The 57,671-nt window shown below is 31.0% G+C and carries 55 protein-coding genes and 2 pseudogenes (1 of these 57 running past the window's edge); 11 read left to right on the top strand and 46 right to left on the bottom strand.

Going from position 1 to position 57,671, the window contains the following annotated elements; genetic code table 11:
- Positions 1 to 1,443, bottom strand: the 5' portion of a protein-coding gene (locus ABEY15_RS14360) for a hypothetical protein (protein WP_429890830.1). Its footprint begins 471 nt before the window's first position; only the first 1,443 of its 1,914 coding nucleotides appear in the window; it begins with the start codon at positions 1,441 to 1,443; its stop codon lies beyond the left edge, outside the window.
- Between the two features lie 331 nt (positions 1,444 to 1,774).
- On the bottom strand, positions 1,775 to 2,260 hold the full coding sequence (locus tag ABEY15_RS14355) for an N-acetyltransferase family protein (RefSeq protein WP_429890828.1): 486 nt from the start codon (positions 2,258 to 2,260) through the stop codon (positions 1,775 to 1,777).
- A gap of 156 nt (positions 2,261 to 2,416) precedes the next feature.
- Here ABEY15_RS14355 and ABEY15_RS14350 point away from each other — a divergent pair, with 156 nt between their 5' ends.
- Positions 2,417 to 2,902: an Hsp20/alpha crystallin family protein gene (locus tag ABEY15_RS14350; protein WP_176526069.1), complete on the top strand. Its 486-nt coding sequence runs from the start codon at positions 2,417 to 2,419 to the stop codon at positions 2,900 to 2,902.
- Positions 2,903 to 3,064: 162 nt separating this feature from the next.
- Here the strand turns inward: ABEY15_RS14350 and ABEY15_RS14345 are convergent, their stop codons facing one another.
- On the bottom strand, positions 3,065 to 3,649 hold the full coding sequence (locus ABEY15_RS14345; protein ID WP_429890827.1) for an SCO family protein: 585 nt from the start codon (positions 3,647 to 3,649) through the stop codon (positions 3,065 to 3,067).
- Between the two features lie 170 nt (positions 3,650 to 3,819).
- On the opposite strand from ABEY15_RS14345, the gene ABEY15_RS14340 reads away from it, so the two are divergent.
- Positions 3,820 to 4,773 (top strand): MBL fold metallo-hydrolase, encoded by a 954-nt coding sequence (locus tag ABEY15_RS14340; protein WP_429890826.1) that lies wholly within the window; start codon positions 3,820 to 3,822, stop codon positions 4,771 to 4,773.
- Positions 4,774 to 4,818: 45 nt separating this feature from the next.
- Here the strand turns inward: ABEY15_RS14340 and ABEY15_RS14335 are convergent, their stop codons facing one another.
- The 4 genes from ABEY15_RS14335 to iadA all read right to left on the bottom strand — a co-directional run bounded on the left by ABEY15_RS14335 (position 4,819) and on the right by iadA (position 8,749).
- Complete coding sequence (locus ABEY15_RS14335) at positions 4,819 to 5,661, bottom strand: DegV family protein (RefSeq protein WP_429890825.1); 843 nt, start codon at positions 5,659 to 5,661, stop codon at positions 4,819 to 4,821.
- 245 nt (positions 5,662 to 5,906) lie between these two features.
- Positions 5,907 to 6,092, bottom strand: a complete 186-nt coding sequence (locus ABEY15_RS14330; RefSeq protein ID WP_025672166.1) for a twin-arginine translocase TatA/TatE family subunit — start codon at positions 6,090 to 6,092, stop codon at positions 5,907 to 5,909.
- 165 nt (positions 6,093 to 6,257) lie between these two features.
- The gene (locus ABEY15_RS14325; RefSeq protein ID WP_429890823.1) at positions 6,258 to 7,298 is read right to left on the bottom strand and encodes a BMP family lipoprotein; all 1,041 of its coding nucleotides are present in this window, start codon (positions 7,296 to 7,298) and stop codon (positions 6,258 to 6,260) included.
- 284 nt (positions 7,299 to 7,582) lie between these two features.
- The gene (iadA, locus tag ABEY15_RS14320) at positions 7,583 to 8,749 is read right to left on the bottom strand and encodes a beta-aspartyl-peptidase (RefSeq protein ID WP_429890822.1); all 1,167 of its coding nucleotides are present in this window, start codon (positions 8,747 to 8,749) and stop codon (positions 7,583 to 7,585) included.
- 205 nt (positions 8,750 to 8,954) lie between these two features.
- Between iadA and trhA the strand changes: the two genes are divergently transcribed.
- Positions 8,955 to 9,581 (top strand): PAQR family membrane homeostasis protein TrhA, encoded by a 627-nt coding sequence (trhA, locus tag ABEY15_RS14315; protein WP_429890821.1) that lies wholly within the window; start codon positions 8,955 to 8,957, stop codon positions 9,579 to 9,581.
- Positions 9,582 to 9,619: 38 nt separating this feature from the next.
- Here trhA and ABEY15_RS14310 read toward each other — a convergent pair whose 3' ends face one another.
- The 17 genes and pseudogenes from ABEY15_RS14310 to ABEY15_RS14230 form a co-directional block, all read right to left on the bottom strand.
- Positions 9,620 to 10,324, bottom strand: coding sequence for a lysophospholipid acyltransferase family protein (locus ABEY15_RS14310; RefSeq protein ID WP_429890820.1), 705 nt, complete (start codon positions 10,322 to 10,324; stop codon positions 9,620 to 9,622).
- 146 nt (positions 10,325 to 10,470) lie between these two features.
- Entirely contained in the window at positions 10,471 to 11,127 is a 657-nt protein-coding gene (locus ABEY15_RS14305; protein WP_429890819.1) for an FMN-dependent NADH-azoreductase, read from the bottom strand.
- A gap of 110 nt (positions 11,128 to 11,237) precedes the next feature.
- Entirely contained in the window at positions 11,238 to 11,720 is a 483-nt protein-coding gene (locus tag ABEY15_RS14300; protein ID WP_429890818.1) for a dihydrofolate reductase, read from the bottom strand.
- A pseudogene (gene thyA, locus ABEY15_RS14295) lies at positions 11,717 to 12,013 on the bottom strand (thymidylate synthase); the annotation flags it as partial. The gene ABEY15_RS14300 and the pseudogene thyA (ABEY15_RS14295), both read right to left, overlap by 4 nt.
- A 168-nt stretch (positions 12,014 to 12,181) precedes the next feature.
- Entirely contained in the window at positions 12,182 to 12,547 is a 366-nt protein-coding gene (locus ABEY15_RS14290) for an NUMOD3 domain-containing DNA-binding protein (protein WP_429890817.1), read from the bottom strand.
- Positions 12,548 to 12,568: 21 nt separating this feature from the next.
- Positions 12,569 to 12,940 (bottom strand): GIY-YIG nuclease family protein, encoded by a 372-nt coding sequence (locus ABEY15_RS14285; RefSeq protein WP_429890816.1) that lies wholly within the window; start codon positions 12,938 to 12,940, stop codon positions 12,569 to 12,571.
- A 107-nt stretch (positions 12,941 to 13,047) separates the two neighbouring features.
- Positions 13,048 to 13,545 (bottom strand): annotated as a pseudogene (gene thyA, locus ABEY15_RS14280) (thymidylate synthase); the annotation flags it as partial.
- Positions 13,546 to 13,568: 23 nt separating this feature from the next.
- The gene (locus ABEY15_RS14275) at positions 13,569 to 14,357 is read right to left on the bottom strand and encodes a class I SAM-dependent methyltransferase (protein ID WP_429890815.1); all 789 of its coding nucleotides are present in this window, start codon (positions 14,355 to 14,357) and stop codon (positions 13,569 to 13,571) included.
- A gap of 222 nt (positions 14,358 to 14,579) precedes the next feature.
- Positions 14,580 to 15,008 (bottom strand): BrxA/BrxB family bacilliredoxin, encoded by a 429-nt coding sequence (locus ABEY15_RS14270; protein WP_429890814.1) that lies wholly within the window; start codon positions 15,006 to 15,008, stop codon positions 14,580 to 14,582.
- Positions 15,008 to 16,162, bottom strand: a complete 1,155-nt coding sequence (locus ABEY15_RS14265) for a conserved virulence factor C family protein (RefSeq protein WP_429890813.1) — start codon at positions 16,160 to 16,162, stop codon at positions 15,008 to 15,010. The genes ABEY15_RS14270 and ABEY15_RS14265 overlap by 1 nt, the downstream gene beginning before the upstream one ends.
- A gap of 55 nt (positions 16,163 to 16,217) precedes the next feature.
- Positions 16,218 to 16,607 (bottom strand): single-stranded DNA-binding protein, encoded by a 390-nt coding sequence (locus ABEY15_RS14260; RefSeq protein WP_429890811.1) that lies wholly within the window; start codon positions 16,605 to 16,607, stop codon positions 16,218 to 16,220.
- 164 nt (positions 16,608 to 16,771) lie between these two features.
- Positions 16,772 to 18,661 (bottom strand): ABC-F family ATP-binding cassette domain-containing protein, encoded by a 1,890-nt coding sequence (locus ABEY15_RS14255; RefSeq protein WP_429890810.1) that lies wholly within the window; start codon positions 18,659 to 18,661, stop codon positions 16,772 to 16,774.
- Complete coding sequence (locus tag ABEY15_RS14250) at positions 18,658 to 19,305, bottom strand: HD domain-containing protein (RefSeq protein WP_429890809.1); 648 nt, start codon at positions 19,303 to 19,305, stop codon at positions 18,658 to 18,660. The genes ABEY15_RS14255 and ABEY15_RS14250 overlap by 4 nt, the downstream gene beginning before the upstream one ends.
- A 151-nt stretch (positions 19,306 to 19,456) precedes the next feature.
- The gene (gene galE / locus ABEY15_RS14245; protein WP_429890807.1) at positions 19,457 to 20,473 is read right to left on the bottom strand and encodes a UDP-glucose 4-epimerase GalE; all 1,017 of its coding nucleotides are present in this window, start codon (positions 20,471 to 20,473) and stop codon (positions 19,457 to 19,459) included.
- 5 nt (positions 20,474 to 20,478) lie between these two features.
- The gene (locus ABEY15_RS14240; protein ID WP_429890805.1) at positions 20,479 to 20,916 is read right to left on the bottom strand and encodes a GtrA family protein; all 438 of its coding nucleotides are present in this window, start codon (positions 20,914 to 20,916) and stop codon (positions 20,479 to 20,481) included.
- Positions 20,913 to 21,899 (bottom strand): glycosyltransferase family 2 protein, encoded by a 987-nt coding sequence (locus ABEY15_RS14235; protein ID WP_429890803.1) that lies wholly within the window; start codon positions 21,897 to 21,899, stop codon positions 20,913 to 20,915. Before ABEY15_RS14235 ends, ABEY15_RS14240 begins: the two co-directional genes overlap by 4 nt.
- A gap of 17 nt (positions 21,900 to 21,916) precedes the next feature.
- Positions 21,917 to 23,608: a DUF6044 family protein gene (locus tag ABEY15_RS14230; RefSeq protein WP_429890802.1), complete on the bottom strand. Its 1,692-nt coding sequence runs from the start codon at positions 23,606 to 23,608 to the stop codon at positions 21,917 to 21,919.
- 343 nt (positions 23,609 to 23,951) lie between these two features.
- Between ABEY15_RS14230 and ABEY15_RS14225 the strand changes: the two genes are divergently transcribed.
- A complete protein-coding gene (locus ABEY15_RS14225; protein WP_429890801.1) occupies positions 23,952 to 26,180 on the top strand; it encodes an alpha-galactosidase in 2,229 nt (742 codons plus the stop codon).
- 158 nt (positions 26,181 to 26,338) lie between these two features.
- On the opposite strand, the gene ABEY15_RS14220 is transcribed toward ABEY15_RS14225, so the two are convergent.
- Positions 26,339 to 26,821 (bottom strand): glutathione peroxidase, encoded by a 483-nt coding sequence (locus ABEY15_RS14220; RefSeq protein WP_429890800.1) that lies wholly within the window; start codon positions 26,819 to 26,821, stop codon positions 26,339 to 26,341.
- Positions 26,822 to 26,988: 167 nt separating this feature from the next.
- Between ABEY15_RS14220 and ABEY15_RS14215 the strand changes: the two genes are divergently transcribed.
- Positions 26,989 to 27,933 (top strand): MBL fold metallo-hydrolase, encoded by a 945-nt coding sequence (locus tag ABEY15_RS14215; RefSeq protein ID WP_429890799.1) that lies wholly within the window; start codon positions 26,989 to 26,991, stop codon positions 27,931 to 27,933.
- 38 nt (positions 27,934 to 27,971) lie between these two features.
- Here ABEY15_RS14215 and ABEY15_RS14210 read toward each other — a convergent pair whose 3' ends face one another.
- From ABEY15_RS14210 to ABEY15_RS14190, 5 genes are all read right to left on the bottom strand, one after another.
- Complete coding sequence (locus ABEY15_RS14210; RefSeq protein ID WP_429890798.1) at positions 27,972 to 29,204, bottom strand: DEAD/DEAH box helicase; 1,233 nt, start codon at positions 29,202 to 29,204, stop codon at positions 27,972 to 27,974.
- Entirely contained in the window at positions 29,205 to 29,732 is a 528-nt protein-coding gene (locus tag ABEY15_RS14205) for a hypothetical protein (RefSeq protein ID WP_429890796.1), read from the bottom strand.
- A 125-nt stretch (positions 29,733 to 29,857) separates the two neighbouring features.
- On the bottom strand, positions 29,858 to 31,732 hold the full coding sequence (locus tag ABEY15_RS14200) for an ABC transporter ATP-binding protein (RefSeq protein WP_429890795.1): 1,875 nt from the start codon (positions 31,730 to 31,732) through the stop codon (positions 29,858 to 29,860).
- Entirely contained in the window at positions 31,729 to 33,963 is a 2,235-nt protein-coding gene (locus ABEY15_RS14195; protein WP_429890793.1) for an ABC transporter ATP-binding protein, read from the bottom strand. Before ABEY15_RS14195 ends, ABEY15_RS14200 begins: the two co-directional genes overlap by 4 nt.
- A 105-nt stretch (positions 33,964 to 34,068) precedes the next feature.
- Positions 34,069 to 35,748: a formate--tetrahydrofolate ligase gene (locus ABEY15_RS14190; RefSeq protein ID WP_429890792.1), complete on the bottom strand. Its 1,680-nt coding sequence runs from the start codon at positions 35,746 to 35,748 to the stop codon at positions 34,069 to 34,071.
- Between the two features lie 183 nt (positions 35,749 to 35,931).
- Here ABEY15_RS14190 and ABEY15_RS14185 point away from each other — a divergent pair, with 183 nt between their 5' ends.
- Positions 35,932 to 36,285 (top strand): permease, encoded by a 354-nt coding sequence (locus ABEY15_RS14185; protein WP_429890791.1) that lies wholly within the window; start codon positions 35,932 to 35,934, stop codon positions 36,283 to 36,285.
- Positions 36,286 to 36,455: 170 nt separating this feature from the next.
- On the opposite strand, the gene ABEY15_RS14180 is transcribed toward ABEY15_RS14185, so the two are convergent.
- From ABEY15_RS14180 to ABEY15_RS14130, 11 genes are all read right to left on the bottom strand, one after another.
- Positions 36,456 to 37,226 carry an oxalate:formate antiporter gene (locus tag ABEY15_RS14180; protein ID WP_429890790.1) on the bottom strand — a complete coding sequence of 257 codons (771 nt, stop codon included), beginning with the start codon at positions 37,224 to 37,226 and terminating at the stop codon, positions 36,456 to 36,458.
- Between the two features lie 142 nt (positions 37,227 to 37,368).
- Positions 37,369 to 37,752 (bottom strand): DUF3888 domain-containing protein, encoded by a 384-nt coding sequence (locus ABEY15_RS14175; protein ID WP_429890788.1) that lies wholly within the window; start codon positions 37,750 to 37,752, stop codon positions 37,369 to 37,371.
- 175 nt (positions 37,753 to 37,927) lie between these two features.
- Positions 37,928 to 39,055 carry a stage II sporulation protein P gene (gene spoIIP / locus ABEY15_RS14170; RefSeq protein ID WP_429890787.1) on the bottom strand — a complete coding sequence of 376 codons (1,128 nt, stop codon included), beginning with the start codon at positions 39,053 to 39,055 and terminating at the stop codon, positions 37,928 to 37,930.
- A 268-nt stretch (positions 39,056 to 39,323) separates the two neighbouring features.
- Positions 39,324 to 39,695 (bottom strand): hypothetical protein, encoded by a 372-nt coding sequence (locus ABEY15_RS14165; RefSeq protein WP_429890785.1) that lies wholly within the window; start codon positions 39,693 to 39,695, stop codon positions 39,324 to 39,326.
- A 217-nt stretch (positions 39,696 to 39,912) separates the two neighbouring features.
- Positions 39,913 to 40,809, bottom strand: a complete 897-nt coding sequence (locus ABEY15_RS14160) for a TIGR03943 family putative permease subunit (protein ID WP_429890783.1) — start codon at positions 40,807 to 40,809, stop codon at positions 39,913 to 39,915.
- A gap of 12 nt (positions 40,810 to 40,821) precedes the next feature.
- On the bottom strand, positions 40,822 to 41,703 hold the full coding sequence (locus ABEY15_RS14155) for a permease (RefSeq protein ID WP_387326749.1): 882 nt from the start codon (positions 41,701 to 41,703) through the stop codon (positions 40,822 to 40,824).
- A gap of 69 nt (positions 41,704 to 41,772) precedes the next feature.
- Positions 41,773 to 42,714 carry a magnesium transporter CorA family protein gene (locus tag ABEY15_RS14150; RefSeq protein ID WP_098428984.1) on the bottom strand — a complete coding sequence of 314 codons (942 nt, stop codon included), beginning with the start codon at positions 42,712 to 42,714 and terminating at the stop codon, positions 41,773 to 41,775.
- A 187-nt stretch (positions 42,715 to 42,901) separates the two neighbouring features.
- Positions 42,902 to 43,087 (bottom strand): hypothetical protein, encoded by a 186-nt coding sequence (locus ABEY15_RS14145; RefSeq protein WP_056466479.1) that lies wholly within the window; start codon positions 43,085 to 43,087, stop codon positions 42,902 to 42,904.
- Between the two features lie 69 nt (positions 43,088 to 43,156).
- Positions 43,157 to 43,759, bottom strand: a complete 603-nt coding sequence (locus ABEY15_RS14140; protein ID WP_429890946.1) for a DedA family protein — start codon at positions 43,757 to 43,759, stop codon at positions 43,157 to 43,159.
- 156 nt (positions 43,760 to 43,915) lie between these two features.
- Entirely contained in the window at positions 43,916 to 45,550 is a 1,635-nt protein-coding gene (locus ABEY15_RS14135) for an ABC transporter substrate-binding protein (RefSeq protein WP_429890782.1), read from the bottom strand.
- A 507-nt stretch (positions 45,551 to 46,057) separates the two neighbouring features.
- The gene (locus tag ABEY15_RS14130) at positions 46,058 to 47,689 is read right to left on the bottom strand and encodes an ABC transporter substrate-binding protein (RefSeq protein WP_429890780.1); all 1,632 of its coding nucleotides are present in this window, start codon (positions 47,687 to 47,689) and stop codon (positions 46,058 to 46,060) included.
- A gap of 388 nt (positions 47,690 to 48,077) precedes the next feature.
- Between ABEY15_RS14130 and pssA the strand changes: the two genes are divergently transcribed.
- Together pssA and ABEY15_RS14120 are read left to right on the top strand one after the other, a co-directional pair.
- Complete coding sequence (gene pssA, locus ABEY15_RS14125) at positions 48,078 to 48,812, top strand: CDP-diacylglycerol--serine O-phosphatidyltransferase (protein WP_429890779.1); 735 nt, start codon at positions 48,078 to 48,080, stop codon at positions 48,810 to 48,812.
- Between the two features lie 313 nt (positions 48,813 to 49,125).
- Entirely contained in the window at positions 49,126 to 50,064 is a 939-nt protein-coding gene (locus ABEY15_RS14120) for a metal ABC transporter substrate-binding protein (protein ID WP_429890777.1), read from the top strand.
- Between the two features lie 39 nt (positions 50,065 to 50,103).
- Here ABEY15_RS14120 and ABEY15_RS14115 read toward each other — a convergent pair whose 3' ends face one another.
- A complete protein-coding gene (locus ABEY15_RS14115; RefSeq protein WP_429890776.1) occupies positions 50,104 to 51,387 on the bottom strand; it encodes an MDR family MFS transporter in 1,284 nt (427 codons plus the stop codon).
- Positions 51,388 to 51,589: 202 nt separating this feature from the next.
- Here ABEY15_RS14115 and ABEY15_RS14110 point away from each other — a divergent pair, with 202 nt between their 5' ends.
- Positions 51,590 to 52,639, top strand: a complete 1,050-nt coding sequence (locus ABEY15_RS14110; RefSeq protein ID WP_429890775.1) for a YkvI family membrane protein — start codon at positions 51,590 to 51,592, stop codon at positions 52,637 to 52,639.
- Here ABEY15_RS14110 and ABEY15_RS14105 read toward each other — a convergent pair.
- The 4 genes from ABEY15_RS14105 to ABEY15_RS14090 form a co-directional block, all read right to left on the bottom strand.
- The gene (locus ABEY15_RS14105; protein WP_429890774.1) at positions 52,636 to 53,004 is read right to left on the bottom strand and encodes a DUF3979 family protein; all 369 of its coding nucleotides are present in this window, start codon (positions 53,002 to 53,004) and stop codon (positions 52,636 to 52,638) included. The two genes, ABEY15_RS14110 and ABEY15_RS14105, sit on opposite strands and share 4 nt — an antisense overlap.
- Positions 53,005 to 53,165: 161 nt before the next feature.
- Entirely contained in the window at positions 53,166 to 53,543 is a 378-nt protein-coding gene (locus ABEY15_RS14100) for a hypothetical protein (RefSeq protein ID WP_429890773.1), read from the bottom strand.
- 81 nt (positions 53,544 to 53,624) lie between these two features.
- Complete coding sequence (locus tag ABEY15_RS14095; RefSeq protein WP_429890772.1) at positions 53,625 to 55,790, bottom strand: DNA topoisomerase III; 2,166 nt, start codon at positions 55,788 to 55,790, stop codon at positions 53,625 to 53,627.
- A 152-nt stretch (positions 55,791 to 55,942) separates the two neighbouring features.
- On the bottom strand, positions 55,943 to 56,173 hold the full coding sequence (locus ABEY15_RS14090) for a hypothetical protein (protein WP_429890770.1): 231 nt from the start codon (positions 56,171 to 56,173) through the stop codon (positions 55,943 to 55,945).
- Positions 56,174 to 56,471: 298 nt separating this feature from the next.
- Between ABEY15_RS14090 and cspD the strand changes: the two genes are divergently transcribed.
- The gene (cspD, locus tag ABEY15_RS14085; RefSeq protein WP_088072155.1) at positions 56,472 to 56,669 is read left to right on the top strand and encodes a cold-shock protein CspD; all 198 of its coding nucleotides are present in this window, start codon (positions 56,472 to 56,474) and stop codon (positions 56,667 to 56,669) included.
- Positions 56,670 to 56,832: 163 nt separating this feature from the next.
- Complete coding sequence (locus ABEY15_RS14080; protein ID WP_098429803.1) at positions 56,833 to 57,078, top strand: DUF2564 family protein; 246 nt, start codon at positions 56,833 to 56,835, stop codon at positions 57,076 to 57,078.
- Positions 57,079 to 57,671 lie beyond the last annotated feature (593 nt).

Here is a 57,671-nt window from a genome sequence, read left to right as displayed (position 1 = left end):
ATTCATCTTTTCTGCATAATTTACGAAAGAAGTTGATCTAAGTGAGATTATATTTACACGATCTAACAGTCTTAAAGAAAACTCACTTGAAGTTTCATCAAAGTTAACTGTTCCAACAAAAATAATATTATTACCTATTCTTACTTTAGGCTTGTAATATTGATTGATGACTACGTTATGATCATGGAATAGAGTAATCACTCTCTTATCCTGTGGCATTTCTAAAATTGATAGAAATTTACTAAACCAATGTTCAATTTGAGAAAGATTCATTTCATCAAAGATCACCATATACATCCTGTGTGGAAATTGTTCAGCCTCAATAAGTAATTTCGTTAATCCCGTCTCAGAGTCTATATAAATACCAGTGGTCGGATTTAAATAACCTAATAAATCATAATGTTCACGATAAGATGGAGAAATTGGAACAAATAATAACTCCTTACCAAATTCAAGCCCTAAGGTTTCACCATATATACGTGCTAATTGAGATTTACCAGTTCCACTTACACCACCTAAGATTGTTAGAGCCTGAAATTTACAACATATATGAAAATTAATAATATCTTTTTTTTCATATAACAAGCCTTGCTGCAAACAATTTTGGTAAAATCGTTCAATAAAAGCATTTTCAGTATCATTACTCCATTCAATTGGAAAAGCTTGTTTCTCAGTAAAATCTTGCGTATAAATAAGTTCTTTGCATTCTTTTTTATAGTTTTTACACAACTCTTCCCACTGTTTTTCGGGAATAAAATAAATTAAATGATTTAAATGAATAAAGGACTTTTTAAGTTCATCTTCATCATAATCTTGAAATGTAACTTCATTTTGCTTTTCTAAATAACTAATATCATTCATCATCGATTTTAAAAACAAATTGCCATATAGTCTATTTTCATAAAAGACAAATTCAGGTTGATCAAAGTCATTAAAATATTTTGGTAGATGAATTGGCAAAGAACCTTTTATAAGTCTGTTTTCAACCTCTTCACGCTTACCCTCTCCCCTAAGTTCAATGACAGGCAGAAGATGATAGGAAGTGTCCCTTTTCCCATCAAAAAACTCAACTAGATCTGCTGTGACTACCTCATTTGCGTATTCAAGACGAAACATGACTAATTTAGAATCAAAAAACTTTTTTAATCCTTCAATTATGTCATCTTTTTTCTTACTTTTAATTAGTGGTTTTATTTTACTTTCATTATTTTTATTTGCAGTTGTCCCTACAAACAAAACATCTTGAGTTGAAAAACTAGCTTTTAACTTTGATGGAATTGGAGATAAGCACTCCACATAAAAACGAATATGATCTTCATCTTCATAGAAAAGTAAGCTCTGCTTTTCTTGGTCCACTACTCTTTCCGTAACAATTTTTCCAAGGAATAAAAAGTTGTGAATTTTTTTTGCTAATTTCTGGGTCAATGCGCGTTTTAATTTCAAAGTCATTTCCCCCACTTTCCGACATTTCTCCTACATTTTACGTTCATAGTATAGAAATTATGAATAATACGGCCTTTTTACAAATAAAAACACCCAGGTAAACCTGAGTGTTAAACAACCCGCCAAACGCTCGTTTTCTTCGTTACTTCTCCTATCTGAGTGCCCTTACCGTCTAAGGTAACTCCGCTCCTCTCCAGTCTTAGAACCTCGAGAAACTAGCGCTTTTAATCAGTTTGATATTCAAGCATTTAGTACTTTATCTACAAGCTAACACCAAGGTAAAATTGAGTGTTTCTTAGTGCCTATATTCATTTAAAGTTTTGTATTTGGGTTATAGCATTAATTGATAATATACAATATCCAGCCATTGATTAAATTTCTGGCCCACTTTATAAAAATGACCTACCTTTTTATATCCTAATTTCTCATGTAATCTTTCGCTCACTTCATTTCCGCTAGTAATACAAGAAATAATTGTAAAGTGACCTAATTTTTTGGCAGTTTCAATCATCTCAGTCATTAAAGCCTTCGCTAGTCCTTTTCGACGATGATCAGGATGAATATATACAGATAGTTCAACCGTATGTTTATATGCATCTTTCTCCTTAAACTGTGTAAGTGAACAATACCCAGTTACTTTACCATTTTCTTTAGAAACAATTACAGGGTAAAGCTCATTATGGTTGGCAAACCATTTTTGCATTTCTTCTTCTGTTTTTATTTTCATATCAAATGTTGCTGTAGTATTTAGAATTGCATCATTATAAATTGTTACAATTTCTAGTATATCTTCTTTTGTTGCAAACAGTATTTCCATTCAACTTCCTCATCTCACGTTTTATCTTTCCATCCATTGTACATGACAAAAATTGATTTTCAACAATTCGAATAAAAAAATCTTTACATCTAAACATGCACAGTGTTTAGGCTCCTTACATATACTGCGTTAGTCGGAATGATAGGAGGTATGAATATGAGTGAAAAAGAAAAAAACAACGCTCAAGATGAAAAACAAAGTCATTCATCTATTGATCTTCAACATTATTTAAAAAAGGTGGATGATCTAATAGATCAGTCGCCTATTAGAGGTCTTTTTGATGAAATTGATAAATTCTTTCATAAACATGGAGTTTTTTCTTCAATTGGTGTAGAGATTATTGAAAACGGCGAGGAATTAATCATTCAGGCAAGTATGCCAGGTGTAAGTAAAGAACAAATTTATATGGACCTTGAAGGTACAATCTTAACAATTGGCTTAAAAACTGATACGACTACTGAAGTACAAAACGATCAATCAAATTACTCCTATAAAAAATATTCTTATAGCCAATCCCAAAGAGTAGTAAAATTACCTTACCCAATTAATGCAACAACAGCAACTGCATCATACGAAAACGGTATGCTTGTCATAAAAGGTACAAAATTACCTGAATACCAAAAACAAATCTTTTTAGACTAAAAAGTAACATTGCATTTTAACGACATCTTAAAGCTAATCCGATGAAGGTCGATGTTTTAATAGTCAGCACAATTAACTAAATTCAAATAAAAAAACTGAGTATCTTTTAGAAACTCAGTTTTTTATTAAATAAATAGAAACTCTTTTAATCAAAACGCAACTTTATTTCCCTGTCAAAGTTTCAATATCAGATAAAATCTCATCAAATGGCACATTACTTACACCACTATAATCTTTAACGATTTTTCCGTTTTGATCAATTAAATAAAATTTAGTGCCATGGATAACTTGTGAATTGTTTTCAGGTTTTTTAACAATCGTTTTAAAATTTTCAGATGCAAATTTTTCAATCTGTTTTTGAGAATAGCCCGTTAAGAAATTCCAATTATTAAAATCAGCATTAAATTTATTTGCGAATGTAGTTAATAATTGTGGCGTATCAACTTCAGGATCAATGCTAAATGAGATGAAGTCTACATTTAACTTCTTCTCTGCAGCCTTTTGTTGAATTTTTGCCATATTTGCTGTCATTGGCGGACAAACTGTTTCACAACTTGTAAATATAAAATCTGTTAACCAGACTTTTCCTTTTAAATCTTTTGTCCCAAAAGTCTTACCGTCCTGGTTAGTGTATGTAAATTTTTCTAAATCCCAATTTAAAGGATTATCAATTTTGTTTCCACAGCCACTTAATAATGCAAGACATAAAATCATTATTAATGTCACAAATACCGTATTTCTCTTCATACTTTTCCCCCTAAGTTGCATTGTACTTGTCCATTGTATCAAAAACAGATAGTTTCTTTCTAATAATTTAAACTAATTGACATATATATTTTAAATTTTTCAAATGATACTTTTACAAAGTAAAGTTAAACTAAACATATTGATAAAGAATCTTGAAAGGATGACTGATAATGGCAAATAAAAAATATGAAAATTTAGACACGAATTATCGTAAAACTTTTAAAGATTTTATCAAATGCGGTATAGAAAGAAGTAAGACAAAAAAGGATTATAGTAGTGTAATTCAACAATGTAGTCATAAAAAAATCTCCTATTTAAAGGAAAATCGTGATAAAACAACAATTACTTGGATTGGACACTCTACTTTTTTAATTCAAATAAAAGGAGTCAATATATTAACTGACCCTGTTTATGCTAATCAGATGGCTTTAAAAAAACGATTGTCAAAACCAGGAGTACTTATATCAGAATTACCTCCAATTGACATAATTTGTATTTCTCATGGTCACTATGATCATCTAGATTTTAATACATTGCGACATTTCCCTAAAAAAACACGATTTATTTTACCAATCGGCTTGAAACAAAAATTTGTTAGTAAAGGCTATAACAATGTCCATGAAATGAAATGGTGGGAGTCAAAAGACTTTTTAGGGATCAATATTTCATTTGTACCTTCTCAGCACTGGACGAAGAGAACTTTATTTGATAGAAATAAGTCGCATTGGGGTGGATTTGTATTCAAAACGTCCAATGACTGTATATATCACGTTGGAGACAGTGCTTATTTTTCAGGATTCAAAGAAATCGGTAAAAGATTTAAAATTGATACAGCTATTATTCCAATCGGAGCATATGAACCTGAATGGTTTATGAAACACAACCATATGTCGCCTGAAGAAGCTGTTCAAGCGTTTTTAGATTTAAACGCAAAGTTATTTATCCCAATGCATTACGGAACATTTAAACTTGCAGATGATACTCCTTTAGAGGCTCTAGAGCGATTATGTTCTGAATGGAAAAGGAAAAAAATAAAACCCGAAAAGCTTAAAATTTCTTTACTTGGTGAAACAATTCACCCATCAATCGTTGGAAATAAAAAAGAAGAAGCTATTATTTATTAAGCTTCTTCTTTCTTATGTTAAAAAATGAAATGTTGAATATAAAATCTATTCAGCATAAAAAACGAACCCTATAGCACCTTTTCCTGTATGTGTACTAATTACTGGAGTTGTATAATCAGTTTCATCTAATTCAAGGTTCGTTAGCTGTTGTATTGATTTTCTAAGATTCTCTGCAAGCTCAGTAGCATCTGCATGTGCAATTCCTACACCTTTTATCGTTTTTCCAGCTGTGTCTTGTTCAAAATATTTAGTAAAAGTCTTTACAACTTGCTGATGGCTACGCACTTTACCAACTGGAGAATAAACTCCCCCTTCAAGTGATGCAATCGGTTTAATATTTAGTAATGACCCAATGAAGGCTTTACCCTTTCCAATTCTTCCACCTTTAACTAAGTTTTCAAGCGTATCTACCATGATATATAAATACGTACTATTTTTAATTTCCGTAAGTCGGTTAACTATGTCTTCAACTGTGGATCCCTCTTCAGCCATTTGTGCTGCCTCGATGACTTGAAAAGCCATTGCTCTTGTAATAAAAGCTGAATCGATTACTGTTACATCACCTTCAACCATCCCTGCAGCTGCACATGCGGTTGAATAAGTACCACTTAAACCGCTAGATAAGTGAATTGAAATGACTTTACTTCCATCGGCTGTCAATTTTTCAAATGTTTCCACAAATGTTCCTACAGCTGGTTGAGATGTCTTTGGCAATTCAACTGATTGTTGCATTTCATCAATAAATTGCTTTGGAGATATATTAACCCCATCTAAATATGTTCCACCATTTATTTGAATTGTTAAAGGAATGACTGTTATATTTAAATTTTCAATTTCTTCTTTTAATAAGTCGGCCGTTGAGTCAGTTACAATCTTAATGTTTGCCAATCAATTCACATCTTTCTTCTCTAAAATTCTACAAAATTTGCAAAGCAAATTCATTATATCATTTTTACTATAAGTTAACAGTAAATATTAAAGTTCCATTAAAATTTCAATAATTGTTTAAAAATCATATTGACAAGAGGTGGAGTTTTAAGTTATAGGAGGGACAAGATGAGGCTTTTAATTAAAATGGATAGATCGAGAATTTACAAAAAAAACTCGGTACTTATACCGAGTCTTTTACTGATTTATTTGCCGTTCTTTTCGTCTTTGTCTTCTAAAAGATCATTAGTTAACCCTTGTGTAGAACGCTTAAATTCTCTAAGTGTATCACCAAATGCTCTTCCGATTTCAGGTAATTTTTTTGGTCCAAATATAATTAATGCTAAAATTAAAATTAAAATTAAACCTGGAAAGCCTATGTTAGCCATTATTTTCCCCCAACTTCCATCCACTATTAATAAGTAAGTACCAAACTTTCCTTATATAGTAATATTGTCAAAAATTTGTTCATTCGTCAAATAATTTCAAGGAATTTTAATAAATTTTAATAACTTGTTTAGTTTTAGTTTACATAATAATGTTATCAGATCGATTTATTATTTTTCTTTAAACTGTAAATACTCTTCTTTATTACTAGGTACTACTAAGGCACCACTTTGAATTTTATCCTTATATTCATTAACCTTTACTAAAATTTGGTCCTCAACATTATTATCCGCCAGTATTAATTTTATACCATCTTCATTTAAACCATAAATTAACGTTTTACCACCATGAAATTCATTCGATTTTGTTTGTTTAGCTAAATCATATACTGCCTGATCTATTTTTTTCACAAGGGAGATAAGAGTTACGTTTTCAGGTAAACCGTGTTTATACTCATTACGGTCAGCTCCTATTACCCATACTTCTCTTTGATTTGATCTCCTAATCTTTTTTGCAGCAGTGAATACGCCTTTACTTGTTAAACCCGCTACAGGAAAAATTATATCAACGTCTTTCATAAAAAAATCATTTGCTATTCTTGAACCTATTTTAGAGTCATTAAAGGTATTTGAATACGCTGTTAGAACTTCAATGTCTTTATTTACTGATTTAACTCCAGAAATAAATCCATACTTATATCTGTTAATAATTTCATTATCGTCTCCACCGATAAATCCAATTTTTTTTGTTTTTGTTTTCATTGCTGCTATTACACCTGCTAAAAAACTTCCGTCTTGTTCAGTAAAATTAATACTAATTACATTTGGTTGGTCAACTCTTGAATCAATCACACCAAATTTAGTACTTTTATTGTTTTCTGCAACTTTATTCAATACAGAAGATAAATCATTACCTATTCCAATAATCAAATCATAATTTGCATCAGCCATTTTAGTTATTTTCTTTTCAAAACCTTTTTTACTACTTGTTGTAATGTATTTATAATTCTTATCTTTTTTTAAATTTTCCTCTTTTGCAAATTTAGTAATACCTTTCATAGCAATTGAGTTTAAATAACTATTATTTTTACCATTTGAATTTGAGACAATCCCGATTTTGAAAGTAATACTAGACTCTTGATTATTACTGCAAGCCGAAATGACGACTGCAATTATCGACATTAAGATTAATGCAGTCTTTTTTATATACAAATCATTCACCTCATTCGAATACAATTATTTCTAGTATGAATTTTCGATTATTGTTTTATTCGTTGAAAGTAGAGGGATTAGGAAAATGAGGGTTTTTGGATCTGAAATTTTTAAAGCAGGAAGTATATACTTCCTGCTTTCATGTTGCTGAAAACATTCTTATTATTTAATTATAAAATTTTCGTAAAAGAAGGTAAGTGTTGTTGATTTCCACTACATGATGCTCGCTTTCTAATCAGATAAGCAGGAATAATTAGTAATTCCTGCTACTTTTTAGACTTTATTCATTCAAATGTACCTTTTACTAATACTTCTTTATCTTGCATCATAATTTTTCCTTTTGAAATAACTGCTTCGATTTCTAGCGTGGATTTATTTAGGAACACTAAATCTGCATCGTGTCCTTTTTTGATTAGTCCTTTTTGTAATTTCAATATTTTGGCTGGGTTTTTAGTGATTACGCTAATTGCATCTTCAATCTTTATGCCTTCATTTAAAATTGCGTCTTTTACTTCGTTATATAAACTACTTACTCTTCCAACCTTCATGCCTCGGAGTATACCGTTTTCATCAAAATCTGGTAGACTACCTTGTCCATCAGATGTAAACGTGATTTGTTCAATGTTAACACCTGAATTCAGCATTCTTTTCAATCCTACACTACATTTCACTTCACCATTATTCAAAAAGTGTGGGATTGAGCTAGTTGTAAAGTCAACAAACCCTCCTTTTTTAGCAAAGTTAATTCCTGCTTCAAATAAATAGCTATTGCGGTTAATATGTGTTGGGTAAAATTGAGTAATTGGTAATTCGGTTTCTTCAACAATCTCCTCGATCATTGATAACATTTTTTTACTATCTCCAATATGTACATTTACAACGCCGGACTTTCCTGAAAGCAAGCCACCATTTCGAGCTTGTGCAGCTATTCTTGCAAATTCTTCCTTTGTCGGTTGAGATGATCGATGGTCCGAAATTGCTATTTCTCCTACACCGATGATCTTATCAATTAGGATGATGTCTTCCTCTATTTTAGAAAATAACGTTTTGACAGGTGTTTGGTACGAGCCCGTATAGACAAATGAAGTAATTCCCTCTTCTTCTAATGCTCTACATTTAGCTAGTAGACTGGCCATTGTTCTTGTTGTTCCATCTGTACCAATTACTCCTACTACGGTGGTGATTCCTCCTTTAATACAATCAGACAACAATAATTCTGGTGTTCTTGTTTTAAAGCCACCTTCACCTCCACCACCAATAAGATGCACATGAGCATCAATGAAGCCAGGCACAATATAGTAGGCAGATGCATCAAATATTTGTAAAGGAACTGAAGATGAGGTAATGTCAATTTCTTCATGGACATACTCAATTTTTTCATTCGAAATTAAAATATCATTTTTACCTATTGACTTTGGAGTAAAGATTTCACCATTTTTTATGAGTAACATATATACCTCCATTTAGAATAATCTTGTTTAAATTCAGATTACCATATCTGTCTGTTTTATGAATCATTCTTGCTTTTTTGTAACCGTTTAAAATGATTTATCAAAATATACATACAGCTATTAATTATTGAAAACATTAAATCTCTAGATTTGTTCATAATACTCCCATAGATGAAAATGATTCAATTAAATAGGAGGCATTTTTATGAGTAGAGCAATGAAAGAAGAATTAGCAAATGCTATTACTCATGGGATTGGTGCAATACTTAGTATCCCAGCACTATATTATTTAATTAGTAAGGCTATGCATAAAGGGACACCCTGGCATTTAATTTCCTTTACAGTCTTTGGTTTGTCTATGTTGCTACTTTATATTTGCTCAACATTACTTCATAGCGTTAGAGACCCAAAGCTAATTAGGCTATTTACAATTTTAGATCACTCGGCAATTTATTTATTAATCGCTGGAACTTATACTCCATTTTTACTCGTAATTTTAAGGGGGAGGATTGGCTGGTCCTTATTAACAATTATTTGGGGCTTGGCAGTTTCAGGTGTAATCTTTAAATTTATATATGTTAATAGGTTTGAATTATTTTCAACCATTGTTTATTTAATAATGGGTTGGTTAATGATGTTTGCAATTAAACCTATTTATGTAGGACTATCTGGAATAGGATTTTTCTACTTATTATTAGGAGGGCTATTTTATTCGATTGGAACTATCTTTTTTCTAGTCAAACGCTGGCCATATAGTCATGCAATTTGGCATTTATTTGTATTATTAGGTAGTGCATCTATGTATTTTTGTATATTTAAATTCGTTGTTTAAAAAAAGCGCTACATTTTAAATGAGCGCTTTTAGTTTTATTATTCAATAATCTCTTTAATATAGTTAGTTAATTCTTTGGCATCTGTTATTCCAATTTGTTCAGGATAAATTGGTGGAAATACTTTAAGTGTAACATTTGCTGGTTTAATTCGATTACCATTTGCTTCTAAAATATTATAAGTCCCTTCAATTCTTACAGGAATAACTGGAACCCCTGATTTGGTTGCTAAATGTAGGCTCCCTGATTTAAATTCACCCATTTGGCTACCTTTACTTCTAGTACCTTCTGGAAAAATAACTAATGAATGGCCATTTTTAAGTTTATCAACGCCTTCTTTTATAGCTTTAAGTGATTGTCTTCGATCACTTCTGTCCATAAATACACTATGCATTTGTTCCATCCAGTCTGGTACAATCGGCAGTTTTTTTAATTCGATTTTTGCAATGAATCCAATAGGCTTATTTAAATATCCTAATAATAGTGGAATATCAAAATTACTTTGATGATTACTTACAAATAGGACTCCTTCGTCTCTAGGAATATTTTCGATCCCTTCAACCTTTACTTTACTACCAGTACAGCCAATCATCATTTTCCCGAAATAATCAGGAAATTGGTGCATTCTACGGTCTTGCTCATGTACAGGTAAATCTTTTGGTATTTTTTTTACTGATGATAATTTTAGCTTTGCTTCAATTACACCAACTACAATGCGTGTTGCAGCAAATATTGTGCGAAACATATTAATCCTCCGATAATTGAGTATGTTAATTATTATACAAAATGCCCAACCACTTGAAAAGTATTATCCATCCTGATTATTTAATAAAACAAGAATCAAAAAAAAGAATCGGCTTTTATTTGCCGATTCCTTAATATAGTGAATCTTTAGTTCGAAACTTTTGCTCCACTGAATTCTGCTGCAAGAACTTTAGCTTTTTCAATTGCATTCGCTTTAATTTCTTGTGCTTTATCTGGCATTGCAGCCATACCTTCTACGAATAATGTAGTTACATCAGTAACACCTACAAAGTTTAAGATACTTGTTAAGTATGGGCTAGAGAAGTTAATTCCAGCTGCAGGACCATCCGAATATACGCCACCGCTTGCTTGGATGTGTAATGCTTTTTTATTCTCAAGTAAACCAACTGGACCATTTTCAGTATATTTAAATGTTTTACCAGCAATTGAGATATTATCAATAAAGTTTTTTACAACTGATGGGAAACTAAAGTTCCAGAATGGTGTAACAAATACATACTCATCAGCTTGAGTGAAAATTTCTAAGTTACGATTCATAGCAGCTAAAGTAGCTTGTTGATCAGCGCTTAATTCTTCAAAAGTAGTACCGTTTCCTAATTTGCCCCATGCTTCAAATACATTTCCATCTAACATAGGAACATTTTCTTTAAATAAATCAAAATGAACAACTTCATTTTCTGGATTTGCTTTTTTGTATTCATTAATAAATGCTTCCCCTACAGATAGACCAAATGAATTTTCAATTGCATTTGGATTTGCAGTAATATAAAGTAATTTTTTCATCTTAAACATCTTCCTCTCAGTTTCGTTTATCTTTAATTCGAGATTTTTTTTAAAAAATCAAGGGATAATCAAATCCCTTAACCTCATAATAATATCTCTAATTCAAGATGTCAACACTTTTTTTCATAAACAAAATATCTAAATTTAATTTTTGATTTTTCATCGACTTGTACATCAGATACAGATTTAACACTCCATTCTTCCTTTGAAAAATTCGGGAAAAAAGTGTCGCCTTCAAAGTTATGTTCAATTTCAGTAATATAAAGTGTATCTAAGTATGGGAATGTTAAATTAAAAATTTCAGCCCCACCAATAATAAATAAATCTTTATTTTTATTTTCTTCAACATAACTTATAACGTCATTAATGACTGTAACACCTTCTGCTTGAAAATCCTTTTGTCTTGTCACAACGATATTTTCTCGGTTTGGAAGTGGTCTACCAATCGAATCAAAGGTTTTTCTTCCCATAATAATTGTATATCCAGTAGTTACTTTCTTAAAATAAGCAAGCTCTTGTGGAAGATGCCAAGGCATCTTATTATTTAAGCCGATTACATTGTTTTCTGACATTGCAACTAATGCAGCAATCATACACTTACTACCCCTTTGATCGCAGGATGGCTCTCATAATCTTCTAATGTAAAATCCTCATATTTAAAATCAAAAATGTTTTTAATTTCAGTATTTAACTTCATTTTTGGTAATTTATGTGGCTCTCTTGATAGTTGTAAATTTATTTGTTCAAGATGATTTGTATAGATATGTGCATCACCAAATGTATGTACAAAATCTCCTAATTCTAAATCACATACTTGAGCAATCATCATTGTTAATAGTGCATAAGATGCGATATTAAATGGAACTCCTAAAAAAATGTCAGCTGACAAAATCTTCAACCAAGTTCGTTACGCTTGGCCCGTTCTTAAAAAGAACTGCTACATGTCACCATGCAGATGAGACTATATCACGACCTCACTCACATAAGGTCCCTTGCATTTCGGGTGCCAATCACTTGCACCCTACTCCATATTTGGATAGTCGTTAGGCATTTATTATTCTTTGTATTTGTAGTTATTAAATTTATTATTTTTGGACTTAATTCTATATATTATTGTAGCTGGAACTACATTTAATTGTCTGGAAGCTTCAGTTATACTTTCGTACTCAACGCCATCAATAATGACTATTCTAGAGTTAAGAGGTTTATATCCTTTCTTTTGTTCAGAAAGCTTTCTTTTTACTTCATCGGAATGCTTTCGGCCAAAAAAAGGATTGTTTTCACCAGTTCTTAAAGTAGCAATCTCTGAAAGCCTTTTTCTTTGTTCAATTGACCTTTTAATTCCTTTGTTTCGAGATTGACCTTTGTTAAGTTGTGATATTCTCTCTTTAACTTCTTTTGTATGAGTACGGCCATACATACCATTTTCTTTCCTTCTCGGTCATTTTAGCATAACGTTTCTTATTTGTTGTTGATATTTTTTTATGATATTTTCCCGATTAGGATGACTAGAAATTAAATCACCGCCAGATACTTGATCGCTTGTATTATATAGATTTACTTTTTCATTATCTAAGAAATTTTGTTCAATGGCTACCGCTTCTTCTTTTTCACACTCTTTATATATCTGAAATATAAAAGATTCTTCTCCATATTTATTCCAAGATCTTTGAAGATATAAACAATGATGAATATTTTGCGATAATTCATATTTATGTCGCCAAAATCGTTTCTCAATTTCTATAGATTGTCCAATATAATATTTTCCGGTGATTTTATTAATAATTTTATAAACTCCAGATTTATATTTCATAAAACCACCTACAAAGAATAAATTTAGCACGGGATTGTCTTATATAAGAGTTTCCCCGTTTAGCAAGGTTATCGGTACAGATCACTCTGTAAAGGCGCTCAGATTTAACGCTGATAAAGCTGACAAGAAAGTTTTCCATCATTCACATAAAATTGGAAAAAACAATGACATGGTGCTAATGCCATCTTATCAAGTTCTCCAACATTCCACGCAGAAACAATCAATCTTCGAGAATCTGGATTTGTTTTTATTTGATTAATTACATCTGTAATTTGATCAATTGTTGAGCCATCAGCAGCTTTCCATGATCTCCATTGTTCACCATATACAGGGCCCAAATTACCATTTTCATCTGCCCACTCATTCCAAATACGAACACCATTTTCTTTTAAATATTGAATATTAGTGTCGCCTTTTAAAAACCATAATAATTCATGAATAATAGATTTTAAATGAACTTTCTTTGTTGTAACTAAAGGAAAGCCATCTTGAAGATTAAATCGCATTTGGTAACCGAATGTACTAATTGTTCCTGTTCCAGTACGGTCTGTCTTTGTCATGCCATTATCTAATACGTGTTTACATAAATCTAAGTATTGCTTCATATTGACCTCCTAATTATGTATTGTTAATGATCTTCTACTTTAACTTCAATATAGCCAAAATGAAATTCTGATGATTTGCGAATTAATTGATTAAATCCATATTTTTTAAATCTTTCACTTCTAAAATGATCTTTCAACACAATTCTTTTTTTGGCAACTCGCTTAGCTTCATTGATCACTTCATATGTTAAGTCATCATACGATGCTAAATTTTTCAATGCTGCAATACCCGAAGAGGCTTCAATATTTTTTTCAAACATCGGATCAAAATAAACGATATCAAAAGATTGATCTGGAAGTGTCTTTAAATAAGTTTTATAATCCATATTTTTCACTTCAATTTTGTTAATGATATTCGACCAATCTAAAATGTTCTGTTTATTTGTTTTTAAACCTTTCTTAGTTAGGTAAGCAATAATTTGGTTTTTCTCTAAGCCCAAAACTTTACCTTGGTCACCTACAACGTAACTTGCAACAATACTATCTGAAGCCATTCCAAGTGTACAGTCTAGAAGAGAATCACCTTTTGTTAATAAACAAGCGTCACAAAATGGATCATGTTCACCTTTCAACAATCGTCTAATTCTAAAAACTGAGGAGTTCGGGTGAAAAAAATATGGAATTGCCTGATCATCCTCATACCATTCTAATCTATTTTTACCTAAAACAAGTATAGGTTTTTTAAATTTATCATAGATTTCTTCAATGCTAAATTCTTTCCGGAGAATTAACTGACCATTTAAGTCTGAAGCAATTTTCTCTGCTTCCTTTTCTAAATAAACATCTGGTCTTAAGCAAGTTGTAATAATCATTTGTCTCCTTAATTAAGAAAAAAAGAGGAAAATCCTCTTTTCAGCTGCTTTCCAAACGCTCGCTTTCTTAGTTGCTACGCCTGTCTGCGGAGCTCTTTACCGCGTAAGGGTATACACCGCTCCTTGCCAGGCTTCGCGCCTTGAAATACAGCGCTAGCAATCAGTCTGAAAGTCAAATTTTTGGATTTAGTCTATACACTGAAAAGAGGAAAAATCCTCTTTTTACATTTGTGCAAATATGGATTGAATTCTTGCTTTAATATCTTCAGGAGTTGACCCTTCGATTTGTTCACGAGGAATAAATCCTACTACCTCTTTACCTTTAAATACTGCCATTGAAGGTGAAGATGGTGGGAAGTCGGCTAAATATTCTCTTAACGTCGCAGTAGCTTCCTTATCTTGTCCAGCAAACACTGTCACAACATTTGCTGGTTTTTTCTCTGATTCAATAACAGCTTGAACTGCAGAAGGTCTAGCAAGTCCAGCAGCACAGCCACAAACTGAATTGATTACAAAAAAAGCAGTATCATTTAATTCATTCATAAATGACTCGACTTCTTCCCCAGTAGTTAATTCTGTAAAACCATTTGAAGTTAATTCCTCTCTCATTGGCTTTACGATCCCTTTCATGTACTCATCATATGCATTCATTAGTTTGTTTCTCCTTTATCATTTTCTATTTTATTACGCTCAGTCATTTGTTTCCAAACTGAACCAAGTGCTTCCTCACCATTCTCAATTCGATGCAAAGCAAGTTGAACTTGTAATTTCACTTCGAATTCTGGATCTTCTAATGCAGCTTTTAATGCTGGAATTGCACTTTCATCACCTAGTTCAAAAAGAAACATTGCTGCACGCCATCTAACTAATTTACTAGGATCTTTTAATGCTTCAATCATAGCTGGCATGGCTTCTTCAAATCCTAAGTCTGATAGACAATCTCCAGCAATTCGTCTTACACCAACTGCCTTATCCTTTAAAGCCTCATATAAATAAGGTAACACTAATTCTGATTTTAACATACCTAAATAAGCTGTAGCTAATCTTCTTATTGAAACATGTTCATCTTTTAATGCGATTTCTAGTAAAGGTAAATCTTCAAGAGTAGGATCAATTTTTACAAATCTCGCATACCTTTTTTTCCAATCTTTTTCTTCAAAAATATCTGCAGTAAATGGTTCAAATTTAGGAACTTCTTTTTTCTCAGTATTGGATGCATCATTCGTCATCACTTCGTTAACGATATTCTTTATGTCGCTTTCAGTGTGAGTAGCCGTTAATTCATCAATAATTTCTTTCTCAATTGTTGCTAATTCACCATAACGAATTCCATAATCAATCCACTGTCTTTCAAATACTACATTTGATGCAGATGTTGTTAGTTTCATAATTGCTTCTTTATAGAATGGAGGTAAAGCTGCTCTTTGTTCTTCACCATTTACAATTAATTTCAACTGCATTGGTATATTATGATACATTTGAACAAAAACTTGTACCTCACCAAAATGATTATCAATTATCGTTTCATTAGTAGCTTCATCATTTACTTCTTCACCAAATACATTTCTGACTTGAAGCAAAATAGTTTGCCAATTTGCATTTGACTTACGATCAATGGCAATAAAATCAGCTACATGATAGACACTTTTGATTCCTTCTATTCCTAATATTTCTTGAATTATTAAGGGTGCCTTGTCAATATTATCAATAGAATAATGATTTCTACTTCCTGATGGCAATTCCTCATCTAATAACACTTTCATTGTATTAGGACTTGGTGTTGGTTCGATTGACTTAATTTTCATCTTAATCTCCTCATCTTGTTATTTAGTCCATTCTATCAAAAAGAGGAAAAACTCACTATTGTAACGCCTTAACGAATTCTTCAAAGTCATTTGTACTAGATTCGATTGCGTTGTGCGTTAACTCTTCAGATCGACGAGTAAAAAGGTGAAATTTCTCAACTATTATTTCCGTCACATAAATAGGTTTTTCAGATTCCTTTACATAACTTGAAGTTTTTATAACTCCTTCAATAGAAACTTCCATCCCTTTTTTTGCTTTTTTAGTAGCATATTCAGCAATGGGACCCCATAATTTTACTGAAACATAGTTCGTTCTCGTTTTTTTCAGATAATCTGAATAAACATTCGTAGCAATATTAATAAAAGTTGTTTTCCTTCCATTCGGTGTAGTTTGTAAAATGGGCTCTTTCGTTAATCTTCCTACTAATACAACATTGTTTATCATTATTACCATCTCCTTTATTTTTTTCTACAATACAAAATTATTGTAAGTTCGTAAAAAAAGGAAAATGGTATTTTAAATACATTATTATTTTTAAAAATTCATTATGAGATAAAAAAACTTGAGTAGTAATATGACATCATAAACCAAAACTCAAAATTAATACTCTACTTTAAACTTTCTACTAAATCACTTAAAACTGACCAACGCTCCATTTTCTGTTCTAGTTGAGCTTCTTTATCCTCAATATCTTTAGAAAGTTTATAAGCTTCATCAAAATTAGAGCCTACACCTTGTAATTTTTCATTTAGTTGCTCAATCTCATTTTCCAGTTTTTCGATATCAGATTCTATACTATCCCATTCTTTTTGTTCTTGATAAGTTAATCTTTTTTTCTTTTGCTCTTTTTGATAAACTGGTTTTTCAATTGTTTCTTTTACAGCTTCAACTTCACGTTTTTCGTTCGATTGTCGTTCTAAATAATCCGTATAGCTTTCTAATGTAGATGAAATTTTTCCTTCACCTTCGAAAATTAATAATTTATTTGTAACTTTATCTAAGAAATAGCGATCATGTGATACGGTAACTACTACTCCACTAAAATTCTCAATATAGTCTTCTAAAACCGTTAAAGTATCAATATCTAAATCGTTTGTTGGCTCATCTAGTAATAATAAATTTGGAGCAGTCATTAAGAGTCTTAATAAATATAGTCTTCTTTTTTCGCCACCTGAAAGTTTTCCCAATTGTACTCCGTGCGATTGAGTAGGAAATAAGAATGTTTCCAGCATTTGTGAAGCTGAAATTGTTTTTCCATCTGGTGTATGAATGACTTCTGCTTCTTCCTTAATATAATCAATCATTCTCATCGTTGGATTCACATTTTCTTGTATTTGAGTATAGTATGCTACTTTTACTGTTTGCCCAATTTCAATTTCACCAGAATCAACTTGTTCTTCTCCAACAAGCATTTTCAATAAAGTTGTCTTACCCGCACCATTTTCACCAATTATTCCAATTCGATCAGTTTGAAGTAAAAGTAAGTTTAAATTATCTAATATCTTTTTCTCGTTAAAAGACTTATTAACATTTATAAACTCAACAACTTTTTTACCTAAACGAGTTTGTTGAAAGTTCATCTCTAATTCCACTTTTTCTTGATTGTTGAGTTTACCTGAAAGATCATCAAATCGTTGAATACGAGCTTTTTGCTTAGTTGTTCGAGCTTTTGCCCCTCTACGCATCCAAGCTAATTCTCTTCTAAATAAATTGTTTCTTTTTTCATTAGTGGCTGCCTCTTGCTCTTCCCTAGCAGCTCTTTGTTCAATATAATACTGATAGTTTCCTTCATAACGATAAATATTACTATTTGATAGTTCTAATAATGCTGTAGTAACTTCATCTAGAAAATAACGATCATGAGTAACAAATAATACTGCGTTTTGTAGTCTTTTTATGTATTCCTGTAAAAAAACGATACATTCATAGTCCAAATGGTTCGTAGGCTCATCTAGAATTAATAAATCACATGGATGTATTAATGCTTTTGCTAAGGCTACTCTTTTCTTCTGACCACCTGAAAGTAATGAAACATCTAAATTTAAATTTGATAAACCTAATTTTGATAAAATTGTCTTTGCATTTGCTTCTAAATCCCAACCATTTAATGAATCCATTTCAGCTTGTAATTTTAGTAATTCATTTTGTAATCCTTGATTAGATGGATCTTCTCCAAGTGCTTGTAAAGTTTTTTCGTATGATTTTACTAAAACCATTACTTTATCATCACTCTCAAATACTGCTTCAAGAATCGTTTGTTTTTTATCAAAGTCTTCATGTTGAGGCAAATAACTTATTACATAATCCTTTGGAGTCGTAATTCTTCCATCATCAGCTGACTCGACACCAGCAAGGATTTTTAATAAACTCGATTTACCAGTTCCATTTATACCTAATAATCCAATTTTCTGCCCTTCGCTTACGGTAAATGAAATTTTATCGAATAAAGTTTTTTCCCCATAAGTTTTAATTAAATTCTCTACACTTAAAATCTTCATATTTTAAAATTCCACTCTTTCATAAATTCATCGATGAATTTTTCTACAAATATATGTCTTTCTTCTGCCATTTCTAATGCTGTTTTTGTATTCATTAAGTCTTTTAGTTTTAATATTTTTTCATAGAAGTGATGAAGCGAAGAACTTTTGTCACTTCTATATTCTTCGATCGTCATGTTTTCTCTTATTTTAAACTCCGGGTTAAACATACTACGACCTTTTTTACCTCCGTACGCAAACGTTCTAGCAACACCAATTGCTCCAATTGCATCCAAACGATCAGAATCTTGTACAATTTTACCCTCTAAAGAAGTTGGAATAACCCCATTGCCTCCTTTGTAGGAGATATTTTCAATTATGTACATGATTGCTTTTACGATTTCATTACTATTTAATAATTCATTTAGAATTGATTCTAATTGTATTTTTTGTGCCTCAAGATCATCATGTAATTTATCATCTATTACATCGTGAACTAATGCAGCACATTCTACGATGAATTGATTTGCATTCTCTTTTTGAGCAATATGTACAGCTAAGTTTCTAACCCGGTCAATATGATACCAGTCATGCCCAGAACTATCACCTTGATGAAGATTTCGAACATAATTTTCTAATTGTAATATGATTTCCTGCTGATTCATACTCGTACCTCCATAAATCGACTAGTGATATTATATCATTTTTCTATCACCGTAAAACATTAATAGGCTAAGTGGGAATTAAATTTACGAAAAAACCTTCACTTAGAGTGAAGGTTTTTAGTGTGTAGATAAATTCTACAAAATTATGATTTTATATTAATTTATATTGAGTAGTATATTTTTTCTTAAATCCATTTGGATTCGATTTATGCCATTTCCAAGCATCTTTAATAATCAAATCAATGTCTTCATTCATTACTTTCCATCCTAAAATTTTTTTAGCTTTCTCTGAAGAAGCAATTAAAATACTTGGATCTCCTTCTCTTCTAGAACTGAATTTATATGGTATTGGATGCTTAGTTATTCGACGAACTGCTTCAACAATTTGTAATACTGAATACCCCTTATTATTTCCAAGGTTGAAAATATCACTTTTTCCACCATTAAAAAGGTAATGAAGTGCTAGTAAATGAGCATTCACTAAATCTTCAACATGAATATAGTCTCTAATACACGTACCGTCTGGAGTGTTATAATCATCTCCAAAAATAGTAATCTCTTTTCTTTGATTTAAAGCGACTTGTAAAATTAATGGAATTAAATGCGTCTCAGGAGAATGATCTTCTCCAATTTCAGCTGAACTTTTAGCCCCAGCTACATTAAAGTATCTTAGGGAAACATAATTAATACCATATGCTATACTACTCCATTTCATCATCTTTTCCATCATTAATTTTGTTTCACCATATGTGTTCGTTGGTTCTGTACTGAAGTCTTCTGAGATTGGTACGATTTTAGGTTCTCCATATACAGCAGCCGAAGATGAAAATACGATATATTTAACATTAAACTCATTCATCACTTCTAATAAAACATGTGTACCAAATACATTATTGCTAAAATACTCCAACGGTTTTTCCATTGATTCACCAACTAGGCTATTTGCTGCAAAATGTAACACACCATCAATCTTTTCATTTAGAAAAACTGACTTTAAAAATTCCTTATCACGAATATCACCATGATAAAAAATAGCGTCTGAATGTATCGCTCCTATGTTTCCCGTCTGCAAATTATCAACAATTATTACATTTACGCCATTTTCAATCAGCATGTATACTGCGTGTGATCCTATATAACCAGCTCCGCCATGTACTAAAATATTCATATTGATCACATTCTTTCGTTTTCAAGTTGTTTTTTAGTCATATTTTTATTTTTAAAAACAAGTAATTTTTGACCGAAATAATTTAAAATCGTATATAACCCAGAACTAATTAAGACAGCTAAGTCATTTTTAAAATCTAGAGATATAAAACCCTGTAAATTTAAAATGTAATCAATTATTTTAGCTCCAAGATTAAATGCTATAAAATAACAGGTTAAAATGACAATGATAAACATTGGGATACTTTTTTTTACAGAGCTTTGACTTTTAAACGTAAAATTCCGATTTAAAATATAACTGATACATGCTCCTAAAGAATTTCCAATAAAAGTTGAAATCCAATAAGATAAACCAAATAAATGAAGTAGTAAATAAATGAATGATAATCCTACAATTGTATTTGCAATTCCTACTGCAATAAAACGAAAAAATGTCTTATTCATCTTTGACCCTTAATTACTAGTTCAGAATCGATCATTGTATATAAATCTGTTTCAATAGCATACCTAGGTCGATTTTTAACTTCGTGATAAATCTTTCCAATATACTCACCGATCATTCCAATACCCAATAATTGAACACCACCAACAAACCAAATTGAGACCATTAAAGATGGCCATCCACTAACCGTATTCCCTAATATATGTTGAACTATTGCATAGCCAGCTGCTATTAAACTAAATAAGATGGATAAAAACCCCAGCAATGAGACAAATCTAATCGGAGCTATACTAAATGAAGTGATCCCGTCAAACGCAAAAGATAGCATCTTTTTTAACGGATATTTTGATTCACCAGCAAATCTTTCTTTTCGATCGTAATAAACATTAGTTGAAGGAAAACCTACAAGAGGAACTAGTCCTCTTAAGAATAAATTTGTTTCTTTATATTTGAATAATTCATCTAATGCCCGTTTACTCATTAATCGGAAATCAGCATGATTAGGAACTAGATTAATCCCTATTTTCCCCATGAATCGATAAAATCCAAGTGCTGTTGAACGCTTAAAGAAAGTATCTGTTTCTCTACTGTCTCGTACGCCATAAACAATATCAAAGCCCTCTAAATACTTTTCTACAAATTTACGTATTACATTAATATCATCTTGTAAATCCGCATCAATTGAAACTACACAATCAGATTGCTTGTTTGCAATTTCAAGCCCAGCAATAAGCGCGTTCTGATGTCCCACATTTTTTGCAAGCTTTAGTCCTCTAACATAATCATTTTCATTACATTCATTTTCTATTAGCTCCCATGTTCGATCTTTACTTCCATCATCAACAAACAGGATTTTACTATAATCAGATATAAGAGAATCATCTATTAATTCTTCAATTAAGTAGGTAAGTTGTCTTGTTGTTTCCTCAAAAACTTCCTGTTCATTGTAACAAGGGACAACTATCGTCAATAAAGGTATTTTCATTTATAATCACATCCATTTCAGTCGATATTTACCTCGTAAAGATATATACGCCATGCAGAATTTTTATTGTTAAAAACTTTCTTCAATAAAAGTCCATTACTACTAGCATTTTCAATTGGGACAGCCGCAAAAATATATTCCCCACCCATCTTTTTAAATTCGTTAATATTTAGTTGTAAATGATGGATTTTTACGTTTGAGTCCTTTTTAAATTCATAATTTTTACCTAGTTCAGCTACAAATAGGTAGCATCTTCCTCCCCAATGGTCGAAGTAATTTTCAAGCAATGGGCTTTTTTCAAGTTCAGGTGCAATTATTTTTCTAAATTGGTGCTTATACTTTAACGAATAAAAATTATTATACGTATCGAGCGTGTAAAAACCGTTATACTGAGCAATCGCAGGGTGAATGCCTATACTTGCAACCCGATAACTATTTTTAGGTTTTCCGATATATTTTGAGATTTCATTAAATTGATTTACAGCATAAAATTGTTTAAATGATGGTTTCCCCGCTACACGATATACAATTTCATCATTAGCACAAAACATTACAATTACTTGAACTACTAAACAAATTTTCACAAACTTTTGCCAACCTTTTCCCTTTAACCAAAGAAGATAGGCTCCTACAGCAAACATTAAATAGATTATTAAAGGTCTTAAAAAATGAAATCTAGCAAAGTTAAACGTATTTAAAAGTTGAAATTGTTCTTTTACTGGCTTCCATCCTTTATAAAACCAAAAGGCGTACCAAACGGATAATAAAAAATTAAGAATAAATAAGTATAGAAATCTTTTTTCAATACTTTCTCTTTTTTTATTTATTAAAGTCCAGAATACAATAAAAGATAAAGGTACAATGACTAGAGTGTGAAGTGTTAGCACATGGGTATGTCCTAAAAAATAATTCTTAAACACTAGTCGAATCGTATGCCAAAAACCCAATGTAGAGCTTAAAAACTCATTTCTACTTGTTGGTTCAGATGGAATGACTAGTGAGAATACAAGGCGATATTCAATTCCTAAATATATTAAAGTCATTAATAAAATACTTAAAAAGAACACTAGATTGATTTTCTTTTTTACAAATATATCTCTTAACCAAAGCAATCCCATAAATACTAAAAAGAAAAAGAATCCTAATACAAAACTAGAATAAAAGGGTAATAATATAAGAGTAATCCAGTCTTTCCAGGAATATTTTCCAATTCTTATATTTAGAAACGCCCAAAGTGCAAGTGGCATCCCCAATGTACTTAGCATTCCAGACGGCCAAAATGGTGTTAGTGCAAATGCAAGTGAGACCCATACTCTAATGAGGTAATTTTCTTTTGATGTTATTAAATGCTTTTTTAACAAGAGATACATCCCAAGAAACGCGAAAGCTCTAGTAATTGTCTGTCCTATGGAATAAGCTAGCATTGGCGGAAAGAGATTATTTAACCACTGTATACCACTAAATTCCGTTCCATAAGCATTTCTAGGCAATCCATTAATGATCTGCGGGATTGTAGAATTTAATTTACCGAATAATTGCCCTGAGTTTCTAAGTGTTTTATACCATGCAATATTTGAATCTAAATTATCGTGTACTCTAATATGAGCATTTTCCCCTAATATGAAAAGAGGAGAAACATAAATAATCATTAAGATTGTTGCAATTATTAAATGTTTATTTTCTTGGCTTAATTGTTTAAATAATTTCATATTTATTACACCACTTTGTTTATATTTAGTTTTTGGATTACTGATTAAAATTTCCCTCCCTTGTTCGCCTGAGCTCGATCCTTCTTAACCTTTTTCTCACTTCTATAATTCATGATAATGATTTCGTTTAATAGACGCTTAATTATATGATCAATTAATATTAAAATTCTTTTCTGAAATTCAGATGAAAATTTGACTAAAATTTCATTTAAATTTTCCCTATAATTTTCAATAAATAAAAAATATTAATTTTATAATGTGCATAAAAATTTGATTAGGCTAATTTCTTTAATAGTATAAAAAGTTTTTAGAAGTAATTAAATCATGTACTAGAGGTGCAATCATGCTGATTTTTGTGGATGACGAACAAAAAAAGTTTCATCTAACAAACGGAAGAATTAGTTATGTATTTTATGTCATGAAAAATGGCCATCTTGGGTCTTTGTATTTTGGAAAAGCGATTGACATTCATTCAAATTTTACTCATATCCAAAATGACAATTCTACTACAACATATACTTCTTATTATTATGCTGATCGATCAATTAGTCTTGAAACGATCAGGCAGGAATATCCCGTCTATGGCACATCTGACTATCGTGAACCGGCATTAAGTATTCGTCAGTTAAACGGTAGCCATATTACTAACTTTATCTATAAATATTATACAATTACAAAAGGGAAACCCATTTTACAAGGTTTACCTGCCACTTATACGGAAAATGAAGAAGATGCTGAAACCATTCAGATTGTTCTAGAAGACTCAACTCTTAAAGCTGTGCTTGTAATTTCCTATACAATATTTAAAGATTTATCTGTTATTACTAGAAGTGCATATATTTGTAACCAAGGAATTGAACCATTTTATTTAGAGCGATTTATGAGTGCGACGATTGATTTTCCTAATCATGATTTCATTATGATACAGCTAAGTGGTGCATGGTCTAGAGAGAGACATTTAATGGAACGACAGTTAGTAATGGGTACACAGGGTATATCGAGTTTACGTGGTTCAAGTTCACATCAACATAATCCATTTCTTGCCTTTAGAAGAAAAGAGACTACAGAAAATCATGGCGAAGTATTTGGCTTTAATTTAGTTTATAGCTCAAATTTTATTGCTCAAGCCGAAGTTGATCATTACGATATGACTAGAATTACGATGGGAATACATCCGTTTCGTTTCACTTGGAAATTATCTGAAAACGAACACTTTCAATCCCCTGAAGTAGTGATGGTATATTCTAATAAAGGTATGAACGGTATGAGTCAAACTTATCATGATTTATACCGAAACAACTTAATTCGTGGTAAGTGGAAAAATAATGAACGACCTATATTAATAAATAATTGGGAAGCCACTTATTTCAACTTTAATGAAGAATCCTTACTTCAAATCGCAAGAGAAGCAAAAAAGCTTGGGATTGAATTATTTGTATTAGATGACGGATGGTTTGGTAAAAGAAATAATGCTACCAGCTCTCTAGGCGATTGGTATTCAAATACTGAAAAATTCCCTAAAGGAATAGATTGTTTTTCTAATAAAATTAAAGAGATAGGTTTAAAATTTGGTCTTTGGTTTGAGCCTGAAATGGTTAGTCAAAATAGTAATTTATTTAATAATCATCCTGATTGGATAATTCGTACACCTAATCGACAAGTTTCTTTAGGAAGGCATCAATTAGTATTAGATTTCTCGAGAAAGGATGTTGTCGATTACATTTATAAAAAAATGGGTGATGTTATAAAGAATACAAATTTAGACTATATAAAATGGGATATGAATCGAAATATTACTGAGGCTTATTCTAAGAAGTTAGCTAATGATCAACAAGATGAATTTTTTCATCGGTATATTTTAGGTGTGTATGAATTATATGAACGACTAGTAAGTGATTTTCCAAATGTGTTATTTGAATCATGTGCTGGCGGTGGTGGTCGATTTGATCCTGGTTTATTGTTTTATGCACCCCAAGCATGGGCTAGTGATAATACAGATCCAATTGAACGATTAAAAATTCAATACGGTACCTCACTACCATACCCAATTTCTAGCATCGGTTCACATGTATCAGCATCACCTAATCATCAAACATTTCGTAATACCCCATTATCAATTAGAGCCAATGTCGCATTCTTTGGAACATTTGGTTATGAATTAAATCCTTTGATACTTACTGAAAAAGAAAAATCAGAAATTAAATCGCAAATACAATTTTTCAAACATCACCGATCATTAATTATGAAAGGAGATTTTTATCGGTTACTTGATCCTTTTAAAGAAAACGAAGTAGCTTGGATGGTAATAAGTAAAAACAAAAATGAAGCCATAATAGGTTGGTACAAAATGTTAGCAAGCCCAAATCCAATGAAGTACCAGACTTTAAAACTGACAGGTTTAAATCCAAATAAGAAATATTTACTAAACACTACGAATCTCACTTTTTATGGAAACGAATTAATGGAAAACGGAATCCCCTTACCACTCGAATTTAATGGCGCCAATAAAAAAATTGCAAAACGATCAGGTGATTTCCAATCTTGCATCTTTCATCTTGTTTGTCCTGATTAAATGTACGAAACTCGTCCATATTGTCCTATGACGAAGTTTGAATAAGTTGCAATATTGACCAATCAAAACGCTTGTCTTTTCGTGCAGCAAATCTTGCAGATGTGCGTTAAAAACAAGCGTTTTAAATGTTCTTTAAACCATTTAACAAATGAAGGTTCTTAAGCTTTCAATAATTTCTCAATGGACGATCTCATCTCTTGAGGATTTGTTTGTGGAGCAAATCGTTCAATGACTTTACCTTTTTTATCAATAATAAATTTAGTAAAATTCCATTTTATTGATTTTAACCCCATAATACCAGGAGCTTCTGAGCTTAAATATTTAAATAGTGGATCTGCTTTGTCACCATTTACATCAATTTTTCCGAAAACAGGGAAGGTTACACCAAAATTCAATTCACAAAAACTTTGAATTTCTTCATTTGAACCTGGTTCCTGATTCATAAATTGATTACATGGAAAACCAAGAATTACTAATCCTACTTCTTTATATTGTTCATATAATGCTTGTAAATCTTTATATTGAGGAGTATATCCACATGCACTTGCAGTATTTACAACAATTATTACTTTATCTTTATATTTTGAAAGAGATACTACTTCGCCTTTGCTATCTTTTACTTCAAAATCATAAATACTCATTTCACATTCCTCCTACTTCCTTATAATGTTAATAGTAATTATTTTCCATCAAAAAGTCTATTCTAATTACTATTTTTTGAAAAAAACCTTCAAACCTATTAGTATTTAAATTATAGTTTAATTAAACTAATTTCTTCACCTTTTAACTAAAAAATGGAGGTAAGAGTATGCATGATTTAGGCTTTAATACATATTTAATTGATTTATATGATTTATCGTTTCAGGAACGAACGGGTAGCTATATTATTTTAGATGAAGATATTACAATCATTGAAACAAGTGCTAGTCCTTCCCACGAATATTTATTACAAGGTTTAAAAGAGCTGCAAATTTCATTAGACAGTATTAAAAATGTTATCGTAACACATATTCATTTAGATCATTCAGGTGGCGCTGGCTTATTAATGGAAAAATGTCCTAATGCAACTCTTTTTGTCCATCCAAAGGGAGCTAGGCATTTAGAAGATCCGACAAAATTAATTGCGAGTGCAAAACAAGTTTATGGTGATGATTTTGATCGTTTATTTAACCCAATTCTTCCAATTGACTCTACTAAAATTTATCAGGTAGCCGATGGTGAGGAGCTTATTATTGGTAAAAATCGTAAACTTACGTTGTTACATACTCCAGGTCATGCTAACCATCATATTTCAATTTTCGATTCTTCTAGTAAATTTATGTATACAGGAGATACATTAGGTATTTTTTATCCGCAGCTTCTAAATGAAATAGGAACGTTTATTTTACCATCGACATCGCCTAATCAATTTTCATACGAAGCAACGTTAAGTTCATCTGGAAAAATTCAAGAGTATAATCCAGATGCTATTTGCTTCGGTCATTATGGATTAACTAGAGATACAAATTTCGTTTATGAGTCTTTAAAACTATATTTAGATCGTTTTATGAAACTAACTGCTTCCACAATTGAAGCTAATAAAGAAAAAGCTTTTTATGAGAAAAGCAGGATTTTGTCAGCAGCATTATATAATGAAGTAAAACAAGATCTTCAAAATAAGAATATAGATCAAAGTCATCCAGTTTTCCAGATTATTAAGTTAGATTTGGAAGTTTCAGCTATGGGATTAGTACTGGCTATGGATCAAGATTAATAAAATAAAAAACTTCAGCCATTTGGCTGAAGTTTTTATTATTTTTTAATTTTTTTCATTGGTTTATTTTTACTTGAAATAGGTTTCTTATTTTGATTTGAAACTGGTTTTGTTCTTTTTTCTTTTGACTGATTTTCATTCAGTTGTTTTTCTTTCATTTCGACTTTTTGTATTTCACCGTGTGAAACCGTTAAATGTTCAAAAAACAATTTTTGCGTTCCTCTTAAGCTAAATAAATTCTTTTTCTCTCGAGGTGTTACCAAGTTTATGACAGTACCTTGTTTACCCATTCTTCCTACACGGCCACTTCGATGAGTATATTGTTCAACTTTTTCTGGTACATCAAGTGTTATAACATATGGTAACTCCTGTAAATCGATTCCTCGTGCTGCTACGTCAGTTGAAAATAGTAAAGTAGTTTTACCGATTTGAAGATCTTTTAAAACTCGACTTCTTTCCATTTTCCCTAGTTTTGAATGCAGTACCGCTGTTTTAATTCCTCTAAAATTTAATTTAGAAGCGTATCCTTCAAGTTTAAATGGATCATTACTAAATACGATTGCTTTCATATTTTGAACAGAAGCAATTCTTCTTAGTAATTCTAGCTTCTCTCTTTCTTCACAAGGAATAAAACCATGGATTATATTTCCTTCCAAGCTTTGTTCAATCGAAATTTCTTTTAGATTTGAACTTGTTTCCTTTGCAAATTGCATTGCCACCGGTGTTATTGTTGCAGATAAAAATACTAGTTGGCGATCTTTCATCGTTGCTTTGACAATTTGTGGTAAATCTTTTTGATCATCCGTTTTTAATAATTCATCTACTTCATCAAAAACAATTGTCTTAACACAATGCATTTTTAATTTTTTCTGTTTAATTAATTGTGAGATTCGCCCAGGTGAACCAACAATAATTTTAGGCTTCTGTTTTAATTTTTCAATCTGACGTTTTATATCAGCTCCACCAACAATTGAAGCCACTTTTATATTTGAATTTTGTGTATAATCTTGAACAACCTGAAAAATTTGCATTACAAGTTCACGAGTTGGAGCCATGATAATAATTTGGGGATTTTCTTCCATTTCATCAACCTTATTAATCAAAGGTAAAACATATGCAAGAGTCTTACCAGTACCTGTCGGAGATTGCGCTATGACATCGTTCCCATCTAATATCGCTGGGATTGCTTCCTCTTGAACCGCTGTCCATTTCGTAATATTATTTGCTTTTATTTTTAAGATTGTTTGTTCTGCTAATTGAAAATGTTCCATTTAAATCTCCTTTAATATTTGCTCATCGTACCATTGTAACATTATTTCAGTAATATGTACCAATTCTTCTATTAGATCGAAGTCATCTTCGGTCATTTTATTTTGAAATTTTATGTTTACTGACGATTCAATGATATTTTTATCTAAAATTGAGTGTTTAATGTTATAGAATGGAATGAATTGCTCATTTGTCTTATTTTGAAATAAAAGTAGACTCCTTTGAATGATTTCGATTTCTAATGGTTTAGGAAAGGAAAATTCAATTTCAATATAACATCCTACTTCAGTATTTCCATTAATTAATTCATTATATAAATCACTAGCTGATGTACTCATTGAAAATGTGCAACTTGTTGTCGTAGTCGACTTGTTTAATTTTTTAAATCGAATTGAGAATAATCGATCCATTTTGGAAAGATTAACAAAGTCATTTCGATCAGTGATTTCATATTCTCCATCTAAATCTTTGTCATATAAGAGCCCTTCTATTACAACCTTCATATTATCAAAAGCGGTCGGATCAAACATTATCTAAACTCCTTTAATCAATAGATTCCTAAGTTCGCTTATTTTCTATTATGTATCATATTAAACGAACCACACAAAAAATAATCCGATAAAATCATTTTGATTCAATTTTATCGGATCAATTTTTATTTTATTATCTCAAATTGGCTATTATAAAGATTTGCGTAGAAACCTTCTTTTTCCATTAATTCCTCATGCGTACCTTGTTCAATAATATCGCCATCTTTCATACAAAGAATCAAATCTGCATTTCGAATAGTCGATAGGCGATGCGCAATCACAAAACTTGTTCTTCCTACCATTAAATTGTCCATTGCTTTTTGAATGAGTGCTTCAGTTCTCGTATCAACACTACTTGTTGCTTCATCTAAAATTAATATTTGAGGATCTGCCAAAATTGCACGAGCAATCGTGATCAGCTGCTTTTGACCTTGGGATATATTATTCACTTCTTCGTTAAGTATCATATTGTATCCATCAGGCAAAGCTCTAATAAAGTGATCAGATTGAGCAGAAATAGAGGCATTTTTAACTTCTTCATCCGTTGCATTAAGTCTTCCAAAACGGATATTATCTGCAATTGTACCATTAAATAGCCAAGTATCTTGCAGAACCATTCCAAATAATGATCTTAGTTCATCCCTTTTAAAATTCTTTATGTTATGTCCACCGATAGTGATTTCCCCACTATTAACATCGTAAAACCGCATTATTAAATTTACAATTGTTGATTTCCCAGCTCCAGTTGGCCCAACAATTGCAATTTTTTGGCCTGGTTTAACGACTAAATTAAAATCATGAATAATTATTTTTTCAGGTGTATAACCAAAAGCAACATGATTGAAGTGAACATCACTTGTAACTTCATTATGCTTAATTGATCGTGCATTTGCTACTTCAGCTACTTCTTCTTTCTCTTCTAAAAATTCAAATACTCTTTCTGCAGCTGCTGCTGTTTGTTGAAGTATATTTGAAATATTAGCAATTTGTGAAATTGGCTGCGTAAATGAACGAACATACTGAATGAAAGCTTGAATTCCTCCAACTGTCATTGATCCATTAGCAGTAAAATATCCACCTAATATACAAATCGCAACATAGCCAATGTTTCCAATAAAAGCAGTGATTGGAATCATTAGTCCTGATAGAAAATTCGCTCTCCATGCCGATTTATATAACTCATCATTATATTCACTAAAAGCTCTAGTAGATTCATCTTCACCACTAAATGCTTTTACTAAAACATGATTTCCTAACATTTCTTCAACATGTCCATTTACTTTCCCTAAATATCTTTGCTGGTTAATAAAATGTTTTTGAGATTTTTTAACGATCATCATGACAAAAACCATTGAAAGAGGCAATATGCATAGCGCAACTAAAGTGAGTTGCCAGCTGATCGAAATCATCATGATTGTTATACCAATAATCGAGGTAATCGAGGTAATTATTTGTGTTAAACTTTGGTTTAAAGTTTGATTAATTGTATCAACATCATTCGTTATTCTAGAAAGAACTTCACCGTGACTAGTTTGATCAAAATAGCTTAAAGGTAATTTATGAATTTTATCATTTATATCACTTCGAAGCTTAAAAGTTACCTTCATCGTAACACCACTCATTACGTAGCCTTGAAGATATGCAAAAAGTGAACTTAATAAATATAAACCAATTAACCATAAACCAATTACACTTATTTTTCCAAAGTTAATTTTTCCACTACCGCTAATTTGTTTCATGACACCGGAAAAAATTTCATCTGTCGCTTTACCAAGAATTTTTGGCCCTAGTATTGTAAAAACAGTTGAAATAATTGCTAGTATAAAGACAAAAACGATTGTCTTTTTGTGCACACCTAAATAACTCATCAATTTTGCCATCGAACCTTTAAAATCTTTCGCCTTTTGACCTGGCGCCATTGGGATATTTCGTCCAAACATTTGACCAGGCCCGCGACCACCGCCCCGATTTTGAAAAGTATTTTTATTAGAATTGCTCATGCTAATTCCTCCTTGGATAACTGCGATGTAGCAATTTCTAAGTATTCTGGGCAATTTTTCAGTAATTCTTTATGAGTACCTTGACCTACAATCCTACCATTATCTAATACAACTATATGCTCTGCATTCATGATCGTATTTACACGTTGGGCAATTATGATCATCGTAGTTGATTCTATATCTTCATTTAACGCTTTTCTTAGTGCAAAATCCGTCTTAAAATCAAGCGCAGAGAAACTATCGTCAAAAATAAGAATTTCGGGTTTCCTTGCTAAAGCCCGAGCGATCGAAATTCTTTGTTTTTGACCGCCTGAAACATTATCTCCTCCTTGAGAAATTTCAGCATTAAATCCCCCTTCTTTATGAGAGATAAATTCACTTGCCTGAGCGATTTGGGCTACTCTTTCCATTTCTTCATCAGAAATATTTTTATTTCCGTATTTTAAATTTGAAGCAATTGTCCCTGTTAGTAAAAGTCCTTTTTGAGGTACATACCCTATTTTAGTGCGTAAATCCTTTTGCTTTACTTCCCTTAGATCAACACCATCAACTAAGACTGCCCCTTTGGTAACATCATAAAAACGTAATATTAAATTTGCAATTGTTGATTTTCCCGAACCAGTTGGGCCAATAATGGCAGTTGTTTGTCCTTGCTTTGCAACAAATGAAATATTATTTAGTACATCATTTTCAGCACCTTCATATCTGAAACAAACATTTTTAAATTCAACAAATCCCTTTTTATCTGCTTCAAAGTTTATATGAAGCTCTGGATCGATAATTGAAACATCAGTAGCCAATACTTCTGAAATACGTGCAGCAGAAACAGCAGCTCTAGGGACTAGAATAAACATGATTGAAATCATTAAAAATGCTGTGATGATTTGCATTGCATATTGCATAAATGCGATCATATCGCCAACTTGCATATTAGATTTTGCAATTTGGTGGGCACCAACCCAGATGATTAAAAGTGATGAGCCATTCATAATCAACATCATTGAAGGCATCATCATTGTCATGATACGATTGACAAATAAATTCGTTTTCGTTAATTCGCTGTTTACCTCTTGGAATCTTGTTTTTTCATGTGATGCATTTCCAAAAGCTCTAATAACCATCAATCCAGTTAAATTTTCTCTTGAAACTAGATTTAACTTATCTATTAACTTTTGAATAAATTTAAACTTTGGAATAGCAACTGTCATGATTACCATAATTAAAGAAAGTAAAACGATAACTGCTAATGCAATAATCCAGCTCATCGAAGCAGATTTATTAATTGCCATTATAATTCCGCCAATTCCCATTATTGGTGCATAACAAAGCATTCGGATCCCCATCATTAAAAGAGTTTGAATTTGCATTACATCATTTGTACATCTTGTAATCAGAGATGCCGTTGAAAATTTATCAAATTCATTGTTTGAAAAGCTTTCTATTTTTTTGAAAACATCTTTACGTAAATTCCTAGCGAGACCAGAGGCAATTCTTGAGGACAAGAAGCTGACTAAGACTGTTGCTATTCCTCCAAGTAAAGCAATCGCAATCATAATCAATCCTATTTTAACGATATATAAACTTCCTAGTTTATGTAAATTAACCCCTAGTTCAGTATAAAATGCTTTCGTCATCATAATACCACTTTGAGTTAGTAAGGTTTTATCCGATGAAATAGCTTTATTATGCGCATTTAGTATCGCATTTTGGGGAAGTTTATCAAACATTGGTTGCAGTTCATATAGTTTTGTTAAATTAATCTTATTTGAACGCGGCGTACTACTAGTTTTTGCATGACTTACTTTTCCAGTAGCTTCTTCTTGGATTATATTAAATAACGTCCAAGTGGAAGCACCAAATGATTGATCAAGTTGTTTTTCTACATTCTTATTCAATTTTTTCTTTATGTAAATGCTCTGATCAGCTTTTTTGTAAATACTTATGTATTTTTTTCCTTTTGAATTTTTATCATTTGCGGATTTTAAATCATAATTTTTAAATATAATTTCTTTTTCCTCATCTGTCATAAAGGTAGTCATTAGTTTCATACCTTTTTGACTAATTGCATCTGGAGCAACATGCAATATACCATTTTGCTGAATACCATTGTTTACAATTTCGGACATGTAGTTAGGTAAGTTCAAATCACACATTGCCTGACCAAATAAGAATAATATAGCTAAAATAATACTTGTACTAAAGGCCTTTAAATACTTAGCTAACTTGATCAAATGAGTATCTCCCCTATTAAGATGTATTTTTTTAAAACACTAACTCATACTGAAAAAACTCGCATCAAATGCGAGTATGTTTTTCAGTATGAATTATTAAGTTAATTAAAACAATCCTTTTGGACGGCCTAGTTCATCTACGTCCATATTTAATGCAGCTGGTTTTTTCGGTAAACCTGGCATTGTCATTACGTTCCCTGTTAGTGCAACAATAAAACCTGCACCAATTGATGCTTTAAGTTCTCTTATTTCTACTTTAAAACCAGTAGGTCTTCCAACTAAACTTGGTTGGTCTGATAAAGAATATTGAGATTTTGCCATACAAATTGGTAAGTTGCCCCAACCATTCTCATTAAATTCCAAAATTTGTTTTTTTGCTTTAGGAGAAATATTCACTCCGTCTGCACCATAAACTTCTTTTGCAATTTTTTCTATTTTATTTTCAATTGAATCAGATAATTCATATAAATAATTAAATGTTTCTTTAGGATTTTTTAACATACTAACAATAGATTCAGCTAGCTCTACGCCACCTTTACCACCATGTTCCCAAACTTCTGTTAAGACGATCTTAATGCCGTTATCTTGTCCCCATTGTTTTAATACACTTATTTCTTCTTCTGAGTCAGAAATAAATTTATTAATTGCTACAACAACAGGTACATTGAATTTGCTAACTGTTTCCACATGCTTTTCAAGATTTTGAATTCCATCTTTTACTGCTAAAGCGTTTTCATTAGTCAATTCATTTTTATTTACTCCACCATGCATTTTTAATGCTCTAATTGTTGCAACTATTACGACTGCATCAGGTGTAACACCTAAAGCTCTAGTTTTGATATTTAAGAATTTTTCTGCTCCTAAATCTGCACCAAAACCAGCTTCCGTTACAACATATTCCCCTAATTTCATAGCCATTTTAGTTGCAATAACACTGTTACAACCATGAGCAATATTAGCAAATGGGCCACCATGAATAATTGCTGGAGTGTGTTCAATCGTTTGAACAAGATTTGGTTTAATTGCATCTTTTAGTAATAATGCTAGTGCACCTTCTACTTTTAAATCTCCAACAGTTACTGGAGTTTTATGTATAGTATAGGCAACAACAATTCGTTTAAGTCTTTCTTTCAAGTCTTGAATTGATGTCGCTAAACAAAGAACCGCCATGATTTCAGAAGCAACCGTTATATCAAACCCATCTTCTCTTGGAACCCCGCCAGATGGACCACCCATACCTACAACGACATTTCTTAAAGCACGATCATTTAAATCGACTACTCTCTTCCAAGAAATTCTACGTACATCAATTTCAAGTTCATTGCCTTGATGGATATGATTGTCAATAAATGCTGCTAATGCATTATTCGTCGTAGTAATGGCATGAATATCACCGTTAAAATGTAAATTAATATCATCCATCGGTAAAACTTGAGAATAGCCTCCTCCAGTTGCACCGCCTTTTACTCCCATCGTTGGCCCTAAAGAAGGTTCACGCAATGCTACGATTGCATTTTTGCCAATTTTGTGGAAAGCTTGTGCAAGTCCAACAGTGACCGTTGATTTACCTTCACCAGCAGGCGTTGGATTTATTGAAGTAACTAAGATTAATTTACCATCTTCATTTTCTTTTAATCGGTCTAAAATTGATAATGACAATTTAGCTTTATAATGCCCATAGTTTTCAACTTCTTCATCAAAAAGATTTAAATTATCTGCAATTTCATTTATTTTTTTCATTTCTGATTCAAAAGCAATTTCTAAATCTGACTTAATTTGACTCATTCAATCATCTCCAATTGCACTTCATTATAATCAAAATTATAGCACAATTTTACAAATAATTCATTTTTAAAAATTCGAAATTTTTTAATCATATCATTCAAAATTACTAATACTTTCTACTTATCAATGGAATTCAAAGTTACATACTAAAGATAAGGCATTAAAAGAAAGGAGTGTAATTATATGTATCGTCATAAAAAACATAAAGAACACAAACGTAATCACAATTTACCAAAGGATCAAAATGAAGAATATAGTGCAGAGTTTTATCCCACAAGGAATGTGTTTTATTCGGAAACAACTTCAGATAAATCTCATACCTCTGGAATTGTAATTGGATACGTAGCTCTATTTTTTTCACTATTTTCGTTATTTTTAATGCCTGTTTTATTTGGAATCGTTGGAATTGCACTTGGAATATACTCTGTAACTAAAGGTCATTCCACTTTAGGATATACAGCAATTGGATTTGGATTATTTTCGGTAATTGTAACTATTTTCTATAATTTATTAATTGTCCTAAGTGCAATTCTTTAAGGATAGATTGAAAAAGCAAAAAAAGACCTTTAAGGTCCTTTCAGAATAGATAATTTTTGTACTTCATCTACGCACTGAAAGAACCTTAAAGGTCCATTTAAATTCCCTGCAACATTCACTTACTTTTTCAATATAAGTTAACATCACAAATCGAATGACAATTAATATTTTTAAACTTGAACTACAGACCATTCATCATCTTTCTTTGAATAAGTTAAATTTGCAAAATGATTTGTAAGATCTCGATACTCTTCGACATTTTCTAAAATTTCATCTACTCCAGAATAAAAATCAACTCTGAAAATAGGGATTTCGATTACTTTTCTATTTTCAACTCTTTCACTTAGATCAATTATTAATCCATCTTCCATTAAAGGGTATAATGTCAACATTAATTTAATATTGATTGGATTAATTTGTTTTGAACGATTAAATATATTTAAACTTCTTCTCTGAAGTTGTGTAATTTTATATGAAATGACATTACAAAGCATAAAAATAAAGTCGTTAGTTCTTTTATAATAAACCTTTTGATACATTCCATCACTTATGTTCATGTATGCAAAAGAATTGTTTAATCTTGGTATAAAAGGTTTTTGTAATGGTTCTTTTTTGTGAGCAAGATACAGTAATTCTGCAATTTCTTTAGGCTCTAGCTCATCTAAATCTGCTAATTCTTCAAAATCGATCCAACAGAGGTCATCATGTTCACTATGTTCTAAAATAAATTGATTAATATATTCTCTTTCAACATAATAAAAAGAGGAATTTAAATTAAATTCGGACCATTGAATATCGTGTTTTAGCAAAAGAATGTTTTGAAGAGGAAAAGGAAGTCCTTGAACAAACTCTTTATAATTTATGCCTGATGTGATAAAGCAATGATTATGGTTATCACCATAAATATAGATAATATCCTTTATTGAATCAATTCCCGCCAACGATATTGCCACCTTTAATTTTTTTCTTTATCATATCATACTTTATACTAAATTTATCATCAAAAATGATAAATTTAATTCTTTTTACCTAATATTATTTTACATTTTTTACCAAAATATCACACTCTACCTCAAATCAATCTTATACAGGTGGCCTACATAAAGATGTAGTTTTTGTTTGAATTGGTTCTTTCGTAACAGAGCGAATACTCCATTCTCCGTCATCATTTGAAAAATTAAATTTAACAAGAGTGTAAGGTGGTTGTTGATCTTGTTTATATGCAATTAATTGAATTGTTGCTCCGAATACGTATGTACCATTATATTTCTTTTTTATATTTGTTAATGTCGCACAATTATATTGTTCTCCTGGACCGAACATTTTATATAAACGGTTATTTATACTAGGAAAAAGAATTGATAATACTGCATCTTCTAATACTTCATTTTGTACCGCAAATGCATTTGCCGGTTTTGATGTCCCAATTAAGCACATTAATAGTACGATAATAAATCCTCTTTTCATTTCTAACCCTCCATCTTAAGGCTTTAACAAATTACTTAGTATCTATTCTTTACAATTTACTGATGGTTATGAAAGAGAGTTTAAATGAATCCAGGAATAGGAATTTTAAAGAATAATGAAAAAAGAAGACCATGAAAAGTTTTTCTTTTCGTGGTCTTCTTTTTTCTTTTAACTACTATTGATGATCCCAATAGTATTTACTCAAGATATCTGAGAGCAAGTCAATTGTTCTATAAAGTTCAGGTAATGTATTATCGACTCCACCTACTTCTATTAATATTGAGTGCGGTGATAAATCTTGGTTATATACGCCATTTCCTTGTTTATAGTTTTTACTAAATATTCCTCTTGTTAAACCTTTGTTAAATTTCATAATTTCACTATTTAAATCTTTAGCTAACGCTAAGTTTTTTCTATAATTTTTGTTTTCTACTCCAACAATAAAGTATAGCTTTGCGTATTTTTGCCCATTAATTTCAGTAGTTGTCACATTTTTTCTTTGATCATCACGGTGTATATCAATAAGATAATTTAAATCTTGATCTTGAGAAAGCGCATCTTGTACAACCAATCTAGACATTTTATATGAACTTCCCCAATTCCAATTTCTTTTCGTTAATTCAGCTCCAATATTTGTTTTATCGTCAATCGCACCGATTCCATTTGCTTCTAAATTCTTTTTCAATCGTTCACCTAATAAGCTAACATTTACTTTTGGAGAAGAAGCTTGATTTGGCGACTTTGCACCTGGGATTAAAGGTAAAAATGATTCCCAGCTATGTGTGTGGTAAATAAAAAAGACATCTTTTCCATTTGTAGTTTTTGATGGTGGACTTGTTGGATTTTTAATTGGTTCATTCACTGGATCTTTAACAGTTGGATTTTGGTTAATTTCGTCAAGTGTTAAGCTTGATTCTATTGGAAGATTTGTAAAATCAATTCCTTCTCCAGCAACTAGGATATTATTTTCAAATTTTGTCATACTAGATATTTCATGTACTAATAAACTTTTCGGATCGTACAGTCTAATATTTGTAATAAATGAAAAAAGTATATTACCGATAGGTTGTCCATTTTTAGTAGAATCGTCACCTACCTTAAAATGACCATTTTCATATTCAAACGCTTTAATAAATCCTTCATAACTCATTTTTTCAAACCATTGATGCACATAATATGATTTAGTATTTTTCATTGATGTCACAAATAAACTTGCTAACAAAAATAATAAGACAATGCCTACAAAGACACTTGCCGTTACACGTTTAAAATTAATAGATTTTATATATATTGATTGTCTCATTAAATCACCTCTAATAAAACGTATGTACAAGCCCTATAAAATAGAAGGGAAAAATTATTAAATCATGTTAATTAATCTAGATCACTTTTTCCAATGGATAAAATTGTTGATTTCCATCTAGTTTGCTCTCGATTAAAGAAGGATTAAGGAAAACTGGATTTTAGAGAATTATATTAGACTTTATTTAAAAATAAAAAAAGAGATGTCTAGATAGACACCTCCTAAAAAAAAGTTCGTATATTGTAAAGATCAAGTTGATTTCTAAATCTTAAATTCTATTGCAACGGCCGAAGATTGTTAACGGATTCGCAACGCAACCAGTTCTTGCAGCTTCTACTTGTTGTTGACAGAATGAGCTTGTAGCAGGTGATACCATACTATTGTTATTTGATCTTCTTTTGTTTCTTCCACATCCACAACCTCTGTTACGGCTAGTATTTGTGTTTTCAACCATTTCTTCCATTTTTGGCATTTCTTCCATTTCTGGCATTTCATTCATTTCTGCCATTTCCATCCCACGATCATCTTTATCGCAATCACGACATGGTTTACGAACTTCAACGAACTCTCTCATATCTCTTGCAGGAGATACTTCTTCTCTTTCTTCTCTTCTACGATTGCAACCACAAAATCCCCACATTTAAGAACACCTCTATAATTATTTATTGTACATTTATAACATACGTAGAAATTTAGATATTGAATGTGTACATGTCTAGATATGAACAAGTTTTTTATTTTATTTTTCTATTTTTAATTTCATTCCGGTAAATGAAATTTTAAAAGCAGTCTTTTTTATCAGAATTTGTTAGTTGTTTATCCTGAAAGTAAAAAAAAATGAGCCAATTAGGCTCATTTTACTTGTTACGATAAACATATTCATCTTTTGGTGGTTGAATTTCCTTAATATTAGTGACGTCTAAATAAGGAATGTTTACTTTAAATGGTTGATAGTACATTTGTTGTATATTACCAGTAGCTTCAATCCATTGATCATTTTTAAACGTTTGCCCATCAGGCAAGTCAATTAGCACTCCATATACACCGGAATCTGCAACACAGTGAATAATTCCAAATCTAAATAAGAAAACTTGATTCTTTTTTAGTCCTTTTTCATGATAAATAAAGCCTTTATAAGTTAATTGCTTTCCTAAATATTTTCCAGGCTCATCATATAAAACTTCCATTCCTTTAAGAAAGTCATAATCATTTAGGACAATGCTTTTCTTATTTATATATTCTTTTGATTCTTGTTTAATTAATTTTTGATATCCTTCTTGCCCATAATAAATACTTAAATCAGGCTTTAAATACTGCCTTTGCATAAAAGGATCATTATTACCCGGTTCTGAAACAGGGAAATGAAACCCTTTTGCTTGTACAATCGTAGAGTCCAAAGTTGCAACGGGCAAAAATATACCTGTAAACAATGGAAAGATGAAAACTAAGCCATTTAAAAACTTTTTAAACCCTTTTGCTTCTTTATGAATATGTCCATGTACACAAGTATGATCACAATTATGATCATGATGGTGGCCATGGTCGTGGTCATGCTCGTGTCTATGCTCTTCGTCTTCATCATGACTAGTTCTTAAAGTATGAATTACTTGAATTAAAGTTAGAAATGCAAATAATATCCCAGCTGTCAGAGATAAATAAGAGTATTTCATATTAATATATTTTGAGATCGTACCTTTAATATGCAATTGCATTAAAAAGAAGGTAAATCCTAATAGTACATATGCTCTTGCCATATTGATTCTCCCTTAAATGAATAATGTTGTGAAAAACGTTAATACAATAACTAATCCAATAATAATGAATACATATCGACTTTTGAAATGTTGGAATAACATTAATGTATTTTTTATATCAATCATTGGACCAATAACCATAAACGCAACGATTGAGTTTAAAGAAAACGTACTTTGAAATGAAGATGCTACAAATGCATCAGCCTCAGAACAAAGTGATAAAATAAAAGCTAATGCCATCATCACTAGAATACTAGCAACTTGTCCATTACCTATATGCATTAATGTTGAAGTTGGAATAAATGTTTGTACGAATGCTGCAATAAATGCACCTAAAATTAAAAACTTACCCATAGAGAAAAATTCTTCTATAGCATGTACACAAACACTCCATAATTTTTTCCTAGCAGGAATTGAATGATCAACTGGAATTGTAACTAGATCGTGTTTTAATGGATTCTCGATTTTTAAATATGATAATACAATACCTATTATATAAGCAATGATCATAGCAGCTCCAGCACGATAAATAACCATTTCAATATTATTACCAAATGCAATAAATGTTGCAAACAGTACAATTGGGTTAATAATTGGCCCTGTTAACATAAACGCCACCGCTACATAGTGAGGCACACCTTTTTTTATCAGCCTACTTACAATTGGTACAATTCCGCACTCACAACCTGGGAAAATAAATCCCAATAATATAGCTACTAATACTGCTAGATATCTATTTTTTGGTATTATCTTATATAACATTTCCTCAGTAATAAATATTTGAATGATCCCCGATATAAAAACACCAATTAAAATAAATGGCAGTGCTTCAACTACAATCGAAATAAAGATCGTATTCATTTGTAAAAACGAATGATAAAAATTCGTACTCATAATCTCTCTCCCATGTACTTTTAAAAATGAAAACTCACAAAACCTCCGAATAACCGGCGGCTTTGTGAGTTAAAAGTACCTTTTTTTCCAAAATATTAATGCAATTGTTGTTGATAATATTGCAGATATACCTATTACGATTGGAAACGCATGTGGAATATTTGCTAATGGGATATGATCAACGTTCATCCCATAAAAACTTGAAACCATTGTTGGAATTGATAAAATAATTGTAATAGAAGTTAAAAATTTCATTACAATATTTAAATTATTTGAGATAACCGAAGCAAATGTATTCATCATTCCACTTAAGATATTACTGTATACTTCTGCCATCTCTATTGCCTGTTTATTTTCAATAATAACATCTTCTAATAAATCTTCATCATCTTCATACATTTTTAAAATATTCCCTTTAAGGATTTTTTGCATGACGATTTTATTCGATTTTAATGAAGTCGTAAAATAAACAAGACTTTTTTCAAGGTTCAGCATTGTAAATAACTCTTGGTTTCTCGTAGATTGATGTAATTCGGCTTCAATTTCATTTGTTTTGCGATTAATTTGTTTAAGATAACGTAAATAATATGATGATGTCGTATGCAATAGTTGAAGTGCAAATCTAGTCTTTTTAAACGTAAAGAAGCCTTTTACTTTTTGGTAAATAAATCGTTCAAAGATTGGATTTTCACTTAAACAGATTGTGACAAAAGTGCTGGATGAAATAATCATCCCGATTGGTATTGTATCAAAAATTGTGTGCCCATTATCATCATGAGCTACAATTGGAATATCAACAATAATTAGAGTGTGTTCCCCTTCAACCTCTATCCTTGAACGTTCTTCATCATCAAGTGGGTCTTTAATAAAATCTAAATCTAAGTCTAATTTTTGAACTAGATATTGAATTTCTTGTTCTGTTGGATTGATCGCATTGATCCAACAACCTTTCTCAATAACATCGACTTGATTTAGTTTCCCTTGTGCATCTGAAAGATAAAAATTTAGCATCTTAATTCACCTCTAATTCTAAAACAAAAACTACACAATAATAGCATACGAAACATTTATATATGTTTCAACCTTTATTAAAAAGAAAGTCCATTTTCTAATAATCAAACGCTTTTAAGCAGCTATTTTAGTGAGCATTTATACTATTCACAAATAAAGAAAAAGGCCACTTTTAGTGACCTATTTTTTAGTATCCGCTTTTATAAAAATAATGCATATCACTTAGTTCATCAATGTATTGATAAACTTCTAACTGACTTTGTAATTGCTCTTTTGTATGTAATGAATAATCTTCCGTATTCAATTGATTTTGAACATTTGAAAGAGTATTTGATAAATCAGATTTTAATGCATCATACGACATAGAATACATAAAATTCATCCTTCCAATTGAAATTTATCATATTATATGTAATATAATGTAAAACAAATCATATTTATTTTATTTTCTACCTTTTGCTACTAATTTTTTTATTAAAAAATATACAACAAATAAAGCGATCGCTATAATGATTAGCATTGGGGTATATGGAGCTAAAACAGTTTTAGCAGCTTCCCAGTTTTTACCTAATTTCTCACCTATTTTGATAAATAGTATAGACCAGGGAATGATTGCAAGAACTGTATAAAGTGTAAATTTGCTTATTGGCATCTTTGCTAGTCCCGCTGGAATCGAAATGGCATGTCTAACAACTGGAATAAAGCGCGCCGTAAACACTACTCCTACGCCATATTTTGAAAACCATTTTTCAGCTAAATCAAGATGATGCTTATTAATTAGAATATATTTACCATATTTTTCAATGATTGGTCGACCACCAAAATAACCTAACCAATATAAAAATAATTGTGCAATAGTTCCCCCGATCACACCTGCTATTAAAGCACCTACAAAATTTATATGCCCCCCGGCTACAAGATAACCAGCATATGCTAAAACAATCTCACTCGGAATAACCTCTATCATTAATCCTAATGCTACTCCTAAATATCCTAATGATGCAAAAAATTCTAATATCTGATGTATGATATTTGTCAATAGGATCCCCCTCTCAAAAACAACTTGTACTACAATGATAATACATAGCACGATAAAATATGTCAAAATAAAGAAATACTCATTTGAGCGTATTATTTCATATAAAAAAAGGCTGTCCAAGTCAGTGACCTGACATTAGAACAGCCTTTTATCATTTCTTAATTATTTAATTACAACGTTTTTGTAAGTGTAATCTGGTCCGAATGCATGCTCAATTAATCCAGTTACTTTTGGCTTCATAACGTATGCAATAGCACGTTGGTAAATTGGAAGAATTGCAGCATTGTCTTGTACTAAGATTTTCTCTGCTTGTAAGAATGCATCAGAACGCTTAGTTGGGTCTAATAAGAATTCAGAACCAGCTTGTGAGATTAACTTATCATAATCTTTGTTAGAGAATCCCATTTGGTTGAATGGGCTTTGACTAGTCCACATATCGAAGTATGTCATTGGGTCTTTGTAGTCTGGACCCCATCCGCCGAATGAGATGTCATAATCTTTCTTAGAGTTTAAGTCTAATTGTTGTGCAAATGGAACTGATTTAATGTTAATTTTTAAACCTGGTAAGTTTTTAGTGAATTCGCCTTGTAGGTACTCACTGATTTTTTTGTTAGTTTCAGTATCTGAACCTAATAATTCGATTGAAACATCTTTCTTACCGATTTCTTTTAATCCTTGTTCCCATAATGTTTTAGCATCAGCTGGATCGTATTTTACAAGTTGTCCAGAAGCATCACGGAAGTCTTTACCATTAGCATCTAAGAAGTTACTTGGAGCTAAACCGTATAAAGGTACTGAACCGTTATTTAAGATTACGCTAGTAATTGCTTCACGGTCAAACGATTCGTTTAAAGCTTTACGGATGTTAACGTTTTTAAGAGCTGGATTTTTCGATTCGTTTACACGTAAGAAGAATACAGTTGGCTCTTTAGTTGTTCCGTAGTCAGGGCTAGATTTGTATTTGTCAACAAACTCTGCAGTTAAACCAGCACGGTCAACATCACCAGACTCATATAAGTTAACTCCAGTTTGTGGGTCTTTTACGATTTTAAAGTTGATTTCTTTTAAGCTTACGTCTTTAGCATCATAGTAGTCAGGGTTTTTAACTAACTTGTAGCTTTCATCATGTTTCCACTCTGATAATTCAAATGGACCATTGAAAATTAAATTAGATGCTTCTAAACCGTAGTTTTTACCTTGAGATTCAACATATTTTTGATTTAATGGTAAGAATGTAGGGAAAGTTACTAAAGAATCAAAATATGGAATAGCTTTTGCTAATGTAACTTCTAAAGTTTTATCATCAACAGCTTTAACTCCTAATTGATCAACTGGTTTTTTACCAGTAGTAACATCTTCACCGTTTTGTAATACATTCAACATGAATGCATACTCAGATGCATTTTTAGGATCTGCAGCACGTTTCCAACCGTAAACGAAGTCACCTGCAGTTACAGGGTCACCATTAGACCATTTAGCATCACGTAAGTGGAATGTATAAGTTAAACCATCAGCTGATTTATCAAAAGATTCTGCAATACCAGGTTGTACAACATCATCTTTACCTAACGTGTTTAGACCTTCCATAATGTTACCTAAAACGTTGAAAGACTCAGCATCAGTACTAGTACTTGAATCTAAGCTTGGTAGTTCAGCTCCGCCTAGTAAGTTCAATACTTGTGGTTTTGCTTTTGCTGTTTCTTTTTTACCTTCATTTGACTTGTCTGAGTTACATGCAGTTAAAAGCATGCTCACAGCAACAGATAAAGATAGAAAATACGATACCTTCTTTTTCATTAGATTGCCTCCCCAAAATTAAACAATTAGACTTAAAAACTATTAAAATATTCAAACAATTTATATTGTCCGAATAGTTAATAACCTTTAACTTAATTCTTATTTTACATACTTTTTAGAAAATATCAACAAAAAATCGACATTTTTTTCAAAAAAATTAATAAATTTAAATAAATCTTTACTTTTTTGTAATTTAAAACTACATTTTGAAGTCTTTTTTTGCATATTAAATCAAAACTATTAATAATTGCCCCAATTTCAATAAATGATTAAAGTTGGACAAATATGTATACTTTTTTTAGTTAAATCATATTTTTCGATTTATAAATTTTTTTCAAGTCCAAAATAAAACTGTATACAGCTAAAAAAGTGATCCGCCTGGACACCTTTTAACATTCACTTTTAATTTCTGACTTATTCACTTAATAAAGAAAATATAATTTTCAGTTTAAAATTAAATTTCTAAAAAAAGAGAAGGGTTGTCCCTTCTCTTTAAAGTGTAAATTATTATTTTTCGTTAGATGCCCATTTGTAAGAGTAATCTCCGCCAAATTTGTGCGCAATAATACCTTTAACAGAATCTTTTTGTAAATATGCACGACCGCGTTGGTAAATAGGAGAAATACCAGCTTCATCCATAATTACTTTTTCAGCTTCAATCATATCATCCCAACGTTTTTGTGGGTCTGCTTCTTTCTTAGCAGCATTTACAAGCTGATCATATTGTGGATTGTTGTATGCCATTTCATTGAATGGACTGTTAGATAAGAACATATCAATAAATGTCATTGGATCTGGATAGTCTGGACCCCAACCTGAGAATGAGAAGTCATAATCTAATTTTTTCTCGTTATCAAGTTTAATTTCAAACGGTTGTGGAGCTACCGTAATTTTTAAACCAGGTAAATTCTTCTCAAGCTCCCCAGCTACATACTCAGCAGCTTTTTTACGAGTTGTATCATCATAAGAAAGCATTTTTAGCTCAAATGTATCTTTACCAAGTTCTTTTTTAGCTTCTGCCCATAATTTTTTAGCTTCTTCCACATTATATTTATTGAAATCACCGTTATGGTCACGGAAGTCTTTTGAATCTGGGCCTTTTACCCACTCAGAAGGAACTAACCAGTATGCTGGTTTAGAACCATCATTTAAAATTGAAGATGTAATAGCTGATTTATCATAAGCTAAATCAAATGCTTTACGAGCTTTAGCATTTTTAAAGATTGGTAGTTTTTCATTGAAACGGAAGAATACTAAACGAGCATCTAATTGAGTTTTGTATTCAGGGTCACTTTTATATTTATCAACATACTCAGAATCAAGCATTACTTTATCAATATCGCCGTTTTCATATAAGTTAACTGCAGCAGAAGTATCTTTAACTACATTGTATTTAATTTCATCTAACTTAACTGAATCCTTGTCCCAATATTTTGGATTCTTCTTTAATGTAAAGCTTTGCTCATGCTTCCACTCACTTAAAGTAAATGGACCATTGTATAATTGAGTATTTGCTTCTAAACCATATTGATTCCCTTTAGACTCAACCCACTTTTGATTTTCAGGTAAGTATGTTCCAAAAGTAGTTAATTGTAAGAAATAAGGAGTTGGTTGTTCTAGCGTTACTTGTAATGTTTTATCATCTAGTGCTTTCACACCTAATTGGTCTTTTGGCATTTTACCATTGAAAATTGCTTCAGCATTTTTCACATAGTATAAAATGAATGAATATTCAGATGCAGTTTTTGGATCTACAGCACGTTGCCAACCATAAACGAAATCATTAGCAGTTACTGGCTCACCATTTGACCATTGTGTATCACGTAAATGGAATGTATATGTTAGACCATCTTTACTAACTTCAACCGAATCTTTCTTAGCAACTCCGTCTACTACTTCGTCACCCTCTCCTAAACGAAGTAAACCTTCATTTACATTGTCTAAAACTTCAAATGACATTGAATCAGTAGTTTTTGCTGAATCCATTGAAGGAATCTCAGTAGTTGTAGTTAACCTTAACGTTTGCTTCTTATCCTTCTGTGAGTTAGTTGCTGTTTTTTCTGTGTCTTTGCCACAAGCTGCTAGTACCGTACTTAGTACCAATAAACTTGAAACAGTTGTTGCTAATCTACGCTTCATTAGTGCACCTCCAAATATTAGTGATTATTCATTTTATAATTTACTTATTTTTCTGAAAAATCACTTTTTACTTTTTCAATATACTACATATTTTTCAGAAAAAAAAGTATTTTTTTAATATTTAATTTATTTTTTATTAAATTCCCCCAAATTCCTAGTTCAATTATCATATTTTTTATTAATTTTAGTGTAGTGCAAAATGATTGTAATACTATTCACATATTTTTTCGGTATGAAATACGACAATTTTTATAAGACTTTATGTCGATTCTAGAAACATTTTATGAACTTAATTATTAGATTCCATTATTACTAAATTTTGGGTTATAATATATCTTATTGAATTTGAACATATCTATTTTTTATATCAAGTTTAGGAAGTGAATGTATGATAAGAAAAAGTATTCCAAACCTATTTACTCTAGGGAATTTATATTGTGGGTTTCTATCGATCGGCTTTGCAGCTAAAGGAGAATTTAGAAATGCCGCAATTCTTATTTTAATAGGAATGATGCTCGATAGTATGGACGGTCGAGTTGCTAGAGTTTTAGGAGTTCAATCACAATTAGGAAAAGAACTAGACTCTTTAGCTGATATAGTTACTTTTGGAGTTGCACCTTCCTATTTGGTATATTGTACACAATTTTCAACTGAAGGTATCTTTGGTCTAGGAATTGCTGGTTTATTCCCACTGTTTGGGGCATATAGATTAGCAAGATTCAATGTTACACCGATTTCAACATCACTAAAATATTTTACTGGAGTACCAATTACAGCTGCTGGTGGTTTTGTTGCCTTTTTAACATTATTTGGAAGTCGAATACCGCAAATAGTCATCATAACAGTTTTTGTTGCATTAGCATTCTTAATGGTTAGTAGAATAAAAATTCCAAGCTTTAAAGATATTCCGATTCCTAAATATGCTACAATTATTACGATTTTTTTAGGATACGCATTATATCTAGTATGGCATGCTAAAAAAGAACAGTGGCCATTCTTTATTTATATAGCAATTCCGCTTTACATCTTCTTTATTTTCTTTCAATTTTTCAAAAGTAAAAAGAAACAATCAAGTAATGAAAATAAGAAACCACGTAAATTCCGTTTAAAAAGAAAGTCTTAATACAAAGTATGTTTTGATGCATTGTTTTTCATCAAAGCATACTTTTTTTTATTTTAATCCTTTTAAATCGCATTTTTCTTGCACATTAATAATTACTGTTCTATAATGACAAAGGATTAAATCGTATTTATTACGATTTTGAATATATGATTAATTTTATGTACTGATTAGATTGATAAGAATGATCTTATATTTTTTTTAAAACATAAAAAGGAATGATTACGAATTAATTAAAATATTTTAACTTTATTCGTTTATTAACTACCTCATTATAAAATACTAAAATGATTAATTTTTTTAGGGAGAGAAAAAAATGAAATTTAAAAAATTAGCAATAACGACTTTGCTATTATCAAGTGTAGTTCTGTCAGCTTGCAATAAAGACACACATCAGCAAAGTACTAAAAATAAAAATAAACTAACGATTTATACAACCATCTATCCTTTACAAGATTTTGCTGAAAAAATTGGTGGTAAATACGTTGATGTACATTCCATATACCCTACTGGTGTTGATACTCATGATTTTGAACCAACTTCTAAACAAATAGTAAAAATCGCAAACTCCGATTTATTTGTTTACAATGGTGCGGGTATGGAACCTTTTGCAGATAAAATCAAAGATACACTTAAAAATAATCATGTTGCAATCTTAGAGGCAACTAAAAATATCGAATTAATAAAGTCAAACGAAGAAGAAATTCAGGAAGATGAAGATCATCATGACGTTGATCCACATGTTTGGTTAGATCCATCTCGTGCAAAAATTGAAGCACAAAATATTAGAGATGAATTAGTTAAATTAATGCCGAAAAACAAACAATACTTTGATGCAAATTATGATAAAATTGAAAATCAATTTGATGAGCTTGATAGTGAATTAAGAAATTTAGTTTTACATTCTGCACGTAAAGATATTGTCGTTTCACATGCAGCTTATGGATATTTGGAACAACATTATGGAATTGAACAAATCCCAATCACAGGACTTTCCCCTTCTCAAGAGCCATCACAGAAGGATTTAAAGAAAGTTGTTGATTTTGTAAAAGAACATAATGTCAAATATATATTGTTTGAAACATTTGCTACCCCAAAAGTAGCAACAGTTGTAAAAAATGAAACCCATGCTGAAATCTTAAGACTTAATCACCTAGCAACTATTTCAGAGGATGATTTAAAGAAACATAAAGATTATTTCGACTTAATGCAAGAAAATATCGACACATTAGATAAGACTTTAAATAACCGTTAAAAAGAGGACCCACTCAGTTGGGTCCTCTTTTCCTACTACTTATCCTACCTTCATATGATCAGAAAACGGTTCAGGTTTTTTCTTGATTTCTTTAAACATCAATTCAAATAAATATGCTCCAATCAAGGCTAGGATCGAAATTATGCTAAATGTCCATTTATATCCAATTAGCCCAGCTAGTGGAATCGTCAATGGTGCTATAGTTCTTCCGAGTGACCATCTTAATCCTGCTGCTGCAAAATACTGTCCACGTTGATTTTCAGGAGCAATTTTTGCAATAAATGAGTTCTGATTTCCTACAACTAATATCTCACCTAAAGTGAAGAGTGCCATTGCAATAAAAATAACATAGGCTGATAACGTGAATCCAAACAATAACATAGATAAAGCATAACAAACAGATGATGCAAAAAATAAAAATCTTTCATTAAACTTATTCGCAAATTTCGTTACTAAAACTGTAAATAATGCTACGATTAAACCGTTTTCGGCTATGACCCAGCTAAATAATGTTTCACTATTTGTCTTTAAAGTAAAATCGCTAAAACTAAATAATGTTTGAACAGGAATACTTTCTTTTATATAAACCGCTAATAATAAATCTAATTGAGTAAAAGTTTGAGAGATTAATATACCAGCTGCAACAAATAAGAAAAAAACCTTATCAGTAAAAATCACACGATAATTCTTTACTTGTTTCATTAAAACTTTTGAAATAGAAGCTTCTTTTTCTTGTCTTACAGAGTCTGGTAATGACTCCTTTATTAATAGTAGAATCATAAAAGCGACAATTAAAAAGATCAATGAAGATGTAGCAAATAATAAAAATCTTGCTTTGAAAAATAAAATCCCTCCGATAATTGGTCCGATTACTACATTAATATTTATCATCGTATAAAAAACAGCAAAGACTAAGTTTCTTTCATCTTTATCTTCAACTGTATCTGCTACCATAGCCGAACTTGCTGGATTATAGAGCATCCCTGTGACACTAATTATTGCAAATCCTAAAAAAGTTAGCCATGGAGAATTTAAAATTGGTGAATTTGCAATTGTTAGCAAAATCATTCCTCCAGCTTGAATGAAAGCTGAAATTACCATCATTCGTTTTCGGCCATACGTATCAGCCAAATATCCACCGATTAAATTTGCAAATACTCCAACAGCTTGAGAGCACATAAGTAAGATCCCTGCTGTCACTTTACCTAATTCTTCAGCAAAATAAATTGCTAAAAATGGTAAATACATCCAAAAGAATAATCCAAAGAAAAACTCAGCAACTAGCCTGATTTTCATATTAAAATTCCATTTAAGTATATTCATGATGTCCGTCCCCCCAACCTTCTCACTTTAACATAATTAAAAAAATGCGTAAATTGAATTTTAATTGGTACTTCCTTCTTCATATGAAATCTATAACAATCAATGCATTTAATTAATTTGTTTATAAACTTTTACTAAGGGAGCATGTCTATTTTCCTAAAATGTATCATACAATTTAGTACTACATTTAGGAGGACTTCCTATGAAATTCAACTTTAGTAAAGAAGCTCGAAATATAGCCTTTACGTATGTCGGAACAGTGATCGGAGCAGGTTTTGCCACGGGTAAAGAGATAGTAGAGTTCTTTTCAATAAACGGGGTATATGGTGCAATGGGGATCCTTTTTGCTACTATATTATTTTGTTGGTTTGGAACTAAAATTATGACAATTGCTCATACATATAAATTAAATTCTGCTCAGCAATTTAATGTACTATTGTTTGGAGAACTCGGAGGAAATATTATTAATGGGCTGTTATTCTTTGTTTTAATTGGTGTTACAAGTGTCATGTTGTCTGGTGCTGGAGCTGTATTTAAAAATTACTTACATTTTGATTCATTTATAGGATCATTATTTTTTATCATTTTGACTTTTATGGTTTTAAGAAAAGGGACAAGTGGTTTATTCAGTCTAAATAATACGGTAGTCCCAATTATGTGTGCTTTTATCTTGGCAGTTTTCATCAACTCACATTTACCATTTACGATGCATGAAATAACACTAGACCATATTTTACCTTCTATTAATACGATTAACTATACAGTGTTTACAAAACCAATAACCTATGTTTGTTTAAATATGGCATTAGCCCAGGCAGTTTTAGTACCGATTGGTTGTGAATGTAAAGAAAAATCATCTATTGTTCAAGGCGGTGTATTAGGCGGCCTAATATTAGGCACTATTTTATTACTAATACACCTGAACGTATCAGGTGTAACCAATTTTCAACAATATGATATTCCAATGGTAGAGGTCATCAAAAAAATCCATCCAATTTTCTATTACTTTTTCCTATTGGTTATTCTAGCTGAAATTTTCACCACATTAGTTGGAAACATATATGGGATGTCTAGACAAATTAATTCTTATATCCGATTAAATACAAATTTAGTCGTCATCTTATTATTAATTTGCTGCTTGTTTATTAGCATTATTGGCTATGGACCATTATTAACATTCCTATATCCACTTATCGGTTGGATTAGTTTTCTTGTAATCCTAACCTTACTAAAACCTAAAAAATCATCTTAATCGCAATCATCACAAACTTCATAATATAAACCAAATTCAATGTGTAACTTTGGCTTCCATTGAATCTTAAACATCCTACTTTGCCAACGTTCTAATACAAATTGAATTGAATTTTCATCATGATCGTTTATTAATATCATTTGATGAACTTGTAGGCTTTTTACTGAGAAGCGATTTTCATTTTTTATATACCAATCAATCGTTAACTCATCGTATTCATTTATAATAAACTTAACATATGTGCTAGGTTTATCTTTCAGACTCATCTCGCTATATATTCCTTCGTCAGTCACAATAATCGGATAATCACCTTTATCATTTTTTTCTAATTTTATTTGAAAGGTATTTTCTAAAAAACAAATCATTTTGTCACCTTCTAATTTATGATATGTTGATAGTTTAACAAATAAAGACAGGAAAAGACAGGAATATGCCGGTTCAAAAGATCTTGTTAAATTGGAGATGCTGAAATTTTGTTCTCAAATTGAAAAAGGATTACTCTTAAATCAAGAGTAATCCTTTTTATTTATTTTCGATCGTATAAAGCTTTATATTTAGACCATGTATTTCTTCTTTCTTTCATTAGACTAATGAATTCCGGTTTACATTCATCTAAATTAGTTAACGCTACTAGTTCGTTATTTTTCCATTTTGTCACAATACCTTCTGTAGTATAAATTAAGTATTGATATTCTAAGTAACTTCCTAACGTTGATAAGCTTATTTGTTCAAAAATATTTTCTGCAAAACTGTTAGAAAATGATACATATACAGGCCTAGTACCCACTCGATCCAAGTCAAGGACATGTACAATTTTCCGATTACAGTCTATACATAATGAATAGACGGAAGGAACAATTCCACCAGTTAGAAAAACTTGTTCATTGCTATAGAATTCCTTCACTCTAATCCTCCTATTATCATTGTATATAAGTATATGCAATAAAAAATAGAATTGACTAGTTAAATTACATTATGCCTCACTTTATTTAACGGAATTTTGGATAAACATAATCTTTCCTGATTCATTAAACTTTAAAGAAGCCTCAAATTCTTTGCCATCCTTTGAAAATCCTTTAATAACTTCTGTAGTCTCACCGTTTAACAACTGCTTTATTAACGCCTTTGTAATTGTTTTTCCTAATATTTTTTTTGAAATTGTAACTTCACATTTTGTTTTTTGGAATTGATCACAACCATAAAATGATCCTTTATCGATCATTTTACCGCCGCATTTAATACATTTTCCTACACTAGTTGACTTTTTCTTCGGACCAAACTTCGAATTTTGCATCTCTTCAATTTTAAATTCTGAAAAATTCCATATCTTTTCGTTTTCATATGCATCAAGAATTATTTTTTCAGTTAATTTTTTTGTTTGGTCCATAAACTCTAGACTACTTGCTTTTCCATCACCAATTTCACTTAATCTCTGTTCCCATTTTGCCGTCATTTCAGGTGAAGTTAAAATATTTTCCCCTAGAGCATAAATTATAAGCTTCCCCTTATCTGTAGCGAAAACTTGATTTTTCTTAACGTCAATATATTTTCTGTTTTTTAAAGTACCAATAATACCAGCCCTAGTTGCCTCAGTACCTAATCCTTCAGTTTTATTTAGTATTTTTGTTAATTCCGGATTATCAATATGTTTTCCGGCAGACTTCATTAATGTTATTAATTGTCCCTCTGTATATCGTTTAGGTGCTTGAGTTTTCTTTTCTTTTACCTCTACCTTTTTAACAATTCCTTCTTGCCCAGTTTCAACAACGGGCAAATTTTGTTCCTCTGTATTTTTTTCTTTTGATTTTTCGAATATGACTTTACGCCAACCTTCTTGAACCATTATTTTCCCTTTTGAAATAAAAGTCGCTCGACCGTCTACTAACGTATGAATTGTTGTATAATCAAAAATTGAATTAGGATAATGTGCACTAATTAAACGATTTACAATTAATTCATATATTTTCAATTCCTCATCATTCATTTTATGGATATTTGGTACTTGCTCAGTAGGAATAATTGCATAGTGATCAGTTACCTTTTTCTCATTAACGAAACGACTATTATTTAATATTGATTGATTTGGCAGAGGAAAGAATTTTGAAAATTGCTCAATATTTTCAAGTTTTTTCAATATATCTGGGAGCATCATTGCTTCTTCTTTCGTAATAAAACTTGAGTCAGAACGTGGGTATGAAATATTCCCTTTGACATAAAGTTTTTGTGCAATCTCGAGTGTTTTTTGTGGTGAAAATTTATATTTACTGTTTGCATCAGCTTGGAGTGCCGATAAATTATAAAGAAAAGGTGGTTGAAACTCTTTTCTTTCTTGCTCAATATCAGTAATTTTTACGTTTTTATTTTCACAAAAGCCAGCAATTTTTTCAGCTAACTCCTTTGACATAATTTTAGATTCTAATTCGTTATGCCATTTTCCAAAAAACTTTTGCTTATCAAATTGAAATGTAGCAAAAACCTCCCAATAAGGCTCGGAATTAAACCTTTCAATCTCAAGCTCTCTTTTGACAATAAGAGCTAATGTAGGTGTTTGAACTCTTCCTAACGAAAATACATCCTGAATTCCTTTTTTTTGTAAATGTAATGAATATACTCTTGATGCATTCATCCCAACTAACCAATCAGCACATGCGCGGCTATATGCCTCAAAGAATAAGCTTTTTGTTTCACTTTCATCCAATAGTTGACTAAATCCTTTTTTAACAGCATTTTCTGTTAATGACGAAATCCAAAGTCTTCTCATTGGTTTTTTATTTCCAGCTAAATTTAAAATAAGGCGAACGATATGTTCTCCTTCCCGTTCACAGTCACCTGCAAGAATTATTTCAGTAACCTCATCTAAATGGACTAAATTCTTAATGATTGAAAATTGATCCCATTTTCCTTTTGATACTTTATGCCCGAAGCGATTAGGTATAATTGGCAAAGTATTTAATGACCACTTTTTCCATTTTTCATCATATTCTTCAGGTGATAATAACTCACATAAATGCCCAATAGCCCAAGTTAAATAAGCACCTTTTGGAAAAAACTCGTTGGGTTGAATGACTAAGAACCCTTTTTTCTTTTGAAATTTAAAAGGGGCTGCAAGCTTTAAACCTTGATCAGGCTTTTCGGCAATAATTAATTTCATTTTCTTCCTCACAATTTAAACTAATTTTTGTATCACTTTATTTGTTAGATATAGTTATTATATAACTTATGTAATTGTAGGGAAAGCAGGAAGAAAAAGGCAGTGCCAAGAGAATTCAGACTGCCTTTACTTTTCTTAATAATTAGACGCTTTTAACTACACGCTGGATTACGTGGTATTTGTATAAATTCTACTTCTTCTAATATTTTAATACGTTTTGTTACTATGACAACATAGTTAGCTGTCCATATATATTGTGGAAAGTTATTTTCGTCAACCATCATTGCTTGAAATGTATCATTCATCATTTCTTCAAATTTTTCCTCTGTCATTAAATCATTTTCAATATTAAATTCAATCCATTCACAATGAATCATTTTCATCTCTCCGTCTCTTTATAAAGTGAAATCAAGATCGATTCTTAATAGTAATATTAATTACTTACTATGGTTGTAGTATATCATGTACTTTTCTATTTGTGAATAATTTCACAAAATCACATTAACTTTTTATTTTATTTATGAAATTTTTAAGTCAATTGAATGTATATTTTGATATTAAGCGCTTACTTGACTTATATTCTTAATAGTTGTATATTAATTTCAACATTTATTATTAAAATTATTAATAAATGGAAATTCTTTCGCGCTTCATGTGCAATGTTTTAGGAGGAAAAGAAAAATGCAAGGAAAAGTAAAATGGTTCAACAATGAAAAAGGTTTCGGATTCATCGAAGTTGAAGGTGGAGACGATGTATTCGTACATTTCTCAGCAATCCAAACTGAAGGATTCAAATCTTTAGAAGAAGGTGCTGAAGTTTCTTTTGACATTGTTGAAGGTAACCGTGGACCTCAAGCTGCTAACGTAGTAAAGATATAATATAAACTTGACTACATAAAGGACTGATCTATCAGTCCTTTTTTATTTTTCCTAAAAGATCATAATAAGAATTATTCAGTATACTTAAACAAAAAAATCCTCTCGCTTTTCATGATTCCTGTTTTATTTGGGAATACTACGAAGTGAAATAAGGAGGGTGTTTATGTCAAACTTTAATAATTTTGAGGATGTTGAAATGAAAGTTAAAGCTGCTCAAAAGCTTGTGGGCTATGCAACAATGAGCATGGATGAGCAACAATTAACAGATGCAACAACTGCAGTTAATCAAGCAAGAGAACAGCTTGAAAAAATGAAGGGCCTTGCTACTGATTTAGATGATGAGTTTTTAAAGAAACAAGAAGAAGACTTAATGCAAGTTGAGCAACAAATAAGAGAGGCTCAGATTTAACGAAAAAGAAGGTACTTTTATTAGTACCTTCTTTCTGACTGTTGACAAACGCTCGCTTTCTTCGTTGCTTCGCCTGTCTGCGGTGCTCATTACCGTCTAAGGTAACTCCGCTCCTCACCAGACTTCGCGCCTCGAAAGACAAGCGCTTGCAATCAGTCTGAAAATCAAGCTTTTAGTATTTTGTCTACAAACTGAAAGAAGGTACTTTTATTAGTACCTTCTTTCAGTTTGTTGAAATATAAAATGGTCAATAGGGAAAACGGACATTAAATGAAAATTTATTTAATGATGAATTTATTATTTTTCGGATTCTTTAATAATGAAATGTGTTAATATGTTTTATCATTTTCATGATTCCAATAACACTAGTAATGATTATTTCAGAAGTTAAATTATAAGCTAATTTTTAGAAAAACAATTTAAATTGATCAGTTCAATTAATGTTCGGCATTAATTGAACTACAGGCAGATTAATATACAACAGTAAGGTTACTCTAAGTAAAGGCTATTTGATTAGGATTTATTGCAGACTTTTTTGATTGAATAAGTTGATTGGAACGAAAGGGGTTCTTGACTCCTATGGGATAAGCGGG

It is taken from the genome of Gottfriedia acidiceleris (genome assembly GCF_050457485.1).
Lineage (GTDB): Bacteria > Bacillota > Bacilli > Bacillales > Bacillaceae_G > Gottfriedia > Gottfriedia acidiceleris_D.
The sequence above is the reverse complement of the archived record's forward strand: the minus strand, read 5'-3'. Positions and strand labels throughout refer to the sequence as shown.

Coding starts and splice junctions, on each gene's coding strand:
- ABEY15_RS14355 (WP_429890828.1), bottom strand. CDS start 2,260: ATGGAAATACTGTTTGCAACAAAAGAAGATATACTAGAAATTGTAACA.
- ABEY15_RS14350 (WP_176526069.1), top strand. CDS start 2,417: ATGAGTGAAAAAGAAAAAAACAACGCTCAAGATGAAAAACAAAGTCAT.
- ABEY15_RS14345 (WP_429890827.1), bottom strand. CDS start 3,649: ATGAAGAGAAATACGGTATTTGTGACATTAATAATGATTTTATGTCTT.
- ABEY15_RS14340 (WP_429890826.1), top strand. CDS start 3,820: ATGGCAAATAAAAAATATGAAAATTTAGACACGAATTATCGTAAAACT.
- iadA (WP_429890822.1), bottom strand. CDS start 8,749: ATGTTACTCATAAAAAATGGTGAAATCTTTACTCCAAAGTCAATAGGT.
- trhA (WP_429890821.1), top strand. CDS start 8,955: ATGAGTAGAGCAATGAAAGAAGAATTAGCAAATGCTATTACTCATGGG.
- ABEY15_RS14310 (WP_429890820.1), bottom strand. CDS start 10,324: ATGTTTCGCACAATATTTGCTGCAACACGCATTGTAGTTGGTGTAATT.
- ABEY15_RS14305 (WP_429890819.1), bottom strand. CDS start 11,127: ATGAAAAAATTACTTTATATTACTGCAAATCCAAATGCAATTGAAAAT.
- ABEY15_RS14300 (WP_429890818.1), bottom strand. CDS start 11,720: ATGATTGCTGCATTAGTTGCAATGTCAGAAAACAATGTAATCGGCTTA.
- ABEY15_RS14290 (WP_429890817.1), bottom strand. CDS start 12,547: ATGTATGGCCGTACTCATACAAAAGAAGTTAAAGAGAGAATATCACAA.
- ABEY15_RS14285 (WP_429890816.1), bottom strand. CDS start 12,940: ATGAAATATAAATCTGGAGTTTATAAAATTATTAATAAAATCACCGGA.
- ABEY15_RS14275 (WP_429890815.1), bottom strand. CDS start 14,357: ATGATTATTACAACTTGCTTAAGACCAGATGTTTATTTAGAAAAGGAA.
- ABEY15_RS14270 (WP_429890814.1), bottom strand. CDS start 15,008: ATGAATGCATATGATGAGTACATGAAAGGGATCGTAAAGCCAATGAGA.
- ABEY15_RS14265 (WP_429890813.1), bottom strand. CDS start 16,162: ATGAAAATTAAGTCAATCGAACCAACACCAAGTCCTAATACAATGAAA.
- ABEY15_RS14260 (WP_429890811.1), bottom strand. CDS start 16,607: ATGATAAACAATGTTGTATTAGTAGGAAGATTAACGAAAGAGCCCATT.
- ABEY15_RS14255 (WP_429890810.1), bottom strand. CDS start 18,661: ATGAAGATTTTAAGTGTAGAGAATTTAATTAAAACTTATGGGGAAAAA.
- ABEY15_RS14250 (WP_429890809.1), bottom strand. CDS start 19,305: ATGAATCAGCAGGAAATCATATTACAATTAGAAAATTATGTTCGAAAT.
- galE (WP_429890807.1), bottom strand. CDS start 20,473: ATGAATATTTTAGTACATGGCGGAGCTGGTTATATAGGATCACACGCA.
- ABEY15_RS14240 (WP_429890805.1), bottom strand. CDS start 20,916: ATGAATAAGACATTTTTTCGTTTTATTGCAGTAGGAATTGCAAATACA.
- ABEY15_RS14235 (WP_429890803.1), bottom strand. CDS start 21,899: ATGAAAATACCTTTATTGACGATAGTTGTCCCTTGTTACAATGAACAG.
- ABEY15_RS14230 (WP_429890802.1), bottom strand. CDS start 23,608: ATGAAATTATTTAAACAATTAAGCCAAGAAAATAAACATTTAATAATT.
- ABEY15_RS14225 (WP_429890801.1), top strand. CDS start 23,952: ATGCTGATTTTTGTGGATGACGAACAAAAAAAGTTTCATCTAACAAAC.
- ABEY15_RS14220 (WP_429890800.1), bottom strand. CDS start 26,821: ATGAGTATTTATGATTTTGAAGTAAAAGATAGCAAAGGCGAAGTAGTA.
- ABEY15_RS14215 (WP_429890799.1), top strand. CDS start 26,989: ATGCATGATTTAGGCTTTAATACATATTTAATTGATTTATATGATTTA.
- ABEY15_RS14210 (WP_429890798.1), bottom strand. CDS start 29,204: ATGGAACATTTTCAATTAGCAGAACAAACAATCTTAAAAATAAAAGCA.
- ABEY15_RS14205 (WP_429890796.1), bottom strand. CDS start 29,732: ATGTTTGATCCGACCGCTTTTGATAATATGAAGGTTGTAATAGAAGGG.
- ABEY15_RS14200 (WP_429890795.1), bottom strand. CDS start 31,732: ATGAGCAATTCTAATAAAAATACTTTTCAAAATCGGGGCGGTGGTCGC.
- ABEY15_RS14190 (WP_429890792.1), bottom strand. CDS start 35,748: ATGAGTCAAATTAAGTCAGATTTAGAAATTGCTTTTGAATCAGAAATG.
- ABEY15_RS14185 (WP_429890791.1), top strand. CDS start 35,932: ATGTATCGTCATAAAAAACATAAAGAACACAAACGTAATCACAATTTA.
- ABEY15_RS14175 (WP_429890788.1), bottom strand. CDS start 37,752: ATGAAAAGAGGATTTATTATCGTACTATTAATGTGCTTAATTGGGACA.
- spoIIP (WP_429890787.1), bottom strand. CDS start 39,055: ATGAGACAATCAATATATATAAAATCTATTAATTTTAAACGTGTAACG.
- ABEY15_RS14165 (WP_429890785.1), bottom strand. CDS start 39,695: ATGTGGGGATTTTGTGGTTGCAATCGTAGAAGAGAAGAAAGAGAAGAA.
- ABEY15_RS14160 (WP_429890783.1), bottom strand. CDS start 40,809: ATGGCAAGAGCATATGTACTATTAGGATTTACCTTCTTTTTAATGCAA.
- ABEY15_RS14155 (WP_387326749.1), bottom strand. CDS start 41,703: ATGAGTACGAATTTTTATCATTCGTTTTTACAAATGAATACGATCTTT.
- ABEY15_RS14150 (WP_098428984.1), bottom strand. CDS start 42,714: ATGCTAAATTTTTATCTTTCAGATGCACAAGGGAAACTAAATCAAGTC.
- ABEY15_RS14145 (WP_056466479.1), bottom strand. CDS start 43,087: ATGTATTCTATGTCGTATGATGCATTAAAATCTGATTTATCAAATACT.
- ABEY15_RS14135 (WP_429890782.1), bottom strand. CDS start 45,550: ATGAAAAAGAAGGTATCGTATTTTCTATCTTTATCTGTTGCTGTGAGC.
- ABEY15_RS14130 (WP_429890780.1), bottom strand. CDS start 47,689: ATGAAGCGTAGATTAGCAACAACTGTTTCAAGTTTATTGGTACTAAGT.
- pssA (WP_429890779.1), top strand. CDS start 48,078: ATGATAAGAAAAAGTATTCCAAACCTATTTACTCTAGGGAATTTATAT.
- ABEY15_RS14120 (WP_429890777.1), top strand. CDS start 49,126: ATGAAATTTAAAAAATTAGCAATAACGACTTTGCTATTATCAAGTGTA.
- ABEY15_RS14115 (WP_429890776.1), bottom strand. CDS start 51,387: ATGAATATACTTAAATGGAATTTTAATATGAAAATCAGGCTAGTTGCT.
- ABEY15_RS14110 (WP_429890775.1), top strand. CDS start 51,590: ATGAAATTCAACTTTAGTAAAGAAGCTCGAAATATAGCCTTTACGTAT.
- ABEY15_RS14105 (WP_429890774.1), bottom strand. CDS start 53,004: ATGATTTGTTTTTTAGAAAATACCTTTCAAATAAAATTAGAAAAAAAT.
- ABEY15_RS14095 (WP_429890772.1), bottom strand. CDS start 55,790: ATGAAATTAATTATTGCCGAAAAGCCTGATCAAGGTTTAAAGCTTGCA.
- ABEY15_RS14090 (WP_429890770.1), bottom strand. CDS start 56,173: ATGAAAATGATTCATTGTGAATGGATTGAATTTAATATTGAAAATGAT.
- cspD (WP_088072155.1), top strand. CDS start 56,472: ATGCAAGGAAAAGTAAAATGGTTCAACAATGAAAAAGGTTTCGGATTC.
- ABEY15_RS14080 (WP_098429803.1), top strand. CDS start 56,833: ATGTCAAACTTTAATAATTTTGAGGATGTTGAAATGAAAGTTAAAGCT.